Below are 55619 nucleotides of genomic sequence, written 5' to 3'. Positions count from 1 at the left end.
GCAGTTCGTGACGGCGCTTGCAGCGAGCGACCTGTTCGAGATCGAGGCGGGGAAGCTCGCCCAGGAGAAAGGGCAGTCGGCGCAGGTTAAGGGCTTCGGCGAGATGCTCGTGGAGGAGCACAGCAAGTCGAGCGAGGAGCTCAAGGCGTTGCTGGCCCGCTCCAACCCGCCGGTGGCGCCACCAACCGCTCTTCCGGCGGATCTCCAGGCCAAGCTCCAGCAGCTGGGGGGCCTGAGCGGAGAGGAGTTCGACCGGCGCTGGATGGCCGAGCAGACTGCGTCCCACCAGCAGACCCTGGCTATCCTGAACGGCTATCTGGCAACGGCGGAGCCCGGACCACTGAAGGACCATGCGGCCAAGGCCACGGGAACGGTCCAGAAGCACCTCAACGAGTTCAACCAAGGTCGCTAGAACGGAGAAGCCGGGATGAAGCGCGGATATTGCAACGACATCAACGAAGCCACGATCGCGAACAGCGATTTCCGGCGAGTGCTATATACCGGAGAGCACCTGCAACTGGTCCTGATGAGCCTCGCGCCGGGGGAGGAGATCGGTGAGGAGGTCCACGACGATCGCGACCAGTTCTTCCGGTTCGAAGAAGGCGAGGGTGTGGTCGTCATCGACGGCAAGGAGAACAAGGTCGAGGACGACTTCGCAGTCATCGTCCCCGCGGGCGCGCGTCACAACGTCAGGAACACCAGCGACGAGCCGCTGCAGTTCTACACACTGTACGGGCCGCCCGAACACAAGGACAAGACGGTTCACAAGGACAAGGCGCAGGCCGAGCGCGACCACGACAATGACGAATGGGACGGCAAGACCACGGAGTAGCGGATTGGACCCCTTCGCCCGTTGACCGCTCGCGCAGGGCCCTGTAAGGGGCCGCTCGTCCGCGCGGGGCTGCGTCCTCGTTCCCTGCGCCGGGCAAGAGCTGAACATTGCTCAACGACGTGAAGGCCGGGCGGCCAGTGGCTGCTTCGGCGTTCACGCATTTGCGTTGGGCAAAGTAACCGCAGTTGAAAGGTGAAGGGCTTCATGCCGACGATTAACCAGCTGATCCGCAAGGGTCGCGAACCGCAGAAGGCCAAGTCGAAGGTCCCTGCGATGGAGCAGAACCCGCAGAAGCGCGGCGTCTGCACCCGTGTCTACACGACGACCCCGAAGAAGCCGAACTCGGCGCTGCGCAAGGTGGCCAAGGTCCGCCTGACCAACCAGCGCGAAGTGATCAGCTACATTCCCGGCGAAGGCCACAACCTCCAGGAGCACAGCGTCGTGCTGATCCGCGGCGGCCGTGTGCGCGACCTTCCGGGTGTCCGCTACCACGTGCTGCGCGGCGTGCTCGACACCCAGGGTGTCAAGGACCGCCGTCAGAGCCGTTCCAAGTACGGCGCCAAGCGTCCGAAGTAAGCTGGTTTGCGTCGCTGCGCCGGCCCGTGAGCCGGGCGCACCGCTCGTCGAAAGGAATACCCTATGTCCCGTCGTCGTCGCCCCGAAAAGCGCGAAATCCTTCCCGATCCGAAGTTCGGGGACGTTACCCTGTCCAAGTTCATGAACAGCGTCATGCTGGACGGCAAGAAGTCGGTTGCCGAGCTCATCGTCTACGGTGCGCTGGACAACGTCGAGGCCCGTCTCAAGAAGGACCCGCTGCAGGTCTTCCACGATGCACTGAACAACGTGAAGCCGGGGATCGAGGTTCGCAGCCGCCGTGTCGGTGGCGCGACCTACCAGGTGCCGGTCGAGGTGCGTGACGTTCGCGCCCAGGCCCTGGCGATCCGCTGGCTGATCTCGGCGGCGCGTGCCCGGTCGGAGAAGACCATGGCCGGCCGGCTGTCGGGTGAGCTGATGGATGCCTCACAGAATCGCGGCAATGCGGTGAAGAAGCGCGAAGACACCCACCGCATGGCCGAAGCGAACCGCGCCTTCAGCCACTACCGCTGGTAACTTTCATACCTATATCGTGCGGAGCCGGCGCTGTCGGCTCCCCACATTGCTAAGGAACTGACGACCATGGCCCGCAGCCATCCGCTCGAGCGCTATCGCAACATCGGCATCATGGCGCACATCGACGCCGGCAAGACTACGACGACCGAGCGCATCCTCTACTACACCGGCAAGTCCTACAAGATCGGCGAGGTCCACGAAGGTACCGCGACGATGGACTGGATGGAGCAGGAGCAGGAGCGCGGGATCACGATCACGTCGGCCGCCACGACCTGCTTCTGGCGGGCCGAGGAAGGCAAGGGCGAAGAGCACCGCATCAACATCATCGACACGCCGGGTCACGTCGACTTCACGATCGAAGTCGAGCGCTCGCTGCGCGTGCTCGACGGCGCGGTCGCGTGCTTCGACGGCGTTGCAGGCGTGGAGCCGCAGTCCGAAACGGTGTGGCGCCAGGCGGAGAAGTACAAGGTTCCGCGCATGTGCTTCGTCAACAAGCTGGACCGCACCGGCGCCAGCTTCGAGCGCTGCGTCGACATGATCAAGGACCGCCTCGGCGCGCGTCCGGCGGTTCTGTACCTCCCGATCGGCATTGAGAGCGGCTTCAAGGGCCTCGTTGACCTCGTTGAGAACCGCGCGATCATCTGGCTCGAGGAAAGCCTTGGCGCGAAGTTCGAGTACCAGGAAATCCCGGCCGAACTGGCCGACGCCGCTGCCGCAGCTCGCATGGAGCTGATCGAGATGGCTGTCGAGCAGGACGACGAAGTCATGGAAGCGTACCTGGGCGGCGACGAGCCGGACACGGCCACGCTCAAGGCGCTGATCCGCAAGGGCACGCTAAACTTCTCGTTCGTGCCGGTGCTGTGCGGCTCGGCGTTCAAGAACAAGGGCGTGCAGCCGCTGCTCGACGCCGTCGTCGATTACCTGCCTAGCCCGCTGGACATTCCGCCGGTCGAAGGCGTGAACCCGGACACGGAAGCGACCGACACCCGTGAGGCGTCGGACACGGCTCCGTTCTCGGCGCTCGCGTTCAAGATCATGAACGATCCGTTCGTCGGTTCGCTCACCTTCGCCCGTATCTATTCGGGCACCCTGACCAAGGGCACCGTGCTCAATTCGGTCAAGGACAAGAAGGAAAAGATCGGCCGCATGCTGCTGATGCATGCGAACAGCCGCGAGGACATCGAGGAAGCGCGCGCGGGTGACATCGTCGCCATCGCCGGCCTCAAGGAGACGACCACGGGCGACACGTTGTGCGATCCCTCCAAGGCGATCATCCTGGAGCGCATGGAGTTCCCGGAGCCGGTCATCGAGGTCGCGGTGGAGCCGAAGACCAAGGCCGACCAGGAGAAGATGGGCATCGCCCTCAACCGCCTGGCCGCCGAAGACCCCAGCTTCCGCGTCAGCACCGACCATGAGTCGGGGCAGACCATCATCAAGGGGATGGGCGAACTCCACCTCGAGATCCTGGTCGATCGCATGAAGCGCGAGTTCAAGGTCGAGGCCAATGTCGGCGCGCCGCAGGTGGCATATCGTGAATCGCTCGCGAAGCCGGTCGAGCTGACCTACACCCACAAGAAGCAGTCGGGTGGTTCGGGTCAGTTCGGTGAGGTCAAGGTGGCGCTTGCTCCGGGCGAGCGTGGCCAGGGCATCAACTTCATCGACGAGATCAAGGGCGGCAACATTCCGCGCGAATATATCCCGTCGGTGGAAAAGGGCATGCGCGAGACCGCCGAGACCGGTTCGCTGATCGGCTTCCCGATCATCGACTTCGACATCCGCCTGCTTGACGGCAAGTACCACGACGTCGACTCGTCCGCCCTGGCGTTCGAGATCACCGGCCGCGGTGCCATGCGGGAAGCGGCGCAGAAGGCCGGAATCAAGCTGCTCGAGCCGATCATGAAGGTCGAGGTCGTGACCCCCGAGGATTACCTCGGCGACGTCATCGGCGACCTCAACTCGCGGCGCGGTCAGATCCAGGGCACGGACAGCCGGGGCAACGCCCAGGTCGTCGAAGCCATGGTCCCACTGGCGAACATGTTCGGCTACGTGAACCAGCTCCGCTCGTTCACGCAGGGCCGGGCGCAGTACACCATGCAGTTCTCCCACTATGACGAAGTTCCGCAGAACGTGGCGGACGAGGTCAAGGCGAAGCTGGCGTAATCACTTTTTTGACGCTAAGGGCGCGCTCGCATTGGGCGGGCCGCCCAGTTTGAACCCAAGAAGAGGCGTAAAATGGCGAAGGCGAAATTCGAGCGGAACAAGCCGCACGTGAACATCGGAACCATCGGTCACGTCGACCATGGCAAGACGTCGCTGACCGCGGCAATCACCAAGGTGCTGGCCGAGACGGGCGGCGCGACCTTCGTCGACTATGCGAACATCGACAAGGCTCCGGAAGAGCGCGAGCGCGGCATCACCATCTCGACCGCTCACGTCGAGTATGAGACGGCGCAGCGTCACTATGCGCACGTCGACTGCCCGGGTCACGCCGACTACGTGAAGAACATGATCACCGGCGCGGCCCAGATGGACGGCGCGATCCTGGTCGTGTCGGCCGCTGACGGCCCGATGCCGCAGACCAAGGAGCACATCCTGCTCGCCAAGCAGGTCGGCGTGCCGACCATGGTCGTCTTCCTGAACAAGGTCGACCAGGTTGACGATCCCGAGCTGCTGGAGCTCGTCGAGCTCGAAATCCGCGAGGAGCTCTCGAAGCGCGACTTCGACGGCGACAACATTCCGATCGTCGCCGGTTCGGCTCTTGCCGCTCTCGAGGACAGCAACGACGAGATCGGCAAGCAGGCGATCCTGAAGCTGATGGCTGCCGTTGACGAATGGATCCCCACCCCGGAGCGTCCGCTGGACAAGCCATTCCTGATGCCGATCGAGGACGTGTTCTCGATCTCGGGCCGCGGCACCGTGGTGACGGGCCGCGTCGAGACCGGCATCGTAAAGGTCGGCGAGGAAGTCGAAATCGTCGGCATCAAGGACACCCAGAAGACGGTCGTCACGGGCGTCGAGATGTTCCGCAAGCTGCTCGATCAGGGCCAGGCCGGCGACAACATCGGCGCGCTGCTCCGTGGTATCGGCCGTGAGGACGTCGAGCGCGGCCAGGTTCTGGCCAAGCCGGGTTCGATCACCCCGCACACGGACTTCCAGGCCGAGGTGTACGTCCTCTCGAAGGACGAGGGTGGCCGTCACACGCCGTTCTTCGCGAACTACCGTCCGCAGTTCTACTTCCGCACGACGGACGTGACCGGCACCGTGGAGCTGCCGGAAGGCACCGAGATGGTCATGCCGGGCGACAACGTGTCGCTGGGCGTCAAGCTGATCGCTCCGATCGCCATGGACCAGGGCCTGCGCTTCGCCATCCGCGAAGGTGGCCGGACCGTCGGCGCAGGGGTTGTCGGCACCATCACGAAGTAATATAGGGCGGGCCGCGGCGACCCTTTGGGGATTCGCGGCTCGCTTCAGTTTTGGTCAAGCGCGGCGTGCCGGCTGAACAGCCAGCGTCGCGCTTGCCTTTTAGTAGAGGCCTCCGTTTCTAGACGATTGGAGGTTTGGCTCTTTCGCATCGGTAGTGGACATGGAAACGCAGAACATTCGGATTCGCCTCAAAGCCTTCGATCACCGTGTGCTCGATCAGGCCACTGGTGACATCGCCGATACGGCCCGTCGCACTGGCGCTCTGATCCGCGGTCCCATTCCGCTGCCGACGCGCATCGAGAAGTTCACGGTGAACCGCTCGCCGCACGTCGACAAGAAGTCGCGTGAGCAGTTCGAGGTGCGCACCTACAAGCGGCTGCTCGACATCGTTCAGCCGACGCCGCAGACCGTCGACGCATTGATGAAACTGGATCTCGCCGCGGGTGTAGACGTGGAGATCAAACTGGCCTAAGGGCCTGTGCGCAGCGGTTGAATCGCTCTTCCAGCGATCCTGCTGAGCAACGAACAAGGGATACCGCGGGCGGTCTTCGGACCACCCGGTCTGCGTCCCCCGCTTCTCGCTTCTGGCGAGAATAGCCCGGCGGGGGCTCGCATCATTCACTGGGCTGCATGCCCGTCATCGTGAGGTGGCGGGCCTCTGTAAGGGAGTGTGGATCATGCGCACCGGCGTGATCGCGAAGAAAGTGGGTATGACCCGCCTGTTCCAGGCAGACGGTCGGCACGTGCCGGTCACCGTTCTGCAGCTGGACGGCGTTCAGGTCGTCGGCCGCCGCGAGGCCGATCGTGATGGATATACTGCCGTTCAGCTCGGCGCTGGCGCGGCCAAGGCGAAGAATGTCGCCAAGCCGCAGCGTGGCGCCTTCGGCAAGGCCGAAGTCGAGCCGAAGGCCAAGGTCGTCGAATTCCGTGTCGCCGAGGACGCGCTCCTCGACGTCGGCGCGGAAATCTCGGCTGATCACTTCGTTGCCGGCCAGCTGGTCGACATTTCCGGCGTGACGCAGGGCAAGGGCTTCGCCGGCGCCATGAAGCGCTGGGGTTTCGGCGGTCTGCGCGCCACTCACGGCGTGTCGGTGTCGCACCGCTCGCACGGTTCGACGGGTAACCGTCAGGATCCGGGCCGCGTCTTCAAGAACAAGAAGATGGCCGGTCACATGGGCGCCCGTAACCGCACGCAGCAGAACCTCGAGATCGTCCGTACGGACGCGGAGCGGGGCCTGCTGTTCGTCAAGGGCTCGGTCCCGGGCCACAAGGGCGGCTGGCTGACGGTGTTCGACGCGGTCAAGGTCGCTCGCAGCGACACCGCGCCTTATCCGGCGGGCCTCAAGCAGGTTGCCGCCGCCCAGAACAACAACGCTTCGGAAGCGCCTGCCGCGGACACCGCGCCGGCTGCCGACGAGAGCACGGAAGGCTAAGCGATGAAGGTCCCTGTTCAGACCCTCGACGCACAGGCTGGCGGCGATCTGGAGCTCAACGATGCCGTGTTCGGCGTCGAGCCCCGCGCCGACATCCTGCACCGCGTCGTTACCTGGCAGCTGGTGAACCGCCGCGCTCCGGCGCGCGCCACCCGCGAGCGTTCGGACGTTGCCCGCACCGGCAAGAAGTTCGGTCGTCAGAAGGGCGGCGGTACCGCTCGTCACGGCGATCGTCGTGCTCCGATCTTCATCGGCGGCGGCAAGGCCCATGGCGCCCGCGCCCGGGTGTTCAGCGCCTCGCTGAACAAGAAGGTTCGTCAGCTTGGCCTCAAGATGGCGCTGTCGTCCAAGGCTCAGGCGGGCAACCTCATCGTGCTCGACAGCCTGGATGTGCCCGAGGGGAAGACCAAGGCGCTGCAGGAGCGGTTGGCCAAGCTCGGCTTTGGCAAGACTGCGCTCGTGATCGATGGGGATGCGCTGAACGTTTCGTTCGCTCGTGCTTCGTCGAACCTGGGCAGCATCAACCTCCTTCCGGCGGTCGGTGCCAACGTTTACGACATCATGCGGCACGACACGCTGGTTCTCACCCGCGCAGCCGTTGAGAAGCTGGAGGCTCGCTTCCATGGCTAAGAAGCCGACCAACGCGGCGGTCGACAACCGCCACTACGACGTCATTCTGGCGCCGCACATCACCGAGAAGTCGACCATGCTCTCCGAGCAGAATGCGGTCGTCTTCAAGGTCGCCGGGACCGCGTCCAAGCCGGAGATCAAGGCGGCCGTGGAAGCGCTGTTCAACCGCAAGGTGGCCAGCGTCAACACGATCGTCAGCAAGGGCAAGACCAAGAAGTGGAAGGGCACGCCCTACCAGCGGTCGGACGCCAAGAAGGCCATCGTGACCCTGGCTCCGGGCCAGGATCCGATCGACATCACGAGCGGGATCTAACGAGCCATGGCACTCAAGCAGTACAAGCCGACGAGCCCGGCCCGCCGTGGCCTGATCCTCGTCGACAAGTCGGCGCTCTGGAAGGGCAAGCCGGTCAAGGCGCTGACCGAAGGCAAGCGCAAGACTGGCGGCCGCAACAACAAGGGGCATGTGACGAGCCGCGGCATCGCGGGCGGTCACAAGCAGAAGTACCGGATCATCGACTTCAAGCGCCGCACGTGGGACGTGTCGGCGACTGTCGAACGGCTGGAGTACGACCCGAACCGGTCCGCGTTCATCGCGCTTGTGACTTACGAGAATGGCGAGCAGGCTTACATCCTAGCTCCCCAGCGTCTCGCTCCGGGCGACAAGGTGCTCGCTGGCCGCAAGGTCGACGTGAAGCCGGGCAATGCGATGGAGATCGGCCAGATGCCGGTCGGAACCATTGTCCACAACGTGGAGATGAAGCCGGGCAAGGGTGGCCAGATCGCCCGTGCTGCAGGAACCTACGTCCAGGTGGTGGGCCGTGACCGCGGCATGGTGATCGTTCGCCTGAACTCGGGTGAGCAGCGCTATGTTCGTTCGGACTGCATGGCAACCGTTGGTGCGGTGTCCAACCCGGACAACGCCAACCAGACGCTGGCCAAGGCCGGCCGCAATCGCTGGCTTGGCCGGCGTCCGCTGACCCGCGGCGTCGCCAAGAACCCGGTCGACCACCCGCACGGCGGTGGTGAGGGCCGGACCTCGGGCGGCCGTCATCCGGTCACTCCCTGGGGCAAGCCGACCAAGGGTGCCCGCACCCGTCACAACAAGGCGACCGACAAGTTCATCATCCGGTCGCGTCACGCGAAGAAGAAGGGCTAACAGAAGATGGCTCGTTCCGTCTGGAAAGGTCCGTTCGTCGAGCTGTCGCTCCTGAAGAAGGCGGAAGCCGCTCAGGAGGGTGGAAAGCGCGCGCCGATCAAGACCTGGTCGCGTCGCTCGACCATTCTGCCGCAGTTCGTTGGCTTGACCTTCAACGTCTACAACGGCCGCAAGTTCGTGCCGGTGTCGGTTAATGAAGACATGGTCGGCATGAAGCTTGGTGAGTTTGCGCCCACGCGCTTCTTCCCGGGCCACGCCGCCGACAAGAAGGGCAAGCGCTAATGAGCAAGCCAGCAGCACCCCGCAAGGTGGGCGACAAGGAAGCGCTCGCCGTTGGTACCACCATTCGTGGTTCCGCGCGCAAGCTGAACCTGGTGGCTCAGCTCATCCGCGGTCGCCGCGTCGAGGAAGCGCTCAACATCCTCAAGTTCAGCCCGAAGGGCATGAGCGAGGATGTGTACAAGGTGCTCGCGTCGGCCGTGGCCAATGCCGAGAACAACCATAACCTCGACGTAGACGCGCTGGTCGTGTCCGAAGCGAGCGTGGGCAAGTCGATCTCGATGAAGCGCTTTGCCACCCGCGCCCGCGGCCGTTCGTCGCGGATCGTGAAGCCGTTCAGCCGTATCCGCGTCGTCGTGCGCGAGCAGGAAGAAGCGTAATGGGTCAGAAGTCGTCTCCCATCGGCCTTCGGCTGCAGATCAACCGTACCTGGGACAGCCGCTGGTTTGCGGAAGGTCAGGATTACGGCCGCCTGCTGCTCGAGGACCTGAAGATTCGCCAGTACATCTTCAAGACGCTGCCTCAGGCCGCGATCTCGAAGGTAGTGATCGAACGACCGGCCAAGCTTTGCCGGATCTCGATCTATGCCGCGCGCCCTGGCGTGATCATCGGCAAGAAGGGCTCGGACATCGAGAAGCTGAAGAAGACCTTGTCCAAGATGACGGGTTCGGAAGTCAGCCTCAACATCGTCGAGATCCGCAAGCCGGAGGTCGATGCTCGCCTGATCGCGCAGGGTATCGCCGACCAGCTTGAGCGCCGCATCGCATTCCGCCGGGCCATGAAGCGTGCAGTTCAGTCCGCGATGCGGCTTGGTGCCGATGGCATTCGCGTGGCCTGCGGCGGGCGTCTGGGCGGGGCGGAGATCGCCCGCAGCGAGATGTACCGTGAAGGTCGGGTGCCGCTGCATACGCTGCGCGGCAACGTCGATTATGCCGAGGCTCAGGCGCACACCGCTTATGGCGTGTGCGGCGTCAAGGTCTGGGTGTTCAAGGGCGAGATCCTTGGTCACGATCCGACGGCTCAGGACCGCCTGATGATGGAAGCGCAGACTTCGGGCGTTCGCCCGGCGCGCGACGACGACCGGCGCCGGTAAGGAACAGAAATCATGCTTCAACCAAAGCGCACCAAGTTCCGCAAGGCCTTCAAAGGCCGTATCCATGGCAATGCCAAGGGTGGCACTGAGCTCAATTTCGGCGCCTTCGGCCTCAAGGCAATGGAGCCGGAGCGGATCACCGCGCGGCAGATCGAGGCGGCTCGCCGCGCGATTACGCGTCACATCAAGCGTCAGGGCCGTCTCTGGATTCGCATCTTCCCGGACCTACCGGTCTCCTCCAAGCCCGCCGAAGTCCGCATGGGCTCGGGCAAGGGCGCGCCCGAGTATTGGGTTGCCCGCGTCAAGCCCGGCCGCATTCTGTTCGAGCTGGACGGGGTGCCCGGCCCCCTCGCCAAGACGGCGTTCGAGCGTGCGGCCGAGAAGCTCCCCATCAAGGTCAAGGTGGTGGCCCGCCTTGGCGAAACCCTGATCGAGGCTGACTGATCATGGCCAAGCGTGAAGACCTGACCGTGAAGACCGACGACCAGCTGGCGACCCAGCTGTCGGAGCTCAAGCGCGAGCAGTTCAATCTCCGCTTCCAGGCGGCGACGAACCAGCTCGAGAAGCCGTCGCGGGTGAAGGAGGTGCGCCGCACCATCGCCCGCATCAAGACGCTGCAGAGCCAGCGCGCCCGTTCCGCTGACGCGGCCCAGGCGTAAGGAGTAGACAAGATGCCAAAGCGCGTCCTGACCGGCACCGTAGTGTCCGACAAGGGTGACAAGACCGTGGTGGTCCGCGTCGAGCGGCGGGTGAAGCACCCGCTGTACGGCAAGATCATCAAGCTGTCGAAGAAGTATCACGCTCACGACGAGGCGAACGCCTATTCCGTCGGCGAGCAGGTGCGCATTCAGGAATGCGCACCGTTTTCCAAGCTCAAGACCTGGACCGTGGTCGAGCGGGTGAACGAGGCCAAGGCCTCCGATCTCGCCGAAGCGGCCAACGCTTGAACCGCAACGCAAGGGATAGGGTAGACCCATGATCCAGATGCAGTCCAACCTGGACGTCGCGGACAACAGCGGGGCCAAGCGCGTCCAGTGCATCAAGGTGCTGGGCGGCTCCAAGCGCCGCACCGCGGGCGTCGGCGACATCATCGTCGTCTCCGTCAAGGAAGCCGCTCCGCGTGGCCGCGTGAAGAAGGGCGACGTTCACCGTGCGGTGATCGTCCGCACCGCCAAGGACATCCGCCGTCCTGACGGGTCCGTGATCCGCTTCGACGGCAATGCCGCCGTGCTGGTCAACAAGAACGAGGAGCCGATCGGCACTCGTATCTTCGGACCGGTGGTGCGTGAGCTGCGCGCCAAGAAGCACATGAAGATCATCAGCCTCGCGCCGGAGGTGCTGTAATGGCTGCCGCGAAGATCAAGAAGGGCGACCGCGTCGTCGTCCTCAGTGGCAAGGACAAGGGCAAGACCGGTGAGGTCACCAAGTCCATGCCGAAGGAGCAGAAGGTGGTCGTCAGCGGCATCAATGTCGCCGTGCGTCACCGCAAGCCGAGCCAGACCAACCCGCAGGGTGGCCTGGAGCGCAAGGAAGCGCCGCTGCACGTGTCCAAGGTCGCGGTTGCCGATCCGAAGACCGGCAAGCCGACCCGCGTCCGCTTCGAGGAGCGTGACGGCAAGAAGGTTCGCGTAGCGGCCAAGTCCGGGGAACTGATCAATGGCTGAAGGCTACACTCCGCGCCTGAAGAGGGACTATGACGAGCGCATCGCCAAGGCGATGACCGAGAAGTTCGGCTACAAGAACAAGTTCGAAGTGCCGAAGCTCGAAAAGATCGTCATCAACATGGGCGTCGGCGAGGCGACCCAGGACAAGAAGAAGGTCGAGCAGGCCGCGGCCGAGATGCAGGCGATCGCCGGTCAGAAGCCGGTGGTCACCAAGGCGAAGAAGTCGATCGCGCAGTTTAAGCTGCGTGAAGGCATGCCGATCGGCTGCAAGGTGACCCTGCGTCGCGAGCGGATGTACGAGTTCCTCGACCGTCTGGTCACGGTGGCCCTGCCGCGGGTTCGCGACTTCCGCGGGCTCAACCCGAAGTCGTTCGACGGTCGTGGCAACTATGCCATGGGTCTTAAGGAGCAGATCGTGTTCCCCGAGATCAACTATGACCAGATCGACAAGGTCCGGGGCATGGACATCATCGTCACCACGACGGCGAAGACCGACGAAGAGGCGCGCGAGCTGCTGCGTCTGTTCAACTTCCCGTTCCCGGCGCCTGCCGCCGACACCGAGACCAAGCAGGCCGCGTGAGCGGGCTGCGCTAGGAGAGAAGAACTTAAGTCATGGCGAAACTGAGTTCGATCAACAAGAACGAGCGCCGCAAGAAGCTCGTTGAAAAGTACAAGGCGCAGTATGCGAAGCTGCGGGCGATCGCGGACGATGAGTCCCGCGATGAGACCGAGCGACTGATCGCGCGCCTCAAGATGGCGGAGCTTCCGCGCAACGCAAATCCGACCCGCATCCGTAACCGGTGCGAGCTGACAGGCCGGTCGCGCGCTTATTATCGCAAGTTCCGCCTGTCGCGGATCATGCTTCGGGAGCTGGGCAACAAGGGCCTGATTCCCGGTCTCACCAAGTCGAGTTGGTAAGGGTTAGCCGATGCCGATGACTGATCCCCTGGGTGACATGCTCACCCGCATCCGCAATGGCCAGCAGGCGCGCAAGGATTCCATCCTCACGCCCGCCTCCAAGCTGCGTACCCGCGTCCTCGACGTGCTGCAGCGTGAAGGCTATATCCGCGGCTACTCGGAAGAGGAGCTGGCGGGCCAGAAGGGCCTGCGGATCGAACTGAAGTATTTCGAAGGCCAGCCTGCGATCCAGCATGTTGCGCGTGTCTCCAGGCCCGGTCGCCGGGTCTACTCGGGCGCTCGCGAACTGCCGCGGATTCGCAACGGCCTTGGCATGACCATTGTCTCGACGCCTCGTGGCGTTCTGTCCGACGCGGAAGCGCGCGACCAGAACGTTGGCGGCGAGGTGCTGGCGGAGGTATTCTAAGATGTCCCGTATCGGCAAAAAGCCGGTTCCTGTGCCCGCAGGGGTCACCGCGAACCTGGAAGGCTCCACGCTCTCCGTGAAGGGACCCAAGGGCACGCTTTCGATGGCCGTGATGGACGAGCTCGTCCGTACCACGGTTGAAGACGGCCAGATCAGCGTCCAGCCGGTCAATGACAGCCAGCGGGCCCGCGCGGCCTGGGGCATGCAGCGGACCAACGTGCTGAACCTGGTTACCGGGGTCACCGAAGGCTTCACCAAGGTGCTGGAGATCACCGGCGTCGGCTACCGCGCGGCGGCCCAGGGAAAGAACCTGCGCCTGCAACTCGGCTACAGCCACGACGTGAACTATGCGATCCCCGATGGCATCGACGTCAAGACTCCCGACCCGAACACGGTCGAGATTAGCGGCATCGACAAGCAGAAGGTTGGCCAGGTCGCGGCCGAAATCCGTCGTTGGCGCAAGCCAGAGCCCTACAAGGGCAAGGGCATCAAGTATCGCGGCGAGTTCATCTTCCGCAAAGAAGGCAAGAAGAAGTAAGCCATGGCGAAGCTCTCTCTTTTCGACCGCCGCCGGCGCCGGGTTCGTACCGCGCTGCGGGCGCGCGCCGCGGGCAAGCCGCGGCTCTCCGTGCACCGCTCGGGCCGGCACATCTATGCGCAGGTCATCGACGATGCCGCTGGCAAGACCCTTGCCGCTGCCTCCACCCTGGACAAGGACCTGCGCGGCAAGACCAACGCCACTACCGAAGGTGCGGCGCTGGTCGGCAAGACGCTCGCCGAGCGCGCCAAGGCCGCAGGTGTGGACCGCGTCGTCTTCGATCGCGGTGGTTTCCTCTTCCATGGCCGGGTCAAGGCCCTGGCCGACGCCGCCCGCGAGGGCGGCCTGGAGTTCTAAGTGATGGTTGACGAAGTCGAGACGCAGACCCAGGCGGGGAACCCCGACGCGCCGGCCGCCGCGGCCGCAGCTGACGGTGGCGCTCCGGCGCAGGAAGGCCGTGGTCCGCGCGGCGGACGGGGTGGTCGTGGCGGTGGCCGCGACGGCGGACGCGGTGGGCGTGACGGTGGCCGTGGCCGCCGCGACGACCGGCGCAATCGCGAGGAAGAGGGCGAGGAGCTCATCGAGAAGCTCGTCCACATCAATCGCGTGTCGAAGACCGTGAAGGGCGGCAAGCGCTTCGGTTTCGCCGCGCTCGTCGTGGTCGGCGATGGCAAGGGTCGCGCTGGCTTTGGTCACGGCAAGGCTCGCGAAGTGCCGGAGGCGATCAGCAAGGCGACCGCGGCGGCCAAGAAGGCCATGATCCGCGTTCCACTGCGCGATGGCCGCACCCTGCACCATGACGGAAATGGCCATTTCGGCGCTGGCAAGGTCACGCTGCGGGCCGCTCCCTCGGGTACCGGCATCATCGCCGGTGGTCCGATGCGCGCCATCTTCGAGAGCCTCGGCGTGGCGGATGTCGTAACCAAGTCGGTCGGTACGTCGAACCCGTACAACATGATCCGGGCGACCTTCGAGGCGCTCAAGGAACAGACCAGCCCCCGTTCGGTGGCGCAGCGTCGCGGCAAGAAGGTCGCGGACCTGCTCGGCCGTGGTGGCATGGGCAGCGCCGAGGCGGAAGCCACGGCCGAAGCGATCGCGGAGTAAGGCTGATGGCCAAGATCAAGATCACCCAGACCGGTTCGCCGATCCGCCGTGACAAGACCCAGCGCGCGACCCTCGTCGGCCTGGGGCTCAACAAGATGCATCGCACCGTGGAAGTGGACGAAACCCCCGAGGTTCTCGGCCAGATCCGCAAGGTACAGCATCTGGTGAGCGTCGAACGCTAACCCTCCGGTGCCCCCGCCCAGGTGGGGGCACCTGCGCGACAAAAGCGAAAGCGAGTGCACGACATGAAACTGAATGATCTCCGCGACAATCCTGGTGCCCGCAAGAGCCGCGTTCGCGTCGGCCGTGGCATCGGTTCCGGCCTCGGCAAGACCGCAGGCCGCGGCCAGAAGGGTCAGAAGAGCCGTGGCGGCGTCTCCATCTTCGGCTTCGAAGGTGGTCAGATGCCGCTCCACATGCGGCTGCCGAAGCGTGGCTTCAACAACCCGTTCGCCAAGGACTATGCCGAGGTGAACCTGGGGGCGATCCAGAAGCTGGTCGACGCCGGCAAGCTCGGGACGGAGGGCGCGATCGACCATGACGCGCTCAAGGCCGCCGGACTGGCCCGTGGCGGCAAGGACGGCGTTCGCCTGCTCGGCAAGGGTGAGTTCTCGGCCAAGCTGAACTTCCGGGTTGCCGGTGCGTCCAAGGGCGCCCGTGAGGCCGTCGAGGCCGCCGGTGGTTCGATCGAGCTGATCGAGCGCAAGATTCCGGCGGAGCTGGCCGCTGCCAAGAAGGGCAAGGCGCGTGAAGCCCGGATTGCCGACAAGGCAGCCAAGTCGGGCAAGTAAGCGCCGCTGACGCCGTCCTCGCTTCTCAAGCGGGCGCGGCGGACTATATGGGGCGGCGGGGGGCGCGATGCCTTTCGCCGCCTTTTAGTTGATTAAGGACCACGAATGGCATCCGCAGCCGAACAACTGGCCTCCAACATCAGCCTTGCGAACTTCGGCAAGGCGACGGAGCTCAAGAAGCGCATCTGGTTCACGCTGGGTGCACTGGTGCTCTTCCGGCTGCTCTCCCACGTGCCGATGCCCGGCATCGACCCCCGCGCCATGGCGCAGCTGTTCAATACGCAGCGTGGCGGTGTCCTCGACTTCTTCAACACCTTCTCGGGCGGCAGCCTGGAGCGCATGAGCATCATCGCGCTCGGCGTCATGCCGTACATCACCGCGTCCATCGTCGTGCAGCTCGGGGCGACCATGTATGGTCCCTGGCAGGCCCTCAAGAAGGAGGGTGAGACCGGACGCAAGAAGCTCAACCAGTACACCCGGTATCTTACGGTGCTGCTGACCACCGTGCAGGGTTACTTCATCGCCGTCGGGCTCGAGGGCTTGGGCGCCAGCCAGAGCATCGCGGCCGTTGTCGAGCCGGGAATGACCTTCCGGATCGCTGCGACTATCAGCCTCGTGGGCGGCACGCTGTTCCTGATGTGGATCGGCGAGCAGATCACTAGCCGCGGGATCGGCAATGGCGTGTCCCTGATCATCATGGCCGGCATCGTCGCCAGCCTCCCACGCGGTCTGGCCCAGTTGTTCGAAGGTGGTCGGACCGGAACAATGGATCCGCTCGTCATCGCGCTTGTGGTGGTAATGGCAGTCGGCCTGATCCTGTTCATCTGCTTCATGGAGCGGGCGCAGCGCCGGGTGCTGATCCAGTATCCGAAGCGCCAGACGGCGCGCGGCATGATGCAGCAGGAGCGCAGCCACCTGCCGATCAAGATCAACACGGCAGGCGTGATCCCGCCGATCTTCGCGTCCTCACTGCTGCTGATGCCGCTGACTGTCATTCAGATGGCTGGCGCGCAGCCGAGCGCGGACGGCGGCAGCGACTGGCTGATCACGCTCAGCACGTACCTCCAGCACGGCTCACCGGTGTTCATGACCCTTTACGGGCTGGGCATCATCTTTTTCTGCTTCTTCTATACCTCGGTGCAGTTCAACAGCGAGGAAACGGCCGAGAACCTGAAGCGGCATGGCGGCTTCATCCCAGGCGTTCGGCCCGGCAAGGCGACCGAGGGGTACTTCGACTATCTGCTGACCCGCATCACCGTGATCGGCGCCGCCTATCTGACGCTCATCTGTCTGTTGCCGGAGATCCTCTTCACCCAGGCGGGCATCCCGTTCTACCTCGGTGGCACCAGCCTGCTAATCGTGGTGAACGTCACGATGGACACGGTCAGCCAGATTCAGAGCCATCTGATCGCTCATCAATATGGCGACCTGATCAAGAAGGCGAAGCTCAAGGGCGCGCGGCGCCGCTAGGCGCACGTCCACGCAGGAGGGGAACGCGCGTGAACATCATCCTTCTTGGGCCGCCAGGAGCGGGCAAGGGAACCCAGGCCCAGCGTCTGGTCGATACCCGCGGCATGGTCCAGCTGTCCACCGGTGACATGCTCCGGGCGGCGGTGAAGGCGGGAACGCCTGTGGGCCTCAAGGCCAAGGCCGTGATGGAAGCGGGCGAGCTGGTCAGCGATGCCATCGTGTCCGCGCTGATCGGTGAGCACCTCGATGCCTCGCAGGACCGGGGCGCGATCTTCGACGGTTTCCCGCGCACCAAGCACCAAGCGGCTGCCCTGGAGATGTTGCTCGGAGAGAAGGGTCGCACGCTGGATCATGTGATCGAGCTGGAGGTCGACGAGGAGGCACTGGTCGAGCGCATCACCGGCCGTTTCTCCTGTGCCAACTGCGGTGTGGGCTATCACGACCGTTTCAAGCTTCCGAAGGTCGAGAAGACCTGCGACGTCTGCGGAGCCCACGAGTTCAAGCGCCGGCCTGACGACAATGAACAGACGGTGCGCACCCGCATGGCCGAGTATCGGGCGAAGACCGCGCCGATCCTGCCCTATTATGAGGAGCGGGGTCTCGTAAGGCGTGTCGACGGAATGGCAAGTGTCGAAGAGGTCGCGCGCCAGATCGATGCGATCCTGGACGGACTCCCAGCTAGGGCCGTCCGGCTCTGATTGCCTCCTGGGTCGTCTGGTGACAGGATGTCGGCATGCGCATCCTTCTCGCTCTCGCTGCTGGTCTGACCGCAAGCGCCGCGTCCGCGGAGGTCAAGAGCGCGTCCGAGCACGGCTTCGTGATCGAGCAACGCGCCACGCTGGTGGTTCCGCCCGAGGTGGCATTCCGGTCCATCGGAGAGGTCCGCAACTGGTGGTCTCCCGACCATACCTATTCCGGCAACGCTTCCAACCTGTCTCTCGAGCTTCGGCCGGGCGGCTGCTTCTGCGAGCGCCTGGATAGCGGTGGAGGGATCGAGCATCTGCGCGTAGCCTACCTCGAACCGGGCAAGCGCGTGGTTCTGACCGGAGCGCTCGGGCCGTTGCTCTACGAAGGCGTCAGCGGGGTCATGGACTTCCAGGTCGAACGGACCGCGGGGGGCTCGGTCCTGAAGATGAGCTACAAGGCTTCGGGCTTTGCCAATGGCGGAGCGGCGAGGCTGGCGCCGGTCGTCGACAAGGTGCTTGGCGAGCAGATGAAGCGGCTGCGCACCTTCGCCACGAACAGCGACAAGAAGCTTTAAGCGCGTTCCAGCGTCACGAAGGCGAATGGCGGACGGTCCGCCTCCGCCTCATGATCCTCCCGTGCGACCTCCGCCCAGCCGCCTCCCTCCCGCGGATCCGGCATGGTCGTGTCGCCGGGCACCTCCGCCAGCACCTCGGTCAGTTCGATCCGATTGCCGAGCGGCAGGAACAGGGCGAACACCTCCGCGCCGCCGATGACGCTAACCGGTCGCCCCGAAGCTGCCGCCAGCGCCTCCACTACCGTGTGCACGACGATTGCGCCCTCTGCCTGCCACTCCCTCGAACGGGTCAGAACCACGTGCTCCCGGCCCGGCAAGAGGCCCGGCAAGCTTTCGAAGGTCTTCCGGCCCATGATCATGACACTACCCATGGTTAGGGCCTTGAAGCGCTTCAGGTCCGCCGGGATGTGCCACGGCAGCTGGCCATCGCGCCCGATCACGCCATTGCGGGCGCGCGCGACGATCAGCGTGACGGGGCCGCCCGGAACGACATCCGCATGGTAGGCGCGGCTCCAGATGCTGGCCGGGGAGCTCTGGTCGGATCGCCCCGAGCGCAGCCGACGCCGCAGCTTCTCGCCGCTCAACGCGATGAGCAGGGTGGCCGCAGCCACGATCAACAGGCCAATCCAGAGAGCCGTCATGGCCCGTTCTTGGACGAGCGCCGTCCGGCTGCCAAGCTCGGTGGCTCGCAAGCCCGCCCGTTCCCTCCTATGTGGCAAGCATGTCGTCGGAAGATGCAAGGTCCAGTCTAATCGAGCAGGTGCGGGAGCGCTTCGGCGCGCGTGCCGTGCTGACCGATCCTGCGGACCTTGCCCCCTGGCTGACCGATTGGCGGGGCCGCTGGCACGGGCGCGCAGATGGTATCCTCGCCCCTGCCGACACGGGGGAAGCCGCGGCAATGGTCGGGTTGGCCGCCGAACTTGGGGTGCCCTTGGTGCCGCAAGGTGGCAACACATCCATGGTGGGCGGCGCGACTCCGCCTGAGGACGGCAGCGCGCTGGTGCTGTCACTCCGCCGCATGAGCCGCATCCGTTCCATCGAAGCGGGCTCCGCGGTGGTAGAGGCCGGCGTCATCCTGGCCGATCTTCATACGGCGGCGGCCGATCAGGGCCAGCGCTTCCCGCTCACTCTCGGTGCTCGCGGAAGCTGCACGGTCGGGGGGCTTACCGCGACCAATGCGGGCGGTACGCAGGTGCTGCGGTTCGGAACCATGCGCGCGCTGGTGCTCGGCGCGGAGGCCGTGCTTGCGGACGGCTCGGTCCACAATGGTCTTTCCGGCCTGAAGAAGGACAACCGCGGGTACAGCCTGGATCATTTGCTGATCGGCTCCGAGGGCACCCTGGGGGTCCTCACCGCGGTCCGGGTCAAGCTGGTCCCCGCGATCACCAGTCGCGCCGTCGCCTGGGTCGGACTGTCGGACCCGCAGCGGGCGCTTGCTCTGCTCCGCGCCATGGAGAGCGTCACGGACCGGATCGAAAGCTTCGAGATCCTGCCCGAGGCGGCGCTCCGCCGGGTCGTCGAACACATCCCCGCCGCCCGCGCACCACTGCAAGGCGCTCACTCATGGCATGTACTGGTCGAGGCCACGTCGACCGCCTCGGGATCCGAGACACCAGAACAGCTACTCCAGCGGCTATTGGAGGACGCGCTCGCGGACGGGACGGCTGCCGACGCCACGATCAGCAGCAGCGAGGGGCAGGCCGAGGCATTCTGGCTCTTGCGGGACAGTATCTCGGAGGCCGAGCGCGCGAGTGGGATGGCGGCACAGCATGACATCTCCGTGCCCGTCGATGTGATGCCTCGCTTCATGGTGGAAGCGGCGCAGCAGGTGGAGCGTGCTTTCCCCGGCACCGAAGCATTCGGCTATGGCCACCTGGGCGACGGCAACATCCACTTCCATGTGCGGGCGCCGACGGGTGCAGCCGCCGGTTGGCCTGAGGGCAATGGCAAGGCGGTTTCCCGCTTCGTCCATGACCTCGTCACCGAAGCCGGCGGCTCCATCTCGGCCGAACATGGTATCGGTCAGATGAAGCGGGAGGAGCTTGCCCGCTTGCTCCCGCCCGCGCGGCTCAGGAGCCTGCAAGCGATCAAGCACGCGCTCGATCCGGCCGGCATCCTCAATCCGGGCAAGCTGATCGGCTGATTTGCGCCATCGGCTGCCGTCGTGCCATCCTGGCCGGATTCCGGGAGGATGCATGCGCAAGCTGACCAGCGAGGAGTACGAGAAGAACCTGAAGCCCTTGCGCCAGGAACTCAGCGACATGGCGCGCTGGGTCTGCGAGACCCGGCAACGGATCGTGGTCATCTTCGAGGGGCGCGATACGGCCGGCAAGGGCGGCGCGATCGACGCCATCCGTCGCGGCATCAACCCGCGTCAGTGCCGTGTCGCGGCGCTGCCGAGCCCCAGCGATCACGAGAAGACCCAATGGTATTTCCAGCGCTACGTGCCGCACCTGCCGGGCGCAGGAGAGATCGTGCTGTTTGACCGCAGCTGGTACAACCGCGCCGGGGTCGAGGCGGTCATGGGGTTCGCCACGCCCGATCAGGTCGACGCCTTTCTCGAGGCTGCGCCCCGGTTCGAGCGACAGTTGGTGGACGACGGCATCCTGCTCTTCAAATACTGGCTGTGCTGCGATCAGGCGAAGCAGGAGAAACGTTTTCGGGAGCGGGTGGAAAACCCCATGAAGCGCTGGAAACTTTCGTCGATCGATCGTGAGGCGCGCAAGCACTACGCGGACTATACGGAAGCGCGGGAACGCATGTTGCGTGCGACCCACACCGACTACGCACCCTGGACGCTGGTCGACTTCAACAACCAGGGGCTAGGCCGGCTGACGCTCATCCGCGATCTGCTGGATCGATTGCCCGACACGCACCTGCCGGTCCCGGAGATGGAGTGGCCGCCCCTCGAGCATGAACCTCTGCCGGAAACCTACAGCGTGCTCCAGCCCATTCCGCCGGCGACGGTTGTGCTCGACGATTGAGCTTTGCGGAATCACGCTTTCGGCATAGCCTTACAACAAAGCATCGCTGCAGGGGGTTGTCAGGATGCGCGCGGTTCGGCTGCTTGCGTTGCTGGTCGTCTACTATGGGGTGCTGGCGGGCCTTGCGGCACTGCTGCTGACGCAGTCGCCCGAACTGAAGAGTCACCTGCCGATCGGCAGCGCCCAGCACCTGATCCAACAACCCGCAGGCAGCCAGGAAGGCGCCAATGCCCTGCGGGAGGTCTCGAAGGGAAGCCTGGATCAGGTCGCCACCATCGGGGGCAGCATCGGTTGGATGCTCGCGGCCGTGCTGGCCGCTTTCCTCGCCGCGCTGCCAGTCAGCTGGGTCTACATGAATACCCGCAGCGAGGAGGAATATGACCAGTCGCTGATCAGCACGATCCTGATCCTGCCGATCACCGTGACCTCCATCGTGATCATCGTGCAGAACTCGCTCAGCCTAGCCTTTGCCCTCGGGGGCATCGCCGGCGCGGTGCGGTTCAAGAACAGCCTGAAGAGTTCCGGCGACGCGCTCTACATCCTGCTGTCGGTCGGCATTGGCCTGGCTGCGGGCACCGGCGCTGCGGAGCTTGCCTACGTGATGAGCCTCGCCTTCTCCATCAGCTTTGTCGTGCTGTGGCTCACCGAATATGGCGAACGGCAGGGCATGAAGCGCTACATGAGCGACTTCGACCCGCACGATCCTGAGAGCAAGGCGGCCGCTGCCGCCGCGGCATCGGCCGCAATCGTTCCGCAGCCTCCGTCCGAGCCGGCGAAGCCGGCCTAACGGATGCAGGTCCGCAGCACTTTGCTGCGAAGCTTCTCCTCGGTTGCGATGTCCCGAAAGAACTCACCGATGTAGGCGCTGGCCCGCCGTTTGCTGCCGTCGCTCAGGCCGGGGACCGTCGAGACCACCGTCATCAGCTCCGCCTGCCGCCCCCGGAAATCCGCTGCGGCCGCGACCGCCTCGGCGTTGTGCATGCAATAGCCGCGATACTGCCGTTCGCGCACGCTGTTCAGCCGCAGCCCCTCAGGAACCTGCGCATAAGGAGCATCCACCAACCCGGAAAAGTCGAAGTCGTAAGGGATCGGAACGACGCGAGCGGATCCTGGCGGGCTAAGCAGGCGGAAGTTGTGGCAGCAGCCTTCGCCTTTCGGCCCGACGCGCATGGACCAGTCGAGATTCCCGATCATGTAGGCGAACAGCGCCGCTCTGGCGGCTTCCGCTGGGCTTAGCTGCGTCCGGGCGACCGCATCGCCGACGCGCGGGCGCGACATGCCCAACCGTCTTGCTGCGCCGTCCCAATCCTCGATGAAGAATGCCGCTCGCGTGACCAGCGGTCTCCCGTCCGGGTTGCGATAGGCGATTTGGGCAAGCCTGACGTTCAGCGACTGCGGAGTCAGCCTGTTGAGCATCCGGTAAGCGGCATATTCGAGCAGGACATGATCCTGGAACCGCTCAGGCGCGCGGCAATGGGTGACCAGCTTCAGCTGCTGCTGCCCCGCAAACAGGCCTTGAGCAGGCGGCGGCACGAACCTGACCCGAAGCGGCGGGAAGTGGCAGATGTCCTTCATCCGCCGGGTGATCCCGCGCGGCGCCAGCGTCACGGAATGGGCCTCGGCCCCGAGGGTCAGCGTCGCCGGGCGCGGCGTCTCGCTCCGGTCCCCCTGCAAGGAGGAGATCGGCCCGGTGAGCACGATGCGGATCGGCTCCTGCCCGGCGAAAAGCGGGGAGGCCTCCTGTGCGGCGGCGGCGGCCGCCGTTCCAAGAAGAATGAGAAATGTGACGAAGGTTCGCATGGGTCAACCTCCACCTGGGCGCGCGGTGCTGCGCGTGGTCACCCGGTCTCCTTCGATTTCGAGCCAGGAGAGGGTGCCGCCGTAGGCGCGGCTGATCGCGCTATCGATGCGCACCAGCTTGCCCCCGCGATCGACGATGATGCCTCGCAGGCTTGGCGTGTGGCCGACCACGATCCGCCGCGTGCCGGTCAGCCGCAGCACCACGTCCAGCTCCTCGTCGATGCCGGGCCGCGGCGGAGGGCCAGGCTGCGCGGTGGCGGACAAAGCAGGCGAAGGCGCGACCTGCGGACCCTCGGGCTCCCGGCTGATATGTCCCCGGTACCAGAGCGGCCCCAGGGGATCGTTGATGATGGCCGTCGGCTCCGTTCGCTGCATCCGCAGGTCGGAATGGACCCGCTGGTTGATCTGCTCGATCCCGAGCGGGGCCAGTTCGGCGCTGAGGCCCCCATGCACGAACAGGGTGCCGCCCAGGATCACTGCGGCGGGGTTGGACAGGGTCCAGCGGCCGAGCCTCCCGGTCGGGCTCCAGGCGGCTTGGTGCTCGATTTGCCCGAGCGGCGTCGCCTTGATCCAGGCGTCCTTGATGGCTTCGCTGGTCATTGCGGGACGATCGCGCCGGTACGCGGCTTCGATCGCCACCCGGTTCTCGGCAAAGGTCCTGTCGCGCAGCTCGCCCGACGAGCGTGTCACGAACGCCGCATATTCGCCGGGATGAACGTAGCGCAGATCGCCGGTCATCATCATGGCTTCATGGTTACCGATGAGGGCGATGACCTGGCCGCCGGCGCGCGGCGCCTCGCGCTGGAGCTGCTGCAGATGCCGGACGATCCGGAGGCTGTCCGGCCCACGATCGACCACGTCGCCCATCTGGACGAGGATCGTCCGTCCGCCTTGCCAGCGATCCCGGCCGTCAATCAGGCCCGCCGCCCGCGCAATCGCCTGCCATGCGTCCCAATCGCCGTGGAGATCACCCACCGCCACGATGCGGCGGCTCTCCGCCTGCGCAGGCGAGGGCGAGAGGACCAACCCGGCCAGTGCGAGAACGATCAGGCCAGCGACGCTTCGCAGCATGCACAACCTCCAGCCGCTCCAGTGGGCGCTGGAGCGGCCGGGGAGTCAAGTGGTCCCTCGGATGCGCAGGCTGCGGAGCTTCGTCAGAGGCGTGCCAGCGTGAGATCGCTCCGCTTGCCGAGCCACGCTTGCTGGAGAGCGCTCAAGGTGGAACGGCGTGCGACCCTCTCGCCAAGTCTCCGCTGCGCCTCTGCCAAGCCGTAGAGGGCCCATCCGTTATTGGGCGAGCGCGCGAGCGTCTCGAGGAACGTCTGCCTCGCGCCCGCTGCATCACCGCTGACGAGCTGCGTCGCGCCTAGGGACTGCCGCACTGGGTAATACCAGTAAGGCGGTTCCATGTACGGGATGCGGTCTTCGATCGCGATCGCAGCACGATAATGGCGGATTGCTTCCGTCGGCCGGCGAAGGGCAAACGCAAGGCGTCCTCGCGCGACATGCTCCGCGAGTTCGAGCAAGTCCGGTGCGGGGACTCCTCCCGCGGTCATCGACGTGAAGTCCGACTTCTCGCGCAGCTGCTTTAACTTCGAAAGCTCGCGCTCGACACGCTTGCTATCCCGGCGGAGCGCGTGGGCGACCGCGCGAGAGTAGTGCCACATGCCGGTGACATAGGGCATGCGTGCGTCGGGCGCGGGCTGCGCCAGAATCTCCGCGGGACCGCTGAACTGCGCATGGGCGAAGTAAGGGGCTGCCCAGATCGCCTGCACCCATGGCATGGCGAGCGCCACATCCACGCCAAGCACCTGCTGCAAGCGGCGAGACTGCTCGATCGCCGTCGCCTTGTCGCCGCCCATCTGCGCGGAAGTGACAATGAAATGCACGTTATGCGGGTAATATCCGTAGCGGTAGATTCCCTTGTCGTCGGCCGTGCGGAGGTAGGCTTCGTCAGCCAGTGCGGCCGCGACGTTCACCTTGACGGCGTCCTTGAACCGCCCGAGCCGGTAGTAGAGATGGCCGGGCATGTGGACGAGGTGCCCCGCGGCAGGAACAAGCGGGCTGGCGAGACGATCTGCCGCGGCCTCCGCTTTCTCCGGCATCGCCGATGCTTCCAGCAGGTGGATATACAGGTGAATGGCCTGCGGGTGGTTGGGGTTGCGGGCAAGGACCTGCTCCACCCGCGCAATCGTGGCGCCGATCCGCCCTTTGGGGGTCCGCCGGTCGCTCTCCCAATAATCCCAGGGCTGCGTGTCCATCGCCGCCTCGGCGGCCAAGATGGCGATATCGTCGTCTTGGGGGAACCGGGCGGCGACCTGGTCCATTGCGTCGGCATAAGCTTTGTCGAGCGCTGAACGGTCGGCGTTCGGGTCTGCCGTGTACCGGGTGGACAGCGCATCGATCAGCGCCCGTTCCTTCTCGGAGGCTCGGTCGCGCAACGCCAACGCGCGCTGCAGCACGGTCATCGTGCGCTCGACCGCCTGCGGATCCATGGGCGCGTTGATGTTCGGACCACGCGCATAGGCCTCACCCCAGAAGCACATGGCGCAGCTCGGATCGAGGTTCTGCGCCGTCCGAAAGGCCCGCACGGCCGCGTCGTGATTGAATCCGTAGGCGAGCGCCAGCCCCTGATCGAAGTACGCCTGCGCCTGTTCGTTGGCAGCGGTGATCGGATACCGGACGGCGCTCAGGCCCTCGATCAGGGGTGCGGCCGCCGCCCCGTCTGCTGGCAGCGCACCGGACGCGAGCGCCAATTGGAGCCGCGCCCGGATCAGCGCACCGCGTTCCCGGCCCCCGCCGCAGCGGAAGCGGATTTGCTTCAGCGGATCCAGGACCGACATGGCGTCGGCGGAAATCGAAACCGGTAGGGGCGCGGCGCTGGTCAGCGCGAGTGCGGCAACACCGAGCATCAGGAAGCGGATCATTGGACGTCTCCTGGGTGTGAGCCCGCTTGGCTCAAGCAACGGGCGGAAGAACGGACAGAACGAAAGCGCAACTCGCCGCAGCTGCGGCTGAGGCGGCCGCTGCCGCCGCGGCTCGCGTCTCTCCCGACCTCAGCGCCGACTGCAGGCGCGCCCAAGGTCGTCGAACCAGTCTACTTTTGTACCTCATGTCACCCTCCAACTTTCTTGTCGGAGGGCGATCTACGCGTGCTGACTCACAAGATGACGTCAGGCCGATGCATCTTGTGTCACAAACGTAACAACAGGTCAGCCCGAAATAGCGGCCGGGACGAAGATGTAGCCCGCGCCGCGCACGGTCTTGAGGGTCCTGGGAAGCTTCGGGTCCGGCTCGACCTTCCGGCGCAGGCGACCGATTCGCATGTCGATTGAGCGATCGAATGGTGTCATTTCCATGTTGTGGGCGAGATCCAGCAGCTGGTCCCGTGTGAGGACGCGATTGGGGTGCTCGACAAAGGTCCGGAGCAGGTCGAACTCCATCGCGGTAATCGGGACTTCGCCGCCCTCCAGGTCGAACAACCGGCGAGACTCTAGGTTAAGCATGCACCGACCGACCCGAACCTCATGGGCCATGGTCGCCGCGGGCGCGTGTGGCTTTGCCACCCGTCGCAAGACCGCTCGAACCCGTGCGAGCAGCTCTCGAAGCTCGAACGGCTTGGGCAGATAGTCGTCGGCGCCGATCTCCAGTCCCACGACCCGGTCCACTGTATCCCGGTTGGCGGTCAACATGATGATCCCGATGGGTCCAAGCCCGCGCAGGTAGCGGGCGATGGACAGGCCGTCCTCCTCGGGCATGTTGATGTCGAGGATGACCAGGTCCACGGCCCGCTCACTCATCAGGGAACGAAGCGACCGGCCGCCATCCGCGCCGCTGACGGCAAAGCCATGGTCGAGCAGATACTCCTGCACGGCCTCGCGCAGGTCCGGCTCGTCATCCACGACCACGATGTGGGCGGCACCGACCTCCTCAGCCATGACGACCCTCGCCAAGCTCTGCCAGAATGCGTCGCAGTCCTGAGAGATCAAATGGCTTCTCCAGGAACGGCCGGCGTGCGCGATCCAGGAAACGGGCGGCCGTTGGGCCGAGCGTGTCGCCGGTTACGAACGCGAGCCTGCGTACCAGATAGGGGTGCTCGTCTTCCAGCCAGTCGAGCAGCGAGGGGCCATCCACCCCAGGCATGCGCAGATCGGACAGCACTGCGTCATAGTCATGCAGCGCGATCATTTTCTTGGCGTCTTCGCCGGACCGCACGACGTCGACCCGGTACCCCTCGTCAGCTAGCATCTCCGCGAGAGCATCGCCAAGATCCGGCTCGTCATCAATTACCAGCGCTCGGCCGGATGCACTTTCCGCAGTCCGCTCGTTGCCATTTCCGGGTGCAGGCATTGCCTCCCCACGAGCCGGAAGTTCGATGGTAAACCGCGCGCCTCCATCCGGCGGATCGTCGAGCCGCAGGGTGCCGCCGTGGGCTTCCACGATACCCAGGCTGAAGGTCAAGCCGATGCCGGTGCCCTGGCCTTGCGGCTTGCTGGTAAAGAAAGGGTCGAAGATCCTTCGGCGAATCTCCGGTGCTACTCCGGGGCCATTGTCCTCCACCTCTACCCGGACCCTTCGGCTGCGCTCGTCCGCAGATGTGCGGATCGTCAGCACCCGCTGGGTATCCCGCTCCAGAAGCGCATGCTGCGCGTTGACCAGGAGATTCACAAGCACCTGACCAAGCTGGTCCGCATCCGCTTCGATCAACGGAAGACTCTCGGCCAGTTCCTGGACGATTTGGACGCCGCCCGTGCGCAGGCTGTAGGCGGTCAGTTCCAGCGCTCCGCTGACCAGCGCGTTGACGCTGACCGATTGACGCACCGGAGCTCTCTGGCGAGCCATGGCGAGGAACGTCTGGACGATCTTGCCGCATCGTGCGGCCGCGGCATGGATCTTGGCGGCACGTTCGGAGAATGGGGTTCCGGAGGCCTTCTGCTCCAGCAGTTCGGACAAGGTCAGCACCACGGACAAGGGATTGTTCAGTTCATGGCTGACCCCTGCCAGCAGACTGCCCAGGGCGGTCAGCTTTTCGGATTGGTATAAGGCCTCGCGCGATCGTTGCAGTTCGGCCTCGGCCCGTTTGCGGTCGCTGATGTCGATGTCGAAACCGCCGATGCGGGTGGACTTCTCCTCGTCCAAGGCGAGCGGGAACCGAACCACCAGGGACCACTCGTAATCGTCGCGACCGGGAAGATGCTCTTCCACCCGCCTCGACCGGCCGGAGGCCAGGATCTCGCGGTCGAACTCGGCGATCATTGCCGCTTCTTCCGGACCGAACAGCTCTGCAGCGCTCTCGCCGACGACCTCCTCGAGCGGTCGGTCGAACACCTTTGCCATTTCCGGATTGAGCATCAGATATCGCCCGTCGGCATCTTTCAGGTACATGCCGATCGGGGCGTGCTTCATGAACGCGGCTAGCAGCGCTTCGCTTTCGCGCAGTTTCTCTTCGGCTTGCTTGCGTTCCGTCAGATCGCTGAACATTCCGACGGCGCCGACGATGTTCCCCTCGCCATCTCGAAGCGGTGCCGTAGCCGCGAGCACCGGCAGGGGCGTGCCGTCGGTCCGGCGAAACCGGAACTCGAACTGCTCGGGGTTCCCTGACAGGTTGTTGCCGATCCGCTGGCGCGTGTCCTCCAGGTCTTCGGCAAAGCTGTAGTCCGGAACGCTGCGCTGCTGCATCTCCTCCCGTGTGGTCCCCAGAAGGTCCGCCATCCGCTGGTTGGCGAAGAGCGTTCGCGCTTCCCGGTCGACCAGCCAGATGCCCTCGTGCGCGGTCTCGATGACTCCGCGGAAGCGGGCCTCACTCTCCGCCAGCGCTGCTTCGGTCGCCTTCCGCGTGCTGATGTCCCGGGTGACGGCCAGCTGCTGCATGCGGCCATGCGCGTCGGCCAGGGGCACGGCGTGCGTCTCCATATGTCGCCGGGTGCCCTTGAGGCCGATGACATCGAACTCCCATACGAGGCTCTCGCCCGCGCAGACGCGCTTGTGGTTCTCGCGCCAGCGGGCGCGGTGCTCGGGCGCGATGACCTTCACGATGTCACGACCGAGTGCATCCGCGTCCGTATCTGCTTCGAGCATCCGGAGCCCGGCGGCATTCATGTGATCCAGTGACCCGTCCGGTGCGACCAGCTTCACGCACTCTGGGGTGGCGTCGACGATCGCGCGCAGCCGCGCTTCGCTCTCGCGCAGCCTCTGCTCGCTCTCGCTGCGGGCGGTCTCCGCGCTCGCCCGCTCGAGCGTCGCCCAGGTTCGCTCGGCCACTTCCCGGATCAGCTGCACCTCGGCATCGCGCCAGGCCCGCGGCGAGGAATCCTGAGCATAGAGCACCGCCGCCAACCGGCCGTTCTTGATCAGCGGAACCGTGACGCTGGCGCGAATGTCGTAGGCCGACTGCACCTCCGCTGCACCGTGCGTCATCGGATCGATCAGCGTGTCGGCAATGACGGAGACTTCGCCACGGCGTAGCTGGTCGGCCATTCCGCGCCCGAAGCTGTCGAGGGAGAGCATTTCGGTGACGGCGGGCTCATCCGTCGGCTGCCAACCCCGGCCGCCTGCAATGACCGTATTGCCGTCCTCTTCGACTTCGCCGTAGCCGACTCGTCTCAAGCCAAGGTGGGTGCCAAGCTGGCGGCCCGTGACAAAGAGGATCTCCGCGGGATCGCTCTTGTCGCGCAGCGCATCACCCAGTTGCACGAGAAATCGCTGGTTCTGCTCCGCCTCGCGCTGCTCGCCGATCTCGGTCATCGTGCCGAGCCAGCATCGCACCGAGCCGTCCGGCGCCTTGACCGGTTCGGCGCGGGTCAGGAACGGCCGAAAGCGCGCGTCCGCCCCTCGAAGCAGGACCACCATCTCGCCGGCCTCGCCGCTGCGGATGCTGGCATCCCAACGCGCCTGAATTTCATCCAGCAAAGTCGGGTCATGAAGCGAAGGCCAGATCTCGTGGGGATCGGCTCCAGGGAGCGCGCCGGTGTAATCGTACCATCTGCGATTGCACCACCGCACTCGTCCGCCGCCGTCCGCCATGAAGCAGAGCGCCGGAAGATGGTCGGCAAGGAGCCGGAACGGCAGGTCGCCGTCGATCGAGGATGGTTCGTCCACCAGGTCAACACGTTGCATCCGGCAGGCCCCTGACTGCTGGCGCACAATGTACCGCATTAACTCGCATCGCCAATGCGGCCGGCAGAGCCTGTTACAATCGTGACCATTTTCCGGCTGCGCCGACGTCGGGTCGTGACGCTTCCCCGGCAGATAAGCCGGCGAAAGGAGCAGTCGCGTTGGGGAAATCTGGGTTCGGTGTCGAGGAGCAGCTGGCGGAGTGCAGGAAGCGCTTCGCCGAGCTGTTCGATCGCTACTGGCTCGACGACCTTCCGCGCCTGTCTCCCGAGAAGCCCGATGAGGGCTGTTGTTCGTCCAATCCTGAACATGCGGGGAAGATCATGCTCGACAAGACATCAACACCAGCCTTCGACGAAGCGAAGTTGCAGGAATTCATGGGCAAGCTAGTCGGTGACGCCGGTGCGGCCGCGACGGCGCCGCTGGTGGTGCTCGGCGATCGCCTGGGCCTCTACAAGGCCCTGGCTGCGAGCGAGGGCCTGACCTCCGACCAGCTCGCCGATGCGACGGGCACGCACGAGCGCTACGTGCGGGAATGGCTCGCCGCCCAGGCGGCCGCCGGGTACATCACCTATGATGCGGCGGAGGAGCGCTACGGCCTCACTCCCGAACAGGCCCTCGCCTTCGCCGACGAGGACAGTCCCGTCTTTTTCGTCGGATCGTTCGAGATCCTGTGCTCCAACGTCATCGACAGTCCGAAGATCGAGCAGGCGTTCCGGACCGGCGCAGGGGTCGGCTGGCACGAGCACGACCAGATGCTCTTCTGCGGATGCGAGCGCTTCTTCCGCTCAGGCTATGTTGCTCATCTGGTCGCCGACTGGCTTCCGGCACTGGACGGCATGGTCGAGCGGATGGAGCAGGGGGCCAGCGTCGCCGACGTCGGCTGCGGGCATGGGGCGTCGACCATCATCATGGCCGAGGCTTTCCCCAACTCGACCTTCATCGGGTTCGATTACCATGCGGAGTCGATCGAACATGCCCGGGCGGCCGCTGAGAAGGCCGGAGTGGCCGATCGCGTGCGGTTCGAAGTGGCGAGCGCGCAGCACTTCCCGGGCGAAGGCTTCGACCTCGTGACCATCTTCGATGCCTTGCACGACATGGGGGATCCGGCAGGCGCCGCCCGGCAGATCCGCCAGGCGCTCAAGCCCGACGGTACCCTGATGATCGTCGAGCCGCTGGCCGGTGACCGGCTGGAGGACAACCTCAACCCGGTGGGGCGGCTCTATTATGCCTCCTCCACGATGATCTGCACGCCGGCGTCGCTGGCGCAGGAGGTCGGGCTGGGGCTCGGGGCACAGGCCGGCGAGCGCAGGCTCCGCGAGGTGCTGGAATCCGCGGGCTTCACCCAGGTCCGGCGGGCCACCGAAACACCGTTCAACATGGTGCTCGAAGTGCGCCCCTGAAGCAGGACGGCTTTCACGGTTTCATCGACACGAACTCAAGGGAACAGGACAATGATCGCATTCGAAGCAAAGCCTTCCTGGCTGCAGCCCGGCACCTCTCGCCGGGAGGCGGCAGGGAAGAAGGGGAGCCTGGACCGCAATAAGGTCTCGGCAATCCTGCTCGGCGGCGTGGTGGCGACTCTGGTCGCGGCAGGCGCCACGCCGCCGGCATCCGCAGCGCCGCGCTCGGATGGACAGGCGGGCTGGTCCGGCAAGACGGACTCCGTGGAAGGGAACCGCAGGACCTGCCGCGTCAGGGTGGTTCACAAGTCCCCGACCGCGCGCCTCAAGCGGACGTGCTTCGGCAAGTCGGAGGCGGCGGAAGTCGTCAGGTCCGAGGATCGCACCCGGGTGATCACGGCGGCGAGATGAGATGACCCAAGGGGGTGAGCGTCGGTCACACGGTGCCCAACGGCGGAAGGCGGGGTTCGAGCGGATTCGCTTGGGCCCCGCCTGAAGCTTTTTCAGGTGTCTGTGCGAGCGCATTGACTCCGCGGGACGGCAGGAACAAAACGAGAACAACTGCCTTACGAGTCGCGCTGTGCCTGCTTTACCATCAACCCTTGCCGAATTGCGCGAAACCGTGCGTGCGCTGGAAGGCGATGGCGATCGCCACCGGCCAGTGCTGCCGTTCGGGGTTCCTGCGATCGACGAGCGGCTGGCGGGCGAGGGGCTGCGGCTCGATGCCCTGCACGAGGTGGCGGGCGAGGGTGCCGGCTGGGGCGACGATGCCGCGGCGGTGTTGTTCATGGCCGGCATCGCGGCCCGGACGGAGGGGCCGATCCTGTGGGTCGTGCGGGCCCGCGACCTGTTCGCGCCCGGGCTCTACCAGGCCGGGCTGGACCCGAGCCGCGTGATATATGCGGAGGCCCGCGACGATGCGGAGCTGCTCGCGCTGATGGAAGATGGGCTGCGGCACCGCGGGCTTGGTGCGGTGATCGGCGAGGTGAAGCGCGTTGCCATGGCCTCGACCCGCCGGCTCCAGCTGGCTGCCGAAGGAGGGAGCACGCCGGCCCTGCTGCTGAAGCGAGCCGCGCGGGACGGCGGCGATCCGCTGGCCATGCCGTCGGCTGCCGTGACCCGCTGGCAGGTGGCAAGCGCGCCATCGGTGCCGGTCCCGTGGGAGGGGCTTGGCCGCGCCTGCTGGCGCCTGTCCTGCGTCCGCCAGCGTGGGGGGGGACCTTTCGACATGATTGTGGAGGCTCCAGATGAAACGGGTCGCCTCGCTCTACCTGCCCTATTGGCCGATCGACCGGCTGCGGCGGGCCGAGCGCCGCTCCGCGCCGTCGCCTGAAGCCGACGCCCAGGCGGCATATCATGCGCTAGGGGCGGAGGCGGCGGCCGAGCGGTTGCAGCATTGCTCCGTGCCCAAGGAGGGCGGCTGGCGTCCGGGTGCACGCTGGGCCAAGTCCGATCCGGGAAGCGGGCTGGCCGACACCCGCGAGGAGGTGGAGGCCGCGATCGAGGCGCTGCCCCAGCACCGCCGCCCCCCGCAGCGCGAGCTCGGACGGGTCAGCGTCGCGGCCGACAATCCCTTCCGGGGTTCTGAGCCGAAGAAGGGCCTTTCCCGCCCGCCCGAGGAGCGCGTCGCGCCACCGCCGCTGCTGCGCGAGCTGTCGCGCCGGACGGAGGCGGCCGAGCATCCGTTCCGCTCCATGCCCTCGGACGAGGTCGGCCGGCGCATCGCGGATCGCGTGCCCATGCCTTCCCTCCAGTTTCCGGGAGAGGACGCGCCCGCCAAGGCCAACCGTGGCGCCGCGCTGCGGGCCGAGGCGAAGCGCGACCGTTACCGCAACGAGGCTCCGCCTGTCCTGAGCGGCGTCGTAGGGCATGGGCCGCTCTCGATCCATCGTGTCGCCGCTTTGCCGTCCGTCCAGTTCCCCGGTGAGGATGTCGCCACGCGCCGGGCCCAGCGCTCACCCAGGCGCAGCGCCCGCGACGGGCATGGCGGGGAGGCCGGCTACATCGCGCCGCCCAGTCTGGCTCAGCTTGCCGCCATGCCCGCCGTGCAGTTCCCGGGCGAGGGGCCGCACCCCGACAATCACGGCAAGAGCGAACCGATCGCGCCGACCTATGGCCAAGGCCGCTTCTTCCAGACTGGCCGGACGCTCGGCAGCGTGGTCGCCCGGGTGTGCCGGGAGGAGGGAGCTCTCACCGATATCGGCTACCTTCCGCCTGACGAGCCGCCGCTGGTCACCACGCACAAGGTCGGCCCGCGGGTGGAGATCGCCGCCGCCAACCCCGCCGCGCGGTCGCTTGGTCTCACCCCCGGCATGGCGCTGACCATGGCCCGCGCGCAGGTCCCGGGCCTGGAGGTCCGCGTCGCCGACCCGGAAGGCGATGCCGCCGACCTCCGCTCACTGGCCGAATTGCTGGCCCGGCGCTGGTCGCCGGTGGTCGCGGTCTCCGATGCGGACGGCCTGTTCATCGACCTGACCGGCGTTGCCCACCTGCATGGGGGCGAGGCGCGCTTTGCCCGCCGACTGCTGCGCCTGCTTGCCCGGCACGGGGTCACCGCGCGCCTGGCGATCGCGGACACGGCGGGCGCGGCCTGGGCGCTGGCGCGGCATGGCGGCGGAGGGGCAGCGCTGATCGTCAAGCCGGGGGAGCACGACGCCGCCATCGCCCCGCTGCCAGTCACCGCGCTGCGCCTGGAACCCGCTTCGCTCGAGCTGCTCGCGCGCCTGGGGGTGGACACGGCCGGGCAGCTGCTGGCGATGCCGCGCGCGCCGCTGGTGCGCCGGTTCGGCAAGGCCATTGTCCTGCGCCTCGACCAGGCGACCGGCCGGGTGCCGGAGCCGTTCGACCCGGTCGTGCCGCCGACCACGGTCACCGTGGAGCAGCGTTTCGCCGAGCCGATCGCGACGGCGGAAGCGATCGAGCACTGGCTTCGGCAGCTCATGCCGCGCCTCGCCCGCGCGCTCGCCGAAGCAGGGCAGGGCGCCCGCTCGGTCGAGCTGATCGCAGCCCGAGTCGACGGTGTCCCCCAACGGCTCCGGCTGGGCTTTGCCCGGCCGACCCGCGACCCCGCGCACATGCTGCGCCTGGCCCTGCGCCGCATCGAGGAGATCGAGCCTGGCTTCGGCATCGATGCGATCGCCCTTCACGTCCACCGCGCCGACCCGCTCGGCCCGGAGTCGCTGGCGCCCGCCCTCGCGGACCCGCAAGTGCCGGACCTGGCGCCGCTCGTCGACACGCTGGCCAACCGGATCGGCGCCGACCGGTTGTGGCGCGCGTCGCCGGTGGAGAGTGATGTGCCCGAACGGTCGGTTGCGCTCGCGCCGCCGCTCGACCCTGGACCCAAGCGTCTCGCCAAGGCCAAGCGCGACGACGTCCGCCTGCTGGATAGCCGCGCCCCCGACCACCCGTGGCATCCGCGCTGGCCCCGTCCGGTCCGGCTGCTGCGCCGGCCCGAGATGGTGCACCATGTTATGGCCGAATTGCCGGATCAGCCGCCCCGCCGCTTCACCTGGCGCGGCAAGGCCTATCGCGTTGTCCGCGCCGACGGGCCGGAGCGCATCGCTGGCGAATGGTGGCGCCGCCCGGCGGAGCGCCAGGCAGTGCGCGACTATTTCCAGGTGGAAGTGGAAAGCGGTCAGCGCTTCTGGCTCTACCGTCGGGGCGACGGCGTGCGCAGCGAAACGGGAGACCTCAGCTGGTTCCTCCACGGCAGGGTCGATTGACCTCGTCCCATGACCTACTCCGAACTTCAGGCCACTACCCACTTCTCCTTCCTGCGCGGCGCGTCCTCGCCAGAGGAGCTGTTCACCACCGCCGCGCTGATGGGCATGCCTGCGCTGGGCGTCACGGACCGCAATTCGGTCACTGGGCTTGTCCGCTCCCTCTATGCGACCGAGCAGATCAAGAAGGACAGGCATCTCGACATCCGCCTGGTCGCCGGCTGCCGCCTCGACCTGGTCAGCGGCGCGTCCGTGCTGGTCTGGCCCGAAGACCTCGCCGCCTGGTCTCGGCTGACCCGGCTGCTCAGCCTGGGCAACAAGCGGGCCGACCCAAGGGCCGGGGAGAAAGGCAAATGCTTCCTCCACTGGGATGACGTGGCCGCCTATTCGGACGGGCTGCTCGCCTCGCTCGTGCCCGGACCCGACGGTGCGGACCAGGCGGAACTGCGCTGGATGGCGGACATCTTTGGGGCCGATCGTGGCCATGTCTGCCTGACCCACCTGCGCCGGCCGAACGACAGCCGGCGACTGCACAGGATCGCTGCGGAAGCTCGCCGCTTCGGCCTGACCCCACTCGCGACCGGGGATGCGCTCTACCACGAGCCTGACCGGCGCACGCTGCAGGATGTAGTCACGGCCATCCGCGAGAAGTGCACGATCGATGACCTCGGCCTCCGCCGCGAGCGTTCAGCCGACCGCTGCCTGCAACCGCCCGGAGAGATGGAGCGGCGCTTCACCCGATACCCGGAAGCGCTGTCGGCAGTGCAGGCGATCGTGGAGCGCTGCACCTTCTCTCTGCGCGAAATCCGCTACCAGTATCCGGAAGAAATCGTGATCAGCGGCAGGTCGCCGCAGGATGCATTGGAGAAACTCGCCCGCGACGCCCTCGATCGCCTGTTTCAGAAGCCGCCCTTCAACGGCGTTCCCGACCAGCGCTACCTCGACCTGCTCGAGCATGAGCTGCGGCTGGTCAAGCAGATGGCCTATGCGCCTTACTTCCTGACCGTGAACTCCATCGTCAGCTATGCGCGGAGCCAAGGCATCCTCTGCCAGGGTCGCGGGTCGGCGGCGAACTCCATGATCTGCTTCGTCCTGGGCATCACCTCGATCGACCCGATCGAGCACCAGCTGCTGTTCGAGCGCTTCATCTCGCCCGACCGGCGCGAGCCGCCCGACATCGACATCGACTTCGAGCACGAGCGCCGCGAGGAAGTCATCCAGTGGATTTACCGCACCTACGGCCACGACCATGCGGCGCTGACCGCCGTAGTTAGCCGCTTTCGGGCCCGTGGCGCGGTGCGGGAGGTGGGCAAGGCGCTCGGCCTGCCCGAGGACATGACCGCGGCGCTGGCCGGGCAGGTTTGGGGCTGGTCGGAGGAGGGGGTCGCGGACAAGCATGTCGACGCGCTCAATCTCGACCGCGGCGACCCGCGGCTCGCGCTGACGCTGGAACTGGCGCGGGAGCTGATCGGCACACCCAGGCACTTGTCGCAGCATCCGGGCGGGTTCGTGCTGACCCGCGATCCGCTGCACGACCTCGTGCCGATCCAACCCGCCGCCATGGAAGATCGTTGGGTCGTCGAATGGGAGAAGGAGGATATCGAGGAGCTCGGCCTGATGAAGGTCGACATCCTCGGCCTCGGCATGCTCGGCTGCATGCGGCGCGCCTTCGACCTGCTGCGCGAGCACAAGGGGCTCGACCTGACGCTCTCGTCGCCCGAGCTGCAGACGGACGATCCGGCCACTTTCGCCATGATCCAGAAGGCGGACACGCTCGGCACCTTCCAGATCGAATCTCGCGCGCAGATGGCGATGCTGCCGCGGATGAAGCCGGTGAACTTCTACGACATCGCCATTCAGGTCGCGATCGTCCGCCCGGGCCCAATCCAGGGCGACATGGTCCACCCCTATCTGAAGCGCCGCCAGCAGAAGCGCGAGAACCCCCATATTGAGTTCGAATATCCCAGCGCGAAGCTGAAGGCGGTGCTGGAAAAGACGCTTGGCGTGCCGCTCTTCCAGGAACAGGCGATGAAAGTCGCGATCGAGGGCGCCGGCTTCTCGCCTGCGCGCGCCGACGAGCTGCGCAAGGCGATGGCGACGTTCAAGTACACGCAGGGCGTCGGCCAGTTCAAAGAAGAGCTGATGGCCGGCATGGCGAAGAACGGCATCAACCCCGAATTCGCCGAGCGGCTGGTCAAGCAGATCGAGGGCTTCGGCTCCTACGGCTTTCCCGAGAGCCACGCGGCGAGCTTCGCCAAGATCGCCTACGCCTCGTCATGGATGAAGTGCCACCATCCCGAAGTCTTCTGCGCGGCGCTGCTCAACGCCCAGCCGATGGGCTTCTACGCCCCCGCCCAGATCGTCCGCGACGCCCGCGACCACGGGGTGGAGATCCGCCCGGTGTGCGTGAATGACAGCCAATGGGACACGCGGCTGGTTGGGATAGCTTCCGCCAGTAACTCGTCATTCCCGCGAAGGCGGGAATCCATCTCCCAACCCGGTCACGGGAGAGGAGGGCACGAGATGGATCCCCGCCCCCGCGGGAATGACGCAGCCAACTACCTCCCCCTGCGCCTCGGCATGAAGGTCGTCCACGGTCTGCCCGAGATCCACGCCGCCCGCATCCTCGCGGCGCGCGACCAGCGGCCGTTCGCCTCAGTCGAGGACCTGTGGCGCCGCTCCGGCGTACCGCTCGCCACGCTGGAGAAGCTGGCCAAGGCCGACGCATTCCAGTCGCTGGGCCTCAACCGGCGGCAGGCGCTGTGGGCGATCCGCGGGCTCGGAGAGTCCCCGCTGCCGCTGCTGGAAGCGGCCGAACGGAGGGAGGAGCCTGTCAGCTTGGTACCGCTCACCGCAGGTCGCGAAGTGGTGGAGGATTATCGCGCCACCCAGCTCAGTCTGCGCCAGCATCCGCTCTTCTTCCTGCGCGACGAACTCAGCCGCCAGCGCATCACCCGCTGCGCCGACCTCGCCAACGTCAAGGACGGCCGCCGGGTGGAGGTCGCCGGCATCATCCTCGTCCGGCAGAAGCCGGGCAGCGCCAAGGGCGTCCTGTTCATCACCATCGAGGACGAGACCGGCGTCGCCAACATCATCCTGTGGCCCGACCGGTTCGAAGCGCAGCGCACGGTGGTCATGTCCTCGGCGATGATCAGCGTCACCGGCGTGGTCCAGCGCGAGGCGGAGGTCATCCACGTCATCGCCAGCCGCATCCACGACCAAACGCCTCTACTCCGCCAAGTCGGCGACATCGACCTGCCGCGATTGACCAGTCCCGGCGACGGCGCCACCAACGGCGGCTCGCCCGACCGTGGCGAGACCGGCTGGCGCCCGAACCCCCGCAACCTCTACCATCCGCCCTTCCGCACTGGCTGCGACCCGGAGGAAGTCATTCCCATCCGCACCCACGATTTCCACTGATCTCTTCGACGGCTGTTCCCTTCGGCGCAGAAACGCGCAACCATGCCCAAGTCAGGGGGAGAAGACGTGAATGGCCACCGCCCAACAAGCGGGAGACACGCCCAAGCATCATGAGGCGACGCAGAGCGAGAAGCTCGTCATCGCCGCCTCTTCGCTCGGCACCGTGTTTGAGTGGTACGACTTCTACCTCTACGGCTTGCTGGCGACGATCATCTCGGCCCAATTCTTCTCGGGCGTGAACGAGACCACCGGCTTCATCTTCGCGCTTGCGGCGTTCGCGGCCGGCTTCGCGGTCCGGCCCTTTGGCGCCATCGTCTTCGGCCGCATCGGCGACCTCGTCGGGCGCAAGAACACCTTCCTCGTCACCATGGGCCTCATGGGCCTGTCGACATTCCTGGTCGGCCTGCTGCCCAGCTATGCGAGCATCGGAGTCGCAGCTCCCGTCATCCTGGTGCTCCTGCGCCTCCTCCAGGGCCTGGCGCTGGGCGGCGAATATGGCGGCGCGGCCACCTACGTCGCGGAGCATGCGCCCAATCACAAGCGCGGCCTCTACACCAGCTTCATCCAGACCACGGCCACGCTCGGCCTATTCGCTGCCCTGCTGGTGGTGATCGGCGTCCGCTATGCCCTGGGGGAGGAAGCCTTCGCCTCGTGGGGCTGGCGCGTTCCCTTCCTGATTTCGATCGTGCTCCTTGCCGTTTCCATGTGGATCCGGATGCAGCTGAACGAGAGCCCAGTGTTCAAGCGCATGAAGGAGGAGGGCACCACGTCCAAGGCGCCGCTGACCGAAGCGTTCGGCAAGTGGCCGAACCTGAAGCTCGTTATCATCGCCCTGCTTGGAGCCGTCGCCGGTCAGGCGGTGGTCTGGTACACCGGCCAGTTCTACGCGCTCTTCTTTCTCGAGAAGATGATGAAGGTCGATGGCGCGACCACCAACATTCTGATCGCCGTCGCGCTGGCACTGGGCACGCCCTTCTTCATCTTCTTCGGCTGGCTGTCCGACCGGATCGGGCGCAAGCCCATCATCCTGACGGGCTGCGTGCTCGCGGCGCTCACGTATTTCCCGCTATTCCATGCCTTGTCGCGGGCCGCCAACCCCGCCCTCTATGCCGCCCAGGCGAGCGCGCCGGTCAGCGTCATTGCCGACCCGGCAGACTGCTCGGTCCAGTTCGATCCGGTAGGCCGGAACAAGTTCGATGCGCGCAGCTGCGACATCGTGAAATCCTACCTGGCCAAGGCGGGGATCAGCTACGCAAACGTGGACGCTCCGCCCGGCTCGCTTGCGCAATTGAAGATCGGCGACACCCTGATCCCGTGGGTCGATCCGAACGCCATCGCCGGACCCCAACGGGCAGAAGCAATCAAGGCTTTCCAAGCCTCGGGTACCGCCGCGCTGAAGGCTGTCGGCTACCCCGACAAGGCCGACCCAAACGCGATCAACAAGCCGCTGGTGATCGCGATCCTGTTCATCCTCGTGCTCTACGTCACCATGGTCTACGGCCCGATCGCCGCGCTGCTGGTTGAGCTGTTTCCCGCCAGGATCCGCTACACCAGCATGTCGCTGCCCTACCATATCGGCAATGGCTGGTTCGGAGGCTTCCTGCCCACCACCGCCTTCGCCATGGTCGCTGCCACCGGCGATATCTACTACGGGCTCTGGTATCCGATCGCGGTTTGCGTGGTCACCGTCGTCGTCGGGCTGCTGTTCCTTCCTGAAACCCGCACCCGCAACATCGACGCCTGACCACCGTACCGCATCTTGCATCCCCGCACTTGCCGCCTTCCCATCATCATCTAGAGCTTTCCTCATGACAGCGAGTGTTTCAGTGGATCGGCCGTCGATCGTCGGAGAGCGCGCACCCTGGTTCTGGGCCGGGTGCGTGGCGATCAGTGTCGGCGTCCTGCTGCACCTGCCCATGCTCGCCCATGCCCATGCCATGGGTCACAACAGCATGTCGCACATGCCCATGGACGGCTGGATGATGCTTGGCATGGCGCTGATCTTCATCGGTGTCCCGCTCGCCTGCTGGGGAGCCTTGCCCAGGCACCGCGCCCCACACGATTCCGCCGCGGCGACCGGCTACGAGGCGCGGGACGACACACCGCTCAACCGCTGGCATGCCGGGGTCCTGCTGGTGCTGACGCTGGGGCTGGTGATCGACGTCATGAAGCCAGCAACTCTCGGCTTCGTACTGCCGGGGCTCGCCCGCGAATATGGCATCGAACGCTCCACCGCGGCGCTCCTGCCGCTGGTGGCGCTGATCGGAACGACGGTGGGCTCACTCCTGTGGGGCTGGCTTGCGGACGTCTACGGCCGCCGGGTCTCGATCCTGCTGTCGACCATCCTGTTCGTCTCCACTTCGATCTGCGGCGCCATGCCGGCGTTCGAGTGGAACCTCCTGATGTGCTTCCTGATGGGTTCGTCGGCCGGCGGGATGCTTCCGGTGGTCTACACCCTCCTCGCGGAGGTCATGCCGCCCCGCCACCGCTCGTGGATCCTCGTGTTCGTCGGCGGCACCGGGCTCGTCGGCGGCTACCTGGCGGCAAGCGCCGCGGCCCATACGTTCGAGCCCATTTACGGCTGGCGCTCGCTCTGGCTGCAGGGCTTCCCAAGCGGTCTCCTCCTGCTGGCTCTGGCCCGCCTCATCCCCGAATCCCCGCGGTTCCTGGCGGAGCAGGGCCGAATGGTCGAGCTCAAGCAGATGGAGCATCGCTTCGGCATCGTTCCCCGCGGCGCTCCCGGCGTGGAGAGCACGGGCTCCGGCGACCTCCGGCACCGTCGGCTGACCGTGGCCCTCACCGTCGCCGCCCTGTCGTGGAGCTTCGTGAATTTCGGCCTGTTGCTGTGGCTGCCGAGCGACCTCCAGGCGCGCGGCTACAGCGCGGAACTGGCCAGCGGCATCATCGCCAGCTCGGCCGTGCTCGCCCTGCCCACGGTCATGCTGGCCGCCTTTTTCTACAGCCGGTGGAGCAGCAAGTGGACCCTGGTCGGCACCGCGCTCCTGACCTTCGTCGGGCTGGTCGGGGCCGTCCTCCCCGCCCAGGTCCTGACCTGGCCACCGCTGCTAATCGCCGTCATCGCCTGCCTGATCGTCGGCACCAACGGGATGATCGCCGTGTTGCTGCCCTACACGGCCGAAAGCTATCCGCTCGGCATCCGCGCCCGCGCGACGGGCCTGGTGGCAGGCAGCAGCAAGTTTGGCGGCGTCGCGGTGCAGCTGTTCGCGCTCGCCGGGCTGATTCCCACGCTCAGCGGCGCGGCGCTCGGCCTGCTCGCCCCCATGGCCGCCTCCGCCGGCCTGATCGGCTGGGCAGGCCGCGAAACCTGCGGTCGCAGCCTGCGCGAACTCGAACGCAGCTAGAGCGCTCGCCCGCTCACGGCCGGCGCGCGGCCGCGCTCTTCTCCCGCACCTGCCCGAACTCCGAACCGCTCTGCCAGCCCGGCCACTCCCGGCTGTTGGCGAGGCGCGCGCCGATCGAATACATCAGCTCGGCTTCCTGCGCCGCGCCGCGGAGGTCCCAGTCCGGGCTCCAGGCATCGCAGGTCTGGTGATAGCAGTTGCTCGTATAGTCCGAGACCCACTTCTCGCCCGCAGCCCGCCCGCCTTCGACCAGGTCGTTGCCGCCCGCCAGCGCCATGATCAGCAGGACCGGAACGCCCCGCTTGGCCAGCGCAAAGTGGTCGGCGCGGTAGAACAGGCCGCGCTCGGGATGGCTCTCCGGAGTGACGGTTCGTCCCTGCTGCGCCGCCGCTGCGGCAAGGTAGTCCTCGAGTTCGCTCTGGCCCTTGCCGATCAGCACGACATCCCGCGCCGCACCCGCAGTCTGGAGCGTGTCCAGCGTCAGGTTAGCCACCATGGTTTCGTGCGGATAAAGCGGGTTGGCGCTGTAATATTCCGACCCGAGCAGCCCGCGCTCTTCCCCGGTCCAGGCGGCGAAGACCAGGCTGCGCTCCGGTCGCGGTCCGGAGGCGAACAGGCGCGCGATCTCGACCATGGCGGCGAGACCCAGCGCGTCGTCGGCCGCGCCGGGGCGGATCGTGCGGCCCTGCCCATCCGCCGGGCCGATCCCATAGGCGTCCCAGTGCCCGCCATAGGAGACGGTCTCGCCTGGATGGCGGCTGCCGGTCAGCTTGCCGATCACGTTGCGGCTGGTGATGCGAGACAAATCGACCGGAGCATCCGCGGAGAAGCTCGCCTTGAGGTCGATCGGCCGGAAGTCGGCGCGGCGGGCGGCCCGCTTGACCTCAGCAAAGTCATGCCCCGCCTTCTTCAGCAGATCGGCCGCCACCTGTCCCTGGATCCAGCCCTGAAGCAGGACCGGCTGCCGCTGCCCTTCGCCCAGGACGATGTTGAAATTCTCGCCGGCCGAACTCTGCACGACGTTCCAGCCATAGCCGGCGCCCTCCGTTTCATGGACAACTAGCGCCCCGATGGCGCCGCGCCGCGCCGCCTCCTCGAACTTGTAGGACCAGCGGCCGTAATAGGTCATGGTCTTGCCGCCGAACTTGCCCCTGACGGGTTCGTCCTCGCCCGCTTCGAAATCGGGATCGTTGACCAGTAACACGGCGACCTTGCCCTTCAGGTCCACGCCCTTGAAGTCGTCCCACTGCCGCTCGGGCGCGTTCACGCCGAAGCCGACGAACACCATTGGCGCGTTCGCGATCCTCGCGCGGTCCACCGCACGCACGGTGCTGAGGTAGATGTCTTCCGGAAAGCGCAGCGTGCGGCTGGACCCGCCTTGCCGCACCGACAAGGCGACCGGGTTCTTGAGCTGGGTCCGGATCATCGGGACGGTCTGCGTCCAGCCCCCGTTCTCGCCGCCCGGTTCCAGCCCAGCCTCGCGGAACTGCTCGATCAGGTACTGGACCGTGCGCTCCTCTCCCGGGGTGCCCATCGACCGGCCCTGGAACGGGTCGGAAGCAAGGACGCGGGTGATCTCCGACATGCGCTCGGTGCTGACCCGCGGCTGCGCGGGCGGCGGTGCCGGCGCTTCGGCAACGGACTCACCGGCAACCAGAGGAGCAGGCGCCATGCTCTGGCAACCGGCAAGCGCAAGGGCGGCCGCAAGGCCGGCGAGGACATGTGTGGACTTCATTCGCAGCACTCCCGAGAAACGCATAACGCTCCGGCACCCGGACGGAGCCAGCGCAGGATCCACTTCGATCGCAGCCGCTCGGACCCTTTCGGGGACGCATCGGTTGTTCCGGCGTCCACCACCATCGCTGATCGGAAAATGGGTCACAATCCTCCCTGTTCTCACCGCGGTTGCCCATGTGCGGGATAGCCGGCGAAATCCGCTTCGACGGCCAGACCGCAGATGCCGCGGCCGTGGCCGTCATGATGAAGAGCCAGGTCCGGCGCGGGCCTGACGCCTGCGGCCAGCTGATGCGCGGCCGGATCGGCCTTGGTCACCAGCGGCTCCGGATCATCGACCTGTCCAGCCGCTCGGCCCAGCCAATGGTGGACCCGGAGCTCGGCCTCGACCTCGTCTTCAACGGCTGCATCTACAATTATCAGGAACTCCGGACCGAACTCCAGGAGCTGGGCTACAGCTTCTTCTCCGGCGGTGACACGGAAGTCATCCTCAAGGCCTATCACGCCTGGGGCCGGGAATGCGTCCAGCGGTTCAAGGGCATGTTCGCCTTTGCCATCCACGAGCGGGAGAGCGGCCGGATCGTGCTCGCCCGCGACCGCTTCGGCATCAAGCCGCTCTACTACAGCCAGGCGCCGGGCCGCCTCCGCTTTGCCTCCACGCTGCCGGGGATCGTCGCGGCGGGAGAGGTCGACACGTCCATCGATCGCACCGCGCTGCACTTCTACATGAGCTGGCATGCGGTTGTTCCGCCACCGCTCACCATCCTCAAGGGCGTCCGCAAGCTGCCCCCAGCCACCGTGCGAGTGTACGAAGAGGACGGGACCTTCGCCGACTGGTCCTACTGGAACCCGCCGTTCGGCCTCGCCGACGGAAACGCCGGTCGCAGCGAAGGGGAGTGGCAGGAGCTGCTGCTGGACGCCCTGCGCACCGCGGTCGAGCGACGCATGGTGGCCGACGTGCCCGTGGGCGTTCTCCTCTCCGGCGGCGTGGACTCGAGCCTCATCGTCGGGCTGCTCGCGGACCTCGGCCAGAGCTGCCTTTCGACCTTCTCCATCGGCTTCGAGGAAGCGCATGGCGAGAAGGGGGACGAGTTCGTCTATTCCGATCTCATCGCCCGCCACTATGGCACCGACCACCACAAGCTGTTCGTCCCCTCCGACGACCTGCTCAAGGAACTGCCGGGCGCGATCGAGGCCATGGCCGAGCCGATGGTCTCCTACGACAACATCGGCTTCTATCTTCTCTCCCGCGAGGTCGCGAAGCACATCAAGGTGGTCCAGTCGGGGCAGGGCGCCGACGAGGTCTTCGGAGGCTACCACTGGTACCCGCCCATGGCCTCCGCCAACGATCCCGTCGCAAGCTACAGCCGCGCCTTCTTCGACCGCGACGCCGAGACCCTGAACCGGCAGCTCGGGCCTGACTGGCGCAACGGCGGCGCGCCGCTTGACTTCGTCCGCGAACATTTCGCCCGCCCGGGTGCCGACGATCCCGTCGACAAGGCGCTGCGCATCGACAGCACGGTCATGCTCGTCGACGATCCCGTGAAGCGGGTCGACAACATGACCATGGCCTGGGGGCTGGAGGCACGGGTACCATTCCTCGACCACGATCTGGCCGAACTCGCGGCGCGCATCCCCTCCGGTATGAAGCTCGCTCACGGCGGCAAGGGCATCCTCAAGGAGGTGGCTCGCAAGGTCATCCCGGCCGAGGTCATCGACCGGCCGAAGGGCTATTTCCCGGTGCCCGCGCTCAAGTACATCGATGGTCCGTACCTCGACCTCGTCCGCGATGCGCTGTCCAGCCAGGCGGCGAGGGAACGCGCGCTGTTCGAGGGCGATTACCTTTCCATGCTGTTCTCGGACCCCAAGGGGCACATCACTCCGCTGCGAGGATCGGAATTGTGGCAGGTGGGCCTGCTGGAGCTTTGGCTTCAGCAGCACGGTGTCGGCTGATGCCGCTCAGCCGACTGCGGGGACGGGCGAGCCGGGCCCCGGGGCTCTTCCCCTTTCTCCTGAACCCGACCGCTCCTCAGCCTTCCCCCAATGCGGTCGTCGACGTCGGCTGGGGTCGCGTCCTCTTTGCGCAGACCTTCACCAATGCCGGCGATCTGCTGAACGAGCTTCGCGCGGAAGGCGCGGAGCAGCGCGACATCGCCATGTACGTGACGGACCCGCACGTGGTCCTCGCCGCTGCTCCGGCCGAGCTGTTCCTGGACCCCTCGCATACCTATCGGCTGCAGCTCGCGACCTACCGTCCCTCGGACCGTCGTCCAACCGGCTTCCTGGTCCGCCGCATGGTTCCCGATACGGACTCCGACGCGGTCAACCGCCTCTACGCGCTCCACCGCATGATCGAGGTCCGGCCGGAGTTCTTCAGCCAGCAGCTCAGCCCCGACAATCGGCTCATCACTTACTATGTCGCCGAGGATGAAGAGACCGGCGCGGTCATCGGCACTGTGACGGGAATAGACCACGGCGAGGCGTTCGACGATCCCGAACAAGGGTCATCGCTGTGGACCCTTGCGGTGGACCCGCAGACGCCGCATGCCGGCGTCGGCGAGGCGCTGATCCGCTGGCTGGCCGAGCATTACCAGACGCGCGGGGCCGGCTACATGGACCTGTCCGTTCTCCACAACAACGAAGGCGCGATCGCACTCTACGAGAAGCTCGGCTTCCAGCGCCTTCCGGTGTTCGCCGTGAAGCGCCGCAACATGATCAACGAGCGGCTCTTCTCCGGTCCCGACCCCGCGCAGGGCATGAATCCCTATGCGCGCATCATCATCAACGAGGCGAGGCGGCGCGGCATAGGCGTGGATGTGATCGACGCCGCCGGCGGGCTGTTCGAGCTGACCTTCGGCGGGCGCCGCATCCGGTGCAGGGAATCACTGTCCGACCTGACCACGGCCGTTGCCCTGTCCATCTGCGACGACAAGGCCGTGACCCGGCGCCTCGTGCAGGCCGCCGGCGTGCAAGTGCCGGAGGAGGTCGAGGCCGAGGACATGGACGCCGTCCGTGCCATGCTGGAGAAGCATGGCTCGCTGGTCGTGAAGCCCGCACGCGGTGAGCAGGGCAGGGGCGTTGCCGTCGATCTCGATACCTTCGAGGATGTGGAGCGCGCCATCGGCGTCGCGCGGCAGCACAGCGACCGGGTCCTGGTCGAGAGCTTCCACCAGGGTGAGGACCTGCGGCTGATCGTCATCGGCTTCAAGCTGGTAGCAGCGGCCGTGCGCCGGCCGGCAACCATCGTTGGCGACGGGCGCCACACGGTCCGGCAACTCATCGAGCGCCAGTCCCGCCGCCGTGCCGCCGCCACCGGCGGAGAGTCGCGGATCCCCCTGGATCAGGAGACGGAGCGTTGCGTGCGGCAGGCCGGCTACACGCTGGAAGAGGTGCCGCCCAAGGGGCACGCCTTCCCGGTCCGCAAGGCCGCCAATCTCCATACGGGCGGCACGATCCACGACGTGACCTCGCTCGTGCACCCGCGATTGGTGGAGGGCGCAATCGCCGTTGCTCGCGCCATCGACATTCCCGTGGTCGGGGTGGACTTCGTGGTCCGCAATCCCGCCGAGCCGGATTATGTCTTCATCGAGGCCAACGAACGCCCCGGCCTCGCCAACCATGAGCCTCAGCCCACGGCGGAGCGCTTTATCGACCTGCTCTTCCCCTTGAGCATGCCCGCTCCAGCAGGGCGACGCCGGAGAGCCAATGCCCGCGACGATTGATCTCCACTACCTCTCGAACGTGCTCGAGCGGATGCTCGCGATCCCCAGTCCCACGGGGTACACCGACTCCGTCGTCCGCTACGTCTGCGAGGAGTTGCAGCGGCTCGGCATCCGCTATTCGGTGACCCGGCGCGGTGCGATCCTGGCCTTGTACCGGGGGCGCGAAGTCGACGGGGCGCGCGCGGTCGTGGGACACCTCGATACGCTCGGTGCGACCGTCAAGATGATCAAGGACAACGGGCGGCTGGAGCTTGTCCCCATCGGCACTTGGTCGTCGCGCTCCGCGGAAACCACGCGCTGCACCATCTTCACGGAATCGGGCTCGTTCCGCGGCACCATCCTGCCGCTCAAGGCGTCCGGTCACACCTTCAACGAGGAGATCGACACCCAGCCGGTCAGCTGGGCCAATGTCGAGGTGCGGATCGACGCCGACTGCCACGACCGCGAAAGCACCGAGGCGCTCGGCATCCACATCGGCGACCATGTGGCGATCGATCCCGGCACCGAGTTCCTCGACAACGGCTACATCGTTTCACGCCACCTCGACGACAAGGCGGGCTGCGCCGCCATGCTCGCCGCCATGCAGGCGATGATCGCCGGGCAGGCGGTCACGCCGGTCGATATCCACTTCATCTTCACGATCACGGAGGAGGTCGGCTCCGGCGCGTCCGCCGTGCTGCTGGAGCATGTCGTCTCCATGGTCTCGGTGGACAACGGCACCACGGCTCCGGGCCAGAACAGCCGGGAGACCGGCGTCACCATCGCGATGGCCGACCAGGTCGGACCGTTCGAATATCACCTCACCCGCAAGCTCATCCGCATGTGCGAATCGGAAGGCATTCCCTTCCAGCGGGACGTGTTCCGCTATTACCGCTCGGACAGCGCCTCGGCGCTGGAGGGTGGGGCCGACGTTCGCACCGCGCTGATCACCTTCGGCGTGGATGCGAGCCACAGCTACGAGCGCATCCATATCCACGCGCTGAAATCGGTTGCCGAACTGATCTGCGCCTATGCGACCAGTCCGGTCGAGATCGAGCGCGACGTCGAAGAGCTGGCGACGCTGGAGGGCTTCACCGACCAGCCGATGGAACGCGCGCCGCAGAGCACGGACGACCCGTTCCTGTCCTAGACGAAGCTTGCCGGCTCCCCGGCGAGAGTGATTGGCGAAGCGGGCAGGGGAGTGGGTGCGGGTAGGGGCTCGGCGCCTTCCTCTGCCTCCTCTGCCAGACCGGCCCACCGCCGGTCATACTGGCCCAGCTTGCACAGCCGTTCCCAGTCGAGCACGCGGATGGCCCGGGGCTTCACCTCGACCACCTGCGACAAGGTGAGAAAGCCCAGGATGCGCTTCACTCGCGTCAGGTTGATCGCCGCGGCGCGCGCCAGCTGGGTGAGACTGACCGGGATCGGCGCGGACTTCTCGCCCGTGCGTCGCCCGTGCTGTGCCGCAAGCTCGGCGAGCAGGAACGAGATGCGCGACCGGCTGTCCCGTCGCTCGACGTCCGCCTCCAGCGCCGCCGACGCGGCGGCAAGTGCGGCATTGACGTGGTAATCATCGTCGTTGGCGGACCGGGCGGCGAACAGAAGCGGCAATGCCGCAAGCCAGGGCGGAAGCTCCGGCATTTCCACTCGAGAAGTCACTGGCAACCTGCGGAAAAGGAACGGTTAAGCACGTCACTCCAATGACCGGAGAAAAGCTTCGTTCCTTGCGCTTACAAGTGTTAACGCGATTGTTCGTCTCAGACGCTCTCCGGCGACATAAATGTGAGATTTTCGCGCTCCCCGAGCCTTTGATCCGCTCCACGAAACCCTACATTCTGGGGGACAGCGCGGGTGCACTGTAAACACGCGGAGAACTCGACCATGGACCTGGATCCCACGGCCATTGTGCTGGCGCGCATCCAGTTTGCGTTTACCGTCAGTTTCCACTTCATCTTCCCGGCCTTCTCGATCGGCTTGGCGAGCTACCTCGCCGTGCTCGAAGGCTTGTGGCTGAAGACGGGCAAGCCGCTCTACCTCGACCTGTTCAAATACTGGCTGAAGATCTTCGCGATTGCCTTTGCCATGGGCGTCGTCAGCGGCATCGTCATGTCCTACCAGTTCGGCACCAACTGGTCCGTCTTCTCCGACAAGGCCGGCGGGGTGATCGGCCCATTGATGGCCTACGAGGTGCTGACTGCCTTCTTCCTGGAGGCCGGCTTCCTGGGCGTCATGCTGTTCGGCATGAACAAGGTCGGCAAGAAGCTCCACTTCGCCGCCACGCTGATGGTGGCGCTCGGCACGTTCATCAGCGCCTTCTGGATCCTGTCGGTGAATAGCTGGATGCAGACCCCGACAGGTCACGTCATGTCGCCGGACGGCCGCTTCCTGCCGGGCCCGAGCTGGCTCGACATTATCTTCAATCCCAGCTTCCCCTACCGGCTCGTGCACACGGTGACCGCCGCTTACCTGACCACGGCGTTCGTCGTCGGAGCGGTCGGCGCCTGGCACCTGCTCCGGGACAAGGCCAATCCCCACGCCCGCAAGATGTTCTCCATGGCAATGTGGATGGCGGCCCTTGTCGCCCCGGTGCAGATCTTCGTCGGCGACCTGCACGGCCTCAACACGCTGGAGCATCAGCCAGCCAAGGTGATGGCGATGGAAGGCCATTACCGCAGCTATCCGGACGGCGCGCCGCTCTACCTGTTCGGCATTCCGAACGAGAAGGAGCAGCGGCTCGACTATGCGTTCGGCATCCCCAAGGCCTCCAGCCTGATCCTCCACCACGACCTGAACGCACCCGTTCGCGGCCTCGACACCGTGCCGGACGACCAGCAGCCGCCGGTGCCGATCGTGTTCTGGTCCTTCCGCATCATGGTCGGCATCGGCTTCCTGATGCTCGGTATCGGGCTGTGGAGCCTCATCGCACGGTGGCGCAAGCGGCTCTACGACTGGCGTGCGCTGCACCGGGCGGCGCTGCTGATGGGGCCGTCCGGCTTCGTCGCGGTGATCGCCGGCTGGGTCACGACCGAGGTCGGCCGCCAGCCCTACACCGTCTACGGCCTGCTCCGCACCGTGGACAGCGTCAGCCCGCTGGCCGCTCCCGCTGTCGCCACCTCATTGGCCGCGTTCGTCGTCGTCTACTTCGCAGTCTTCGGCATCGGCACCTGGTACATCCTCAAGCTCATGCACAAGCCGCCGCACACGGGCGAGACGCAGCCCGGCGAGGACGAGACCGCGCCCATCCGCACGGCCGGGATCACGCCGGGTCCGACGCAGAACCCGCATCCCCAAGGCGGCCGGGAAGCCTTCCCGAGCCCGGCGGAGTAACTTCATGGCGGTGAACTTCGATCTGACCACCATCTGGGCGTTCATCATCGCCTTCGCGGTGCTGATGTACGTCGTCATGGACGGGTTCGACCTTGGCATCGGGATCCTCTTCCCGACCTTCCAGCCAGGGGAGGAGCGAAGCCAGGCGATGAACGCGGTGGCTCCGGTCTGGGACGGCAACGAGACCTGGCTGGTGCTCGGAGGAGGGGGCCTCTTCGCGGCCTTTCCGCTGGCCTACGCGATCATCCTCCCGGCGACCTACCCGCTGATCATCGCCATGCTGCTGGGCCTCGTCTTCCGCGGCGTCGCCTTTGAGTTCCGCTGGCGTGACCCGCGGCACGAGCGCTTCTGGGACTTCGCCTTCTTCGTCGGCTCGCTGGTCGCGGCCCTGTCGCAGGGCATGATCCTTGGCGCGCTGCTGCAGGGCATCGCGATCGAGGGCCGCAACTATGCCGGCGGCTGGCTCGACTGGCTGTCTCCCTATTCGCTGCTGACCGGCGTCGGCGTGGTCGTCGGGTACGCCCTCCTGGGCGCTGCGTTCCTGGCGATGAAGGTAACCGGCCGGGCAGAGGAGCATGCCTATCGCCTTGCCGTGAAGGCGGGGATCGGCACGGCGGTCCTCATGCTCGCGGTGAGCCTGGCCACCCCGCTGCTCGCCCGGCAATATTGGGAGCGCTGGTTCGACTGGCCCAACATCCTGTTCACCAGCCAGGTCCCGCTGCTGACCGGCATCCTGTTCTTCGCGCTCTTCCGCAGCATCGCGAAGCGCCGGCGCTACCGGCCATTCCTGCTTTCGCTCGGCCTATTCGTGCTCGGCATGATCGGTCTCGGCATCAGCATGTGGCCGTTCGTGATTCCGGACAGCATCACCATCTGGGACGCCGCCGCTCCGGAGCGCAGCCAGGTCTTCATGCTGGTCGGCGTCGCAATCATCATGCCGGTGATCCTCGCCTACACCGCCTGGGCCTACTGGGTGTTCCGCGGGAAGGTCGGTTCCGAGGGCTACCATTGATGGACGGCGATGGTCCCGGCCCATGGTGGAAGAAGCTCGGCTGGCTGGTGCTCATCTGGGCCGCCAGCGTCGCCGTGCTCGGCGCGGTTGCGTTCGTGATCCGCTCCTGGCTCACCTGACTACGCACTATTCCGCATAGCTGCGCCTCTGTGCCGAGCGCATTCGCGGGCCATGCTGACCCGTGGTGAACAGATGCTCGACCTGCGCCGGAGGCGGATGGCAAATGCGCCGCCCTTCCTGCGTGGCGGTTTCCGCCCCTTCTTCTTCGCAGGCCCCGCCTGGGCGCTGCTGGCGCTCGTCGCATGGTTGCTCAGCCTCTCGGGGACGGTGCAACTGCCGACCGCCATGGACCCGCTCGCGTGGCACCGGCACGAGATGCTGTTCGGCTTCGTCGGAGCGGTGATCGCGGGCTTCCTGCTCACCGCCATCCCGAACTGGACCGGCCGCCTGCCCATCGCCGGCCCGCCGCTCGCAGCCTTCGCCGGACTGTGGCTTGCGGCGCGCCTGGCGGTCTTCTTCTCGGGCGAGGTCGGACTGGCCTTCGCCGCGGTGCTCGACGTCGGCTTCCTCCTGGCGCTCGCCTTCATTGCCGGACAGGAGGTCATCGCCGCTCGGAACCGCAACATTCCGGTGGTCGGCATCGTCCTCCTCCTCGCCCTCGCTAGCGCGCTCGATCATGCGGGCATGGCCGGCCTGGTTCAGGACACCACGGCCGGGGTCAGGCTGGCCGTGGGCATGATCACCGTGCTCATCAGCCTCATCGGGGGCCGGATCGTGCCAAGCTTCACGCGCAACTGGCTCGCGAAGCGGGGCGTGAAGGACAGTCTGCCCACGCAGCCCGGCCCGTTTGACCTGGCCTGCGTCGGGATCACCTTCGCTGCGGCGCTCGCCTGGGTGCTCTTCCCCAGCCATCCCCTGACCGCGACCATGCTTCTCGCCGCGGGTGCGCTGCAGCTCGTTCGGTTGCTGCGCTGGAAAGGCCATCGCACCACGGCCGACCCGCTGGTGCTGATGCTTCACGTCGCCTTCCTGTGGGTTCCCATCGGACTGGGGATGCTCGGTGCCAGCATCCTCGACCCCGCCATCGTGCAGTCTGCCGCCGTCCACGCCCTGACTGCCGGAGCCATGGCGGGCATGATCCTGGCCGTGATGACCCGCGCAACGCTCGGCCACACGGGACGGGAGTTGAAGGCGAACGGGGCGACGCAGGCGATCTATGTGCTGATCACGCTGGGCGCTGTGACACGCGTCGCGGCCCCGCTGCTGATCGAGCGCTACACGGAATTGATGCGCGGCAGCGCCCTCTTGTGGATCGCGGCGTTCGGCCTGTTCCTGCTCAGCTACGGCCCCATTCTGTTCGGCCCGCGCGCCGGGGAGACACGCTGATTAGCTGTGGGCGAATCGATGCTTTCCAGCGGCGCGATGATCAGGATCAACTTACAACAGCTTGTAGTCAGTAGCCTCCCTACCTACATCATCTTGGGAGGACGCCATGGGTTTTGACATCGCCATCGCCGAGGAAATCTGGACCGCCAAGTACCGGTTCAAGCCCGCTGACGGCGGCGGCGACGAGAGCTTCGATGCGACCGCCGCGCGGGTCGCCAAGGCGGTTGCGGAGGCCGAAGCGCCGGAACACCGCGACGAGTGGCGCGCCCGCTTCGAAGAATCCATCCGCGATTTCCAGTTCATCCCGGCAGGCCGCGTGTTGGCGGGGGCGGGGACCTCCCGCACCGTCACCCTGTTCAACTGCTTCGTCATGGGCACCGTCCCCGACAGCCTGTCCGGCATCTTCGAGCACCTCAAGGAGGCGGCCGTCACCATGCAGCAGGGCGGCGGCGTTGGCATGGACTTCTCGACCGTTCGGCCGAGCGGGTCGCCCGTGCTCGGCGTGGGCGCGGAGGCATCCGGCCCGCTGACCTTCATGGATTGCTGGGACTCCATGTGCCGTACCGTCATCTCGGCCGGCCAGCGGCGCGGCGCGATGATGGGCTGCCTGCGCATCGACCACCCGGACATCGAGGCATTCATCGATTCGAAGCGTGACGCGAAGCGCTTCCGGAACTTCAACATCTCGGTGCTCGTGACGGACGCGTTCATGACAGCGCTCGGTGCCGATGCCGACTGGCCGTTGGTGTTCGGTGGCAAGACCTACCGCACCGTTCGCGCCCGCGAGTTGTGGGAACGCCTGATGCGCGCGACCTATGATGCCGCGGAGCCCGGAGTCATCTTCGTCGATCGGGTCAACCAGCAGAACAACCTGGCACATTGCGAGACCATCAGCGCCAGCAATCCCTGCGGTGAGCAGATGCTGCCGCCCTACGGTGCCTGCCTGCTCGGCTCCATCAACCTGGCACGGCTGGTCGACCGCCCGTTCGAGCGCGAGGCCCTGCTCGACGAGGATCATCTCGGGAAGTTGACCCGCACCGCCGTGCGCCTTCTCGACAACGTCATCGACATCTCGCGCTACCCGCTCCCGCAGCAGGAGGCCGAGGCCAAGGCCAAGCGCCGCATCGGTCTGGGCATCACCGGCCTTGCCGACGCCCTGCTGTTCTGCGGTGCCACCTACGGCAGCCCGCAAGCCGTGGAGCTGACCAAGCGCTGGCTTGGCGTCATCAAACGCGAGGCCTATCGCGCCTCGGCGCTGCTGGCGGCGGAGAAGGGGGCGTTCCCCTGCTACGATCCGGCCATGCTCGACGCTCCCAGCCTCCGGAGCCTCGACGAGGAGACGCGCGCTCTCATCCGTGAACATGGGCTGCGCAACGGCTGCCTGACCTCCATTGCCCCGACCGGCACGACCTCGCTGCTGGCGGGCAACGTCTCGTCGGGCATCGAGCCCGTCTTCGCCTACAGCTACGAGCGCCGGATTCTCCAGAAGGACGGCTCCCACCGGATTGAGCCCGTCGAAGACTATGCCATGCACGTCTGGCGCAAGCTCAAGGGCAACGAAGTGCCCCCCGCCGACCTGTTCGTCAGCGCCCAGACGCTGAAGCCCGCCGATCACCTGGCGATGCAGGCGGCGGCGCAGCAGCTGGTCGACAGTTCCATCTCCAAGACGGTGAACTGCCCGGAGGACATCAGCTTCGAGGACTTCGCCGACATCTACGTCGAGGGCTATCACCTCGGCTGCAAGGGCCTGACCACCTACCGGCCCAATGCGATCACCGGGTCGGTGCTGTCCACGACCAAGGAGGAGAAGCCTGCCGCTCCGGTCGTTCCGCCGCTGGAGCCGCGGGCGGAGGCGCTGCACGGCACGACCTACAAGCTCAAGTGGCCCGACAGCGCGCATGCGGTCTACGTCACCATCAACGACATCGGGGAAGGCGCCGACCGGCGGCCGTTCGAGATCTTCATCAACTCCAAGAACATGGAGCATTATGCCTGGACGCTCGGCCTCACGCGGATGATCTCCGCCGTGTTCCGCCGCTCCCCCGACGTCGGCTTCGTCGCGGAGGAGCTCAAGGCCGTGTTCGACCCGCGTGGCGGCGCATGGATGGGGGGCAAGTACGTGCCCTCGCTGCTCGCGGCCATCGGCGACATCATCGAGCGGCATCTCTCGCAGCTTGGCGGAGCCGCGATGTCCGAGAGCAAGCCGCAGCCGGAGCCCGAGGTCGCCGCCGCTACGCCGCGCCCGGCCTGCCCGCAGTGCGGTGCCGGAGCGATCGTCAAGGTCGAAGGCTGCAACAACTGCCTGGAGTGCGGTTACTCCAAGTGCGGCTGATCGGAGAGGTAGTCGAGGTTCTGGGCAGTACCGGGCGCTTGAACGAGAGGGTGCCTCAGCCTTCGAGCTCCTCCAACTCGACCAGCTTGGCAGCAAGGTCGGCCTGACGGAAGGGCTTCACCAGCCGCACGAGGTCCGGCGCGATTCCCTCCGCTTCCGCATAGCCGGACACGAGGAGCACCCGGAGGTCCTCCCACCGGGTCCGAAGCTCCCGGGCC

At 66.3% G+C, this 55619-nt stretch carries 57 protein-coding genes (2 of these 57 running past the window's edge); 48 read left to right on the top strand and 9 right to left on the bottom strand.

The genetic code is table 11. From position 1 onward, the window contains the following. The 30 genes from JT720_RS01970 to JT720_RS01825 all read left to right on the top strand — a co-directional run. Window positions 1-412: the 3' portion of a DUF4142 domain-containing protein gene (locus JT720_RS01970; RefSeq protein WP_205478992.1), read on the top strand. The gene continues 185 nt to the left of window position 1, outside the view; the window shows 412 of its 597 coding nt (coding positions 186-597); its start codon lies off the left edge, out of view; it ends in the stop codon at window positions 410-412. Window positions 413-427: 15 nt separating this feature from the next. Beyond that, complete coding sequence (locus JT720_RS01965; protein WP_205478991.1) at window positions 428-832, top strand: cupin domain-containing protein; 405 nt, start codon at window positions 428-430, stop codon at window positions 830-832. A 204-nt stretch (window positions 833-1036) separates the two neighbouring features. Continuing rightward, a complete protein-coding gene (rpsL, locus tag JT720_RS01960) occupies window positions 1037-1408 on the top strand; it encodes a 30S ribosomal protein S12 (protein ID WP_028969180.1) in 372 nt (123 codons plus the stop codon). 63 nt (window positions 1409-1471) lie between these two features. Continuing rightward, window positions 1472-1942: a 30S ribosomal protein S7 gene (rpsG, locus tag JT720_RS01955; RefSeq protein ID WP_205478990.1), complete on the top strand. Its 471-nt coding sequence runs from the start codon at window positions 1472-1474 to the stop codon at window positions 1940-1942. Window positions 1943-2008: 66 nt separating this feature from the next. Further along, window positions 2009-4102: an elongation factor G gene (gene fusA, locus JT720_RS01950; RefSeq protein WP_205478989.1), complete on the top strand. Its 2094-nt coding sequence runs from the start codon at window positions 2009-2011 to the stop codon at window positions 4100-4102. 72 nt (window positions 4103-4174) lie between these two features. Further along, on the top strand, window positions 4175-5365 hold the full coding sequence (tuf, locus tag JT720_RS01945) for an elongation factor Tu (protein WP_205478988.1): 1191 nt from the start codon (window positions 4175-4177) through the stop codon (window positions 5363-5365). Between the two features lie 160 nt (window positions 5366-5525). Further along, window positions 5526-5837, top strand: coding sequence for a 30S ribosomal protein S10 (gene rpsJ / locus JT720_RS01940; RefSeq protein ID WP_028969184.1), 312 nt, complete (start codon window positions 5526-5528; stop codon window positions 5835-5837). Window positions 5838-6042: 205 nt separating this feature from the next. Then, on the top strand, window positions 6043-6798 hold the full coding sequence (rplC, locus tag JT720_RS01935) for a 50S ribosomal protein L3 (RefSeq protein WP_205478987.1): 756 nt from the start codon (window positions 6043-6045) through the stop codon (window positions 6796-6798). A gap of 3 nt (window positions 6799-6801) precedes the next feature. Beyond that, window positions 6802-7428: a 50S ribosomal protein L4 gene (gene rplD, locus JT720_RS01930; RefSeq protein ID WP_205478986.1), complete on the top strand. Its 627-nt coding sequence runs from the start codon at window positions 6802-6804 to the stop codon at window positions 7426-7428. After that, window positions 7421-7741: a 50S ribosomal protein L23 gene (locus tag JT720_RS01925; protein WP_205478985.1), complete on the top strand. Its 321-nt coding sequence runs from the start codon at window positions 7421-7423 to the stop codon at window positions 7739-7741. Before rplD ends, JT720_RS01925 begins: the two co-directional genes overlap by 8 nt. Before the next feature lie 6 nt (window positions 7742-7747). Further along, window positions 7748-8584, top strand: coding sequence for a 50S ribosomal protein L2 (rplB, locus tag JT720_RS01920; RefSeq protein ID WP_205478983.1), 837 nt, complete (start codon window positions 7748-7750; stop codon window positions 8582-8584). Window positions 8585-8590: 6 nt separating this feature from the next. Continuing rightward, complete coding sequence (gene rpsS / locus JT720_RS01915; protein WP_192585720.1) at window positions 8591-8866, top strand: 30S ribosomal protein S19; 276 nt, start codon at window positions 8591-8593, stop codon at window positions 8864-8866. Then, window positions 8866-9243 (top strand): 50S ribosomal protein L22, encoded by a 378-nt coding sequence (gene rplV, locus JT720_RS01910; RefSeq protein ID WP_192585721.1) that lies wholly within the window; start codon window positions 8866-8868, stop codon window positions 9241-9243. Before rpsS ends, rplV begins: the two co-directional genes overlap by 1 nt. Further along, window positions 9243-9956 (top strand): 30S ribosomal protein S3, encoded by a 714-nt coding sequence (gene rpsC / locus JT720_RS01905; protein ID WP_205478981.1) that lies wholly within the window; start codon window positions 9243-9245, stop codon window positions 9954-9956. The genes rplV and rpsC overlap by 1 nt, the downstream gene beginning before the upstream one ends. Before the next feature lie 12 nt (window positions 9957-9968). After that, window positions 9969-10400 (top strand): 50S ribosomal protein L16, encoded by a 432-nt coding sequence (rplP, locus tag JT720_RS01900; protein ID WP_205478979.1) that lies wholly within the window; start codon window positions 9969-9971, stop codon window positions 10398-10400. Between the two features lie 2 nt (window positions 10401-10402). Beyond that, window positions 10403-10615 (top strand): 50S ribosomal protein L29, encoded by a 213-nt coding sequence (gene rpmC, locus JT720_RS01895; RefSeq protein WP_205478977.1) that lies wholly within the window; start codon window positions 10403-10405, stop codon window positions 10613-10615. Between the two features lie 12 nt (window positions 10616-10627). Continuing rightward, entirely contained in the window at window positions 10628-10903 is a 276-nt protein-coding gene (gene rpsQ, locus JT720_RS01890; RefSeq protein ID WP_205478975.1) for a 30S ribosomal protein S17, read from the top strand. 28 nt (window positions 10904-10931) lie between these two features. Next, on the top strand, window positions 10932-11300 hold the full coding sequence (gene rplN / locus JT720_RS01885) for a 50S ribosomal protein L14 (RefSeq protein ID WP_205478974.1): 369 nt from the start codon (window positions 10932-10934) through the stop codon (window positions 11298-11300). Next, window positions 11300-11620: a 50S ribosomal protein L24 gene (rplX, locus tag JT720_RS01880; protein ID WP_205478973.1), complete on the top strand. Its 321-nt coding sequence runs from the start codon at window positions 11300-11302 to the stop codon at window positions 11618-11620. The genes rplN and rplX overlap by 1 nt, the downstream gene beginning before the upstream one ends. Then, window positions 11613-12200 (top strand): 50S ribosomal protein L5, encoded by a 588-nt coding sequence (rplE, locus tag JT720_RS01875; protein ID WP_205478972.1) that lies wholly within the window; start codon window positions 11613-11615, stop codon window positions 12198-12200. The genes rplX and rplE overlap by 8 nt, the downstream gene beginning before the upstream one ends. A gap of 32 nt (window positions 12201-12232) precedes the next feature. Then, window positions 12233-12538, top strand: a complete 306-nt coding sequence (gene rpsN, locus JT720_RS01870; RefSeq protein ID WP_205478971.1) for a 30S ribosomal protein S14 — start codon at window positions 12233-12235, stop codon at window positions 12536-12538. A 10-nt stretch (window positions 12539-12548) separates the two neighbouring features. After that, window positions 12549-12944, top strand: coding sequence for a 30S ribosomal protein S8 (gene rpsH, locus JT720_RS01865; RefSeq protein WP_205478970.1), 396 nt, complete (start codon window positions 12549-12551; stop codon window positions 12942-12944). A gap of 1 nt (window position 12945) precedes the next feature. After that, window positions 12946-13482 carry a 50S ribosomal protein L6 gene (gene rplF / locus JT720_RS01860; protein ID WP_205478969.1) on the top strand — a complete coding sequence of 179 codons (537 nt, stop codon included), beginning with the start codon at window positions 12946-12948 and terminating at the stop codon, window positions 13480-13482. Window positions 13483-13485: 3 nt separating this feature from the next. Further along, window positions 13486-13839, top strand: a complete 354-nt coding sequence (gene rplR / locus JT720_RS01855) for a 50S ribosomal protein L18 (protein WP_205478968.1) — start codon at window positions 13486-13488, stop codon at window positions 13837-13839. Between the two features lie 3 nt (window positions 13840-13842). Then, window positions 13843-14586 carry a 30S ribosomal protein S5 gene (rpsE, locus tag JT720_RS01850; RefSeq protein ID WP_237219616.1) on the top strand — a complete coding sequence of 248 codons (744 nt, stop codon included), beginning with the start codon at window positions 13843-13845 and terminating at the stop codon, window positions 14584-14586. A gap of 5 nt (window positions 14587-14591) precedes the next feature. Beyond that, entirely contained in the window at window positions 14592-14768 is a 177-nt protein-coding gene (rpmD, locus tag JT720_RS01845; RefSeq protein WP_205478967.1) for a 50S ribosomal protein L30, read from the top strand. Window positions 14769-14831: 63 nt separating this feature from the next. After that, window positions 14832-15377: a 50S ribosomal protein L15 gene (gene rplO / locus JT720_RS01840; protein ID WP_205478966.1), complete on the top strand. Its 546-nt coding sequence runs from the start codon at window positions 14832-14834 to the stop codon at window positions 15375-15377. A gap of 105 nt (window positions 15378-15482) precedes the next feature. Further along, window positions 15483-16847: a preprotein translocase subunit SecY gene (secY, locus tag JT720_RS01835; RefSeq protein WP_205478965.1), complete on the top strand. Its 1365-nt coding sequence runs from the start codon at window positions 15483-15485 to the stop codon at window positions 16845-16847. Between the two features lie 29 nt (window positions 16848-16876). Next, a complete protein-coding gene (locus JT720_RS01830; RefSeq protein WP_205478964.1) occupies window positions 16877-17545 on the top strand; it encodes an adenylate kinase in 669 nt (222 codons plus the stop codon). Between the two features lie 35 nt (window positions 17546-17580). Further along, window positions 17581-18108, top strand: coding sequence for an SRPBCC family protein (locus JT720_RS01825; RefSeq protein WP_205478963.1), 528 nt, complete (start codon window positions 17581-17583; stop codon window positions 18106-18108). On the opposite strand, the gene JT720_RS01820 is transcribed toward JT720_RS01825, so the two are convergent. Continuing rightward, the gene (locus tag JT720_RS01820; RefSeq protein ID WP_336511952.1) at window positions 18105-18626 is read right to left on the bottom strand and encodes a dihydrofolate reductase; all 522 of its coding nucleotides are present in this window, start codon (window positions 18624-18626) and stop codon (window positions 18105-18107) included. The genes JT720_RS01825 and JT720_RS01820 overlap by 4 nt on opposite strands. Window positions 18627-18829: 203 nt before the next feature. Between JT720_RS01820 and JT720_RS01815 the strand changes: the two genes are divergently transcribed. The 3 genes from JT720_RS01815 to JT720_RS01805 all read left to right on the top strand — a co-directional run bounded on the left by JT720_RS01815 (window position 18830) and on the right by JT720_RS01805 (window position 21879). After that, the gene (locus JT720_RS01815) at window positions 18830-20251 is read left to right on the top strand and encodes an FAD-binding oxidoreductase (RefSeq protein ID WP_205478961.1); all 1422 of its coding nucleotides are present in this window, start codon (window positions 18830-18832) and stop codon (window positions 20249-20251) included. Between the two features lie 52 nt (window positions 20252-20303). Continuing rightward, a complete protein-coding gene (gene ppk2, locus JT720_RS01810) occupies window positions 20304-21092 on the top strand; it encodes a polyphosphate kinase 2 (protein WP_205478960.1) in 789 nt (262 codons plus the stop codon). A gap of 64 nt (window positions 21093-21156) precedes the next feature. Further along, window positions 21157-21879: a DUF4956 domain-containing protein gene (locus JT720_RS01805; protein ID WP_205478958.1), complete on the top strand. Its 723-nt coding sequence runs from the start codon at window positions 21157-21159 to the stop codon at window positions 21877-21879. Here JT720_RS01805 and JT720_RS01800 read toward each other — a convergent pair. The 5 genes from JT720_RS01800 to JT720_RS01780 form a co-directional block, all read right to left on the bottom strand. Continuing rightward, window positions 21876-22892, bottom strand: a complete 1017-nt coding sequence (locus JT720_RS01800) for a hypothetical protein (protein WP_205478956.1) — start codon at window positions 22890-22892, stop codon at window positions 21876-21878. The two genes, JT720_RS01805 and JT720_RS01800, sit on opposite strands and share 4 nt — an antisense overlap. Before the next feature lie 3 nt (window positions 22893-22895). Next, window positions 22896-23963 (bottom strand): metallophosphoesterase, encoded by a 1068-nt coding sequence (locus tag JT720_RS01795; RefSeq protein ID WP_205478955.1) that lies wholly within the window; start codon window positions 23961-23963, stop codon window positions 22896-22898. Window positions 23964-24046: 83 nt separating this feature from the next. Continuing rightward, window positions 24047-25819 carry a tetratricopeptide repeat protein gene (locus JT720_RS01790; protein WP_205478953.1) on the bottom strand — a complete coding sequence of 591 codons (1773 nt, stop codon included), beginning with the start codon at window positions 25817-25819 and terminating at the stop codon, window positions 24047-24049. 285 nt (window positions 25820-26104) lie between these two features. Continuing rightward, on the bottom strand, window positions 26105-26830 hold the full coding sequence (locus tag JT720_RS01785; RefSeq protein ID WP_205478952.1) for a response regulator: 726 nt from the start codon (window positions 26828-26830) through the stop codon (window positions 26105-26107). Next, complete coding sequence (locus JT720_RS01780; protein WP_205478951.1) at window positions 26823-30008, bottom strand: PAS domain S-box protein; 3186 nt, start codon at window positions 30006-30008, stop codon at window positions 26823-26825. Before JT720_RS01780 ends, JT720_RS01785 begins: the two co-directional genes overlap by 8 nt. 158 nt (window positions 30009-30166) lie before the next feature. Here JT720_RS01780 and JT720_RS01775 point away from each other — a divergent pair, with 158 nt between their 5' ends. The 7 genes from JT720_RS01775 (at window position 30167) to JT720_RS01745 (ending at window position 41909) form a co-directional block, all read left to right on the top strand. After that, the gene (locus JT720_RS01775; RefSeq protein WP_237219615.1) at window positions 30167-31408 is read left to right on the top strand and encodes a class I SAM-dependent methyltransferase; all 1242 of its coding nucleotides are present in this window, start codon (window positions 30167-30169) and stop codon (window positions 31406-31408) included. 51 nt (window positions 31409-31459) lie between these two features. Further along, window positions 31460-31819: a hypothetical protein gene (locus tag JT720_RS01770; protein WP_205478950.1), complete on the top strand. Its 360-nt coding sequence runs from the start codon at window positions 31460-31462 to the stop codon at window positions 31817-31819. 220 nt (window positions 31820-32039) lie between these two features. Then, window positions 32040-32741: an ImuA family protein gene (locus JT720_RS01765; RefSeq protein WP_205480116.1), complete on the top strand. Its 702-nt coding sequence runs from the start codon at window positions 32040-32042 to the stop codon at window positions 32739-32741. Continuing rightward, complete coding sequence (locus JT720_RS01760) at window positions 32656-35130, top strand: DNA polymerase Y family protein (RefSeq protein ID WP_237219614.1); 2475 nt, start codon at window positions 32656-32658, stop codon at window positions 35128-35130. Before JT720_RS01765 ends, JT720_RS01760 begins: the two co-directional genes overlap by 86 nt. Before the next feature lie 9 nt (window positions 35131-35139). After that, a complete protein-coding gene (locus tag JT720_RS01755; RefSeq protein WP_205478949.1) occupies window positions 35140-38547 on the top strand; it encodes an error-prone DNA polymerase in 3408 nt (1135 codons plus the stop codon). A gap of 70 nt (window positions 38548-38617) precedes the next feature. Continuing rightward, on the top strand, window positions 38618-40291 hold the full coding sequence (locus tag JT720_RS01750; RefSeq protein WP_205478948.1) for an MFS transporter: 1674 nt from the start codon (window positions 38618-38620) through the stop codon (window positions 40289-40291). Window positions 40292-40355: 64 nt separating this feature from the next. After that, entirely contained in the window at window positions 40356-41909 is a 1554-nt protein-coding gene (locus JT720_RS01745; RefSeq protein WP_237219613.1) for an MFS transporter, read from the top strand. Between the two features lie 13 nt (window positions 41910-41922). Here JT720_RS01745 and JT720_RS01740 read toward each other — a convergent pair whose 3' ends face one another. Then, entirely contained in the window at window positions 41923-43581 is a 1659-nt protein-coding gene (locus JT720_RS01740; RefSeq protein ID WP_205480114.1) for a M28 family metallopeptidase, read from the bottom strand. A gap of 239 nt (window positions 43582-43820) precedes the next feature. Between JT720_RS01740 and JT720_RS01735 the strand changes: the two genes are divergently transcribed. Genes JT720_RS01735 through JT720_RS01725 form a run of 3 tightly spaced genes read left to right on the top strand, consistent with a single transcriptional unit; the run spans window position 43821 to window position 48494 of the window. Further along, on the top strand, window positions 43821-45596 hold the full coding sequence (locus tag JT720_RS01735) for an N-acetylglutaminylglutamine amidotransferase (RefSeq protein WP_205478947.1): 1776 nt from the start codon (window positions 43821-43823) through the stop codon (window positions 45594-45596). Further along, on the top strand, window positions 45596-47365 hold the full coding sequence (gene ngg, locus JT720_RS01730; protein WP_205478945.1) for an N-acetylglutaminylglutamine synthetase: 1770 nt from the start codon (window positions 45596-45598) through the stop codon (window positions 47363-47365). The genes JT720_RS01735 and ngg overlap by 1 nt, the downstream gene beginning before the upstream one ends. Next, a complete protein-coding gene (locus tag JT720_RS01725) occupies window positions 47349-48494 on the top strand; it encodes an osmoprotectant NAGGN system M42 family peptidase (protein ID WP_205478944.1) in 1146 nt (381 codons plus the stop codon). Before ngg ends, JT720_RS01725 begins: the two co-directional genes overlap by 17 nt. On the opposite strand, the gene JT720_RS01720 is transcribed toward JT720_RS01725, so the two are convergent. After that, a complete protein-coding gene (locus JT720_RS01720) occupies window positions 48491-48985 on the bottom strand; it encodes a cyclic nucleotide-binding domain-containing protein (protein ID WP_205478943.1) in 495 nt (164 codons plus the stop codon). The genes JT720_RS01725 and JT720_RS01720 overlap by 4 nt on opposite strands. A 240-nt stretch (window positions 48986-49225) precedes the next feature. Here JT720_RS01720 and JT720_RS01715 point away from each other — a divergent pair, with 240 nt between their 5' ends. The 5 genes from JT720_RS01715 to JT720_RS01695 all read left to right on the top strand — a co-directional run bounded on the left by JT720_RS01715 (window position 49226) and on the right by JT720_RS01695 (window position 55401). Beyond that, entirely contained in the window at window positions 49226-50671 is a 1446-nt protein-coding gene (locus JT720_RS01715) for a cytochrome ubiquinol oxidase subunit I (RefSeq protein ID WP_205478942.1), read from the top strand. A gap of 4 nt (window positions 50672-50675) precedes the next feature. After that, a complete protein-coding gene (cydB, locus tag JT720_RS01710) occupies window positions 50676-51683 on the top strand; it encodes a cytochrome d ubiquinol oxidase subunit II (protein WP_237219612.1) in 1008 nt (335 codons plus the stop codon). After that, the gene (locus JT720_RS01705; protein ID WP_205478941.1) at window positions 51683-51802 is read left to right on the top strand and encodes a DUF2474 domain-containing protein; all 120 of its coding nucleotides are present in this window, start codon (window positions 51683-51685) and stop codon (window positions 51800-51802) included. The genes cydB and JT720_RS01705 overlap by 1 nt, the downstream gene beginning before the upstream one ends. Before the next feature lie 52 nt (window positions 51803-51854). After that, complete coding sequence (locus JT720_RS01700) at window positions 51855-53069, top strand: NnrS family protein (protein ID WP_205478940.1); 1215 nt, start codon at window positions 51855-51857, stop codon at window positions 53067-53069. A gap of 106 nt (window positions 53070-53175) precedes the next feature. Next, window positions 53176-55401 carry an adenosylcobalamin-dependent ribonucleoside-diphosphate reductase gene (locus JT720_RS01695; RefSeq protein ID WP_205478939.1) on the top strand — a complete coding sequence of 742 codons (2226 nt, stop codon included), beginning with the start codon at window positions 53176-53178 and terminating at the stop codon, window positions 55399-55401. A 55-nt stretch (window positions 55402-55456) separates the two neighbouring features. Here JT720_RS01695 and JT720_RS01690 read toward each other — a convergent pair whose 3' ends face one another. Beyond that, window positions 55457-55619: the 3' portion of a PAS domain-containing protein gene (locus JT720_RS01690; RefSeq protein ID WP_237219611.1), read on the bottom strand. The gene runs 2327 nt beyond the window's last position; the window shows 163 of its 2490 coding nt (coding positions 2328-2490); its start codon lies off the right edge, out of view — the gene reads right to left on this strand; the stop codon is at window positions 55457-55459.

It is taken from the genome of Sphingomonas arenae, from assembly GCF_016924655.1.
GTDB classification, from domain to species: domain Bacteria; phylum Pseudomonadota; class Alphaproteobacteria; order Sphingomonadales; family Sphingomonadaceae; genus Sphingomicrobium; species Sphingomicrobium arenae.
Note: the sequence above shows the minus strand (reverse complement) of the source record. Positions and strands in the feature narration are given on the sequence as shown.

Coding starts and splice junctions, on each gene's coding strand:
- rpsE (WP_237219616.1), top strand. CDS start 13,843: ATGGTTGACGAAGTCGAGACGCAGACCCAGGCGGGGAACCCCGACGCG.
- JT720_RS01760 (WP_237219614.1), top strand. CDS start 32,656: ATGAAACGGGTCGCCTCGCTCTACCTGCCCTATTGGCCGATCGACCGG.
- rpsJ (WP_028969184.1), top strand. CDS start 5,526: ATGGAAACGCAGAACATTCGGATTCGCCTCAAAGCCTTCGATCACCGT.
- rplX (WP_205478973.1), top strand. CDS start 11,300: ATGGCTGCCGCGAAGATCAAGAAGGGCGACCGCGTCGTCGTCCTCAGT.
- ppk2 (WP_205478960.1), top strand. CDS start 20,304: ATGCGCAAGCTGACCAGCGAGGAGTACGAGAAGAACCTGAAGCCCTTG.
- JT720_RS01695 (WP_205478939.1), top strand. CDS start 53,176: ATGGGTTTTGACATCGCCATCGCCGAGGAAATCTGGACCGCCAAGTAC.
- rplN (WP_205478974.1), top strand. CDS start 10,932: ATGATCCAGATGCAGTCCAACCTGGACGTCGCGGACAACAGCGGGGCC.
- rplD (WP_205478986.1), top strand. CDS start 6,802: ATGAAGGTCCCTGTTCAGACCCTCGACGCACAGGCTGGCGGCGATCTG.
- fusA (WP_205478989.1), top strand. CDS start 2,009: ATGGCCCGCAGCCATCCGCTCGAGCGCTATCGCAACATCGGCATCATG.
- rplP (WP_205478979.1), top strand. CDS start 9,969: ATGCTTCAACCAAAGCGCACCAAGTTCCGCAAGGCCTTCAAAGGCCGT.
- JT720_RS01735 (WP_205478947.1), top strand. CDS start 43,821: ATGTGCGGGATAGCCGGCGAAATCCGCTTCGACGGCCAGACCGCAGAT.
- JT720_RS01780 (WP_205478951.1), bottom strand. CDS start 30,008: ATGCAACGTGTTGACCTGGTGGACGAACCATCCTCGATCGACGGCGAC.
- rpsL (WP_028969180.1), top strand. CDS start 1,037: ATGCCGACGATTAACCAGCTGATCCGCAAGGGTCGCGAACCGCAGAAG.
- rpsQ (WP_205478975.1), top strand. CDS start 10,628: ATGCCAAAGCGCGTCCTGACCGGCACCGTAGTGTCCGACAAGGGTGAC.
- JT720_RS01825 (WP_205478963.1), top strand. CDS start 17,581: ATGCGCATCCTTCTCGCTCTCGCTGCTGGTCTGACCGCAAGCGCCGCG.
- secY (WP_205478965.1), top strand. CDS start 15,483: ATGGCATCCGCAGCCGAACAACTGGCCTCCAACATCAGCCTTGCGAAC.
- JT720_RS01795 (WP_205478955.1), bottom strand. CDS start 23,963: ATGCTGCGAAGCGTCGCTGGCCTGATCGTTCTCGCACTGGCCGGGTTG.
- rpmC (WP_205478977.1), top strand. CDS start 10,403: ATGGCCAAGCGTGAAGACCTGACCGTGAAGACCGACGACCAGCTGGCG.
- cydB (WP_237219612.1), top strand. CDS start 50,676: ATGGCGGTGAACTTCGATCTGACCACCATCTGGGCGTTCATCATCGCC.
- JT720_RS01700 (WP_205478940.1), top strand. CDS start 51,855: ATGCTGACCCGTGGTGAACAGATGCTCGACCTGCGCCGGAGGCGGATG.
- rplC (WP_205478987.1), top strand. CDS start 6,043: ATGCGCACCGGCGTGATCGCGAAGAAAGTGGGTATGACCCGCCTGTTC.
- JT720_RS01750 (WP_205478948.1), top strand. CDS start 38,618: ATGGCCACCGCCCAACAAGCGGGAGACACGCCCAAGCATCATGAGGCG.
- JT720_RS01720 (WP_205478943.1), bottom strand. CDS start 48,985: ATGCCGGAGCTTCCGCCCTGGCTTGCGGCATTGCCGCTTCTGTTCGCC.
- JT720_RS01740 (WP_205480114.1), bottom strand. CDS start 43,581: ATGGCGCCTGCTCCTCTGGTTGCCGGTGAGTCCGTTGCCGAAGCGCCG.
- rplO (WP_205478966.1), top strand. CDS start 14,832: ATGAAACTGAATGATCTCCGCGACAATCCTGGTGCCCGCAAGAGCCGC.
- rpsG (WP_205478990.1), top strand. CDS start 1,472: ATGTCCCGTCGTCGTCGCCCCGAAAAGCGCGAAATCCTTCCCGATCCG.
- JT720_RS01925 (WP_205478985.1), top strand. CDS start 7,421: ATGGCTAAGAAGCCGACCAACGCGGCGGTCGACAACCGCCACTACGAC.
- JT720_RS01725 (WP_205478944.1), top strand. CDS start 47,349: ATGCCCGCGACGATTGATCTCCACTACCTCTCGAACGTGCTCGAGCGG.
- JT720_RS01815 (WP_205478961.1), top strand. CDS start 18,830: ATGTCGTCGGAAGATGCAAGGTCCAGTCTAATCGAGCAGGTGCGGGAG.
- JT720_RS01770 (WP_205478950.1), top strand. CDS start 31,460: ATGATCGCATTCGAAGCAAAGCCTTCCTGGCTGCAGCCCGGCACCTCT.
- rplF (WP_205478969.1), top strand. CDS start 12,946: ATGTCCCGTATCGGCAAAAAGCCGGTTCCTGTGCCCGCAGGGGTCACC.
- tuf (WP_205478988.1), top strand. CDS start 4,175: ATGGCGAAGGCGAAATTCGAGCGGAACAAGCCGCACGTGAACATCGGA.
- JT720_RS01755 (WP_205478949.1), top strand. CDS start 35,140: ATGACCTACTCCGAACTTCAGGCCACTACCCACTTCTCCTTCCTGCGC.
- JT720_RS01715 (WP_205478942.1), top strand. CDS start 49,226: ATGGACCTGGATCCCACGGCCATTGTGCTGGCGCGCATCCAGTTTGCG.
- rplB (WP_205478983.1), top strand. CDS start 7,748: ATGGCACTCAAGCAGTACAAGCCGACGAGCCCGGCCCGCCGTGGCCTG.
- JT720_RS01800 (WP_205478956.1), bottom strand. CDS start 22,892: ATGCGAACCTTCGTCACATTTCTCATTCTTCTTGGAACGGCGGCCGCC.
- rpsC (WP_205478981.1), top strand. CDS start 9,243: ATGGGTCAGAAGTCGTCTCCCATCGGCCTTCGGCTGCAGATCAACCGT.
- JT720_RS01805 (WP_205478958.1), top strand. CDS start 21,157: ATGCGCGCGGTTCGGCTGCTTGCGTTGCTGGTCGTCTACTATGGGGTG.
- JT720_RS01965 (WP_205478991.1), top strand. CDS start 428: ATGAAGCGCGGATATTGCAACGACATCAACGAAGCCACGATCGCGAAC.
- JT720_RS01745 (WP_237219613.1), top strand. CDS start 40,356: ATGACAGCGAGTGTTTCAGTGGATCGGCCGTCGATCGTCGGAGAGCGC.
- rpsH (WP_205478970.1), top strand. CDS start 12,549: ATGCCGATGACTGATCCCCTGGGTGACATGCTCACCCGCATCCGCAAT.
- rpsS (WP_192585720.1), top strand. CDS start 8,591: ATGGCTCGTTCCGTCTGGAAAGGTCCGTTCGTCGAGCTGTCGCTCCTG.
- rplV (WP_192585721.1), top strand. CDS start 8,866: ATGAGCAAGCCAGCAGCACCCCGCAAGGTGGGCGACAAGGAAGCGCTC.
- JT720_RS01790 (WP_205478953.1), bottom strand. CDS start 25,819: ATGATCCGCTTCCTGATGCTCGGTGTTGCCGCACTCGCGCTGACCAGC.
- ngg (WP_205478945.1), top strand. CDS start 45,596: ATGCCGCTCAGCCGACTGCGGGGACGGGCGAGCCGGGCCCCGGGGCTC.
- JT720_RS01785 (WP_205478952.1), bottom strand. CDS start 26,830: ATGGCTGAGGAGGTCGGTGCCGCCCACATCGTGGTCGTGGATGACGAG.
- rplR (WP_205478968.1), top strand. CDS start 13,486: ATGGCGAAGCTCTCTCTTTTCGACCGCCGCCGGCGCCGGGTTCGTACC.
- rplE (WP_205478972.1), top strand. CDS start 11,613: ATGGCTGAAGGCTACACTCCGCGCCTGAAGAGGGACTATGACGAGCGC.
- rpmD (WP_205478967.1), top strand. CDS start 14,592: ATGGCCAAGATCAAGATCACCCAGACCGGTTCGCCGATCCGCCGTGAC.
- JT720_RS01705 (WP_205478941.1), top strand. CDS start 51,683: ATGGACGGCGATGGTCCCGGCCCATGGTGGAAGAAGCTCGGCTGGCTG.
- rpsN (WP_205478971.1), top strand. CDS start 12,233: ATGGCGAAACTGAGTTCGATCAACAAGAACGAGCGCCGCAAGAAGCTC.